General features: G+C 35.8%; 54 protein-coding genes and 1 riboswitch (1 of these 55 running past the window's edge). Of the genes, 28 read left to right on the forward strand and 26 right to left on the reverse strand.

Annotated elements, in window-relative coordinates; genetic code table 11:
* From B8977_RS13060 to B8977_RS13080, 5 genes are all read right to left on the reverse strand, one after another.
* Nucleotides 1-3,703 (reverse strand): beta strand repeat-containing protein (locus tag B8977_RS13060; RefSeq protein WP_394334478.1); only part of this gene is annotated, 3,703 nt, incomplete at its 3' end.
* A gap of 149 nt (nucleotides 3,704-3,852) precedes the next feature.
* Nucleotides 3,853-4,449, reverse strand: a complete 597-nt coding sequence (locus B8977_RS13065) for a DUF4126 domain-containing protein (protein WP_084018273.1) — start codon at nucleotides 4,447-4,449, stop codon at nucleotides 3,853-3,855.
* Between the two features lie 69 nt (nucleotides 4,450-4,518).
* Nucleotides 4,519-5,496 carry a polyprenyl synthetase family protein gene (locus tag B8977_RS13070; protein ID WP_084018276.1) on the reverse strand — a complete coding sequence of 326 codons (978 nt, stop codon included), beginning with the start codon at nucleotides 5,494-5,496 and terminating at the stop codon, nucleotides 4,519-4,521.
* Between the two features lie 3 nt (nucleotides 5,497-5,499).
* The gene (locus B8977_RS13075) at nucleotides 5,500-6,432 is read right to left on the reverse strand and encodes a hypothetical protein (protein ID WP_084018279.1); all 933 of its coding nucleotides are present in this window, start codon (nucleotides 6,430-6,432) and stop codon (nucleotides 5,500-5,502) included.
* Nucleotides 6,433-6,490: 58 nt separating this feature from the next.
* Complete coding sequence (locus B8977_RS13080; RefSeq protein ID WP_084018282.1) at nucleotides 6,491-7,672, reverse strand: THUMP-like domain-containing protein; 1,182 nt, start codon at nucleotides 7,670-7,672, stop codon at nucleotides 6,491-6,493.
* Between the two features lie 51 nt (nucleotides 7,673-7,723).
* Here B8977_RS13080 and B8977_RS13085 point away from each other — a divergent pair, with 51 nt between their 5' ends.
* Together B8977_RS13085 and B8977_RS13090 are read left to right on the forward strand one after the other, a co-directional pair.
* Nucleotides 7,724-7,978 carry a type II toxin-antitoxin system Phd/YefM family antitoxin gene (locus B8977_RS13085; protein WP_084018285.1) on the forward strand — a complete coding sequence of 85 codons (255 nt, stop codon included), beginning with the start codon at nucleotides 7,724-7,726 and terminating at the stop codon, nucleotides 7,976-7,978.
* Between the two features lies 1 nt (nucleotide 7,979).
* A complete protein-coding gene (locus B8977_RS13090; protein ID WP_084018288.1) occupies nucleotides 7,980-8,237 on the forward strand; it encodes a Txe/YoeB family addiction module toxin in 258 nt (85 codons plus the stop codon).
* A gap of 1 nt (nucleotide 8,238) precedes the next feature.
* On the opposite strand, the gene B8977_RS13095 is transcribed toward B8977_RS13090, so the two are convergent.
* From B8977_RS13095 to holA, 8 genes are all read right to left on the reverse strand, one after another.
* Entirely contained in the window at nucleotides 8,239-9,336 is a 1,098-nt protein-coding gene (locus tag B8977_RS13095) for an AI-2E family transporter (protein WP_084018291.1), read from the reverse strand.
* Nucleotides 9,333-10,619, reverse strand: a complete 1,287-nt coding sequence (locus B8977_RS13100; RefSeq protein ID WP_084018293.1) for a methylmalonyl-CoA mutase family protein — start codon at nucleotides 10,617-10,619, stop codon at nucleotides 9,333-9,335. The genes B8977_RS13095 and B8977_RS13100 overlap by 4 nt, the downstream gene beginning before the upstream one ends.
* Nucleotides 10,603-10,965: an FtsB family cell division protein gene (locus B8977_RS13105; RefSeq protein WP_084018296.1), complete on the reverse strand. Its 363-nt coding sequence runs from the start codon at nucleotides 10,963-10,965 to the stop codon at nucleotides 10,603-10,605. The genes B8977_RS13100 and B8977_RS13105 overlap by 17 nt, the downstream gene beginning before the upstream one ends.
* Nucleotides 10,962-11,591: a uridine kinase gene (gene udk / locus B8977_RS13110; protein WP_084018299.1), complete on the reverse strand. Its 630-nt coding sequence runs from the start codon at nucleotides 11,589-11,591 to the stop codon at nucleotides 10,962-10,964. The genes B8977_RS13105 and udk overlap by 4 nt, the downstream gene beginning before the upstream one ends.
* Nucleotides 11,592-11,593: 2 nt before the next feature.
* Nucleotides 11,594-12,247, reverse strand: coding sequence for a SanA/YdcF family protein (locus B8977_RS13115; RefSeq protein ID WP_084018302.1), 654 nt, complete (start codon nucleotides 12,245-12,247; stop codon nucleotides 11,594-11,596).
* Nucleotides 12,231-13,562, reverse strand: coding sequence for a DNA recombination protein RmuC (gene rmuC / locus B8977_RS13120; RefSeq protein WP_084018305.1), 1,332 nt, complete (start codon nucleotides 13,560-13,562; stop codon nucleotides 12,231-12,233). The genes B8977_RS13115 and rmuC overlap by 17 nt, the downstream gene beginning before the upstream one ends.
* 72 nt (nucleotides 13,563-13,634) lie before the next feature.
* Entirely contained in the window at nucleotides 13,635-14,321 is a 687-nt protein-coding gene (locus B8977_RS13125; protein WP_084018308.1) for a T9SS type A sorting domain-containing protein, read from the reverse strand.
* A gap of 51 nt (nucleotides 14,322-14,372) precedes the next feature.
* Complete coding sequence (gene holA / locus B8977_RS13130) at nucleotides 14,373-15,374, reverse strand: DNA polymerase III subunit delta (RefSeq protein WP_084018311.1); 1,002 nt, start codon at nucleotides 15,372-15,374, stop codon at nucleotides 14,373-14,375.
* On the opposite strand from holA, the gene B8977_RS13135 reads away from it, so the two are divergent.
* From B8977_RS13135 to B8977_RS13165, 7 genes are all read left to right on the forward strand, one after another.
* Nucleotides 15,358-15,828: a type I restriction enzyme HsdR N-terminal domain-containing protein gene (locus B8977_RS13135; protein WP_143736523.1), complete on the forward strand. Its 471-nt coding sequence runs from the start codon at nucleotides 15,358-15,360 to the stop codon at nucleotides 15,826-15,828. The genes holA and B8977_RS13135 overlap by 17 nt on opposite strands.
* A gap of 23 nt (nucleotides 15,829-15,851) precedes the next feature.
* Complete coding sequence (locus B8977_RS13140) at nucleotides 15,852-16,130, forward strand: hypothetical protein (RefSeq protein WP_084018317.1); 279 nt, start codon at nucleotides 15,852-15,854, stop codon at nucleotides 16,128-16,130.
* Nucleotides 16,131-16,229: 99 nt separating this feature from the next.
* Entirely contained in the window at nucleotides 16,230-16,691 is a 462-nt protein-coding gene (locus tag B8977_RS13145; protein WP_084018320.1) for a MarR family winged helix-turn-helix transcriptional regulator, read from the forward strand.
* Between the two features lie 4 nt (nucleotides 16,692-16,695).
* Nucleotides 16,696-19,053 (forward strand): 3-hydroxyacyl-CoA dehydrogenase/enoyl-CoA hydratase family protein, encoded by a 2,358-nt coding sequence (locus B8977_RS13150; protein ID WP_084018323.1) that lies wholly within the window; start codon nucleotides 16,696-16,698, stop codon nucleotides 19,051-19,053.
* A 69-nt stretch (nucleotides 19,054-19,122) separates the two neighbouring features.
* Complete coding sequence (locus B8977_RS13155) at nucleotides 19,123-20,301, forward strand: acetyl-CoA C-acyltransferase (RefSeq protein WP_084018326.1); 1,179 nt, start codon at nucleotides 19,123-19,125, stop codon at nucleotides 20,299-20,301.
* Nucleotides 20,302-20,363: 62 nt separating this feature from the next.
* Nucleotides 20,364-22,160, forward strand: a complete 1,797-nt coding sequence (locus B8977_RS13160; RefSeq protein ID WP_084018329.1) for an acyl-CoA dehydrogenase family protein — start codon at nucleotides 20,364-20,366, stop codon at nucleotides 22,158-22,160.
* Nucleotides 22,161-22,386: 226 nt separating this feature from the next.
* On the forward strand, nucleotides 22,387-24,189 hold the full coding sequence (locus B8977_RS13165; protein ID WP_159447500.1) for a TonB-dependent receptor plug domain-containing protein: 1,803 nt from the start codon (nucleotides 22,387-22,389) through the stop codon (nucleotides 24,187-24,189).
* A gap of 21 nt (nucleotides 24,190-24,210) precedes the next feature.
* On the opposite strand, the gene B8977_RS15125 is transcribed toward B8977_RS13165, so the two are convergent.
* Together B8977_RS15125 and B8977_RS13170 are read right to left on the reverse strand one after the other, a co-directional pair.
* The gene (locus B8977_RS15125) at nucleotides 24,211-24,378 is read right to left on the reverse strand and encodes a C1orf53 family protein (RefSeq protein ID WP_159447501.1); all 168 of its coding nucleotides are present in this window, start codon (nucleotides 24,376-24,378) and stop codon (nucleotides 24,211-24,213) included.
* On the reverse strand, nucleotides 24,378-25,325 hold the full coding sequence (locus tag B8977_RS13170; protein WP_084018335.1) for a PhoH family protein: 948 nt from the start codon (nucleotides 25,323-25,325) through the stop codon (nucleotides 24,378-24,380). The genes B8977_RS15125 and B8977_RS13170 overlap by 1 nt, the downstream gene beginning before the upstream one ends.
* Nucleotides 25,326-25,393: 68 nt before the next feature.
* On the opposite strand from B8977_RS13170, the gene B8977_RS13175 reads away from it, so the two are divergent.
* Nucleotides 25,394-26,218: an SAM hydrolase/SAM-dependent halogenase family protein gene (locus B8977_RS13175; RefSeq protein WP_084018338.1), complete on the forward strand. Its 825-nt coding sequence runs from the start codon at nucleotides 25,394-25,396 to the stop codon at nucleotides 26,216-26,218.
* 1 nt (nucleotide 26,219) lies between these two features.
* Here the strand turns inward: B8977_RS13175 and B8977_RS13180 are convergent, their stop codons facing one another.
* Together B8977_RS13180 and B8977_RS13185 are read right to left on the reverse strand one after the other, a co-directional pair.
* Nucleotides 26,220-26,744 carry a GNAT family N-acetyltransferase gene (locus tag B8977_RS13180; protein WP_084018341.1) on the reverse strand — a complete coding sequence of 175 codons (525 nt, stop codon included), beginning with the start codon at nucleotides 26,742-26,744 and terminating at the stop codon, nucleotides 26,220-26,222.
* A gap of 12 nt (nucleotides 26,745-26,756) precedes the next feature.
* Complete coding sequence (locus tag B8977_RS13185; RefSeq protein WP_084018344.1) at nucleotides 26,757-26,948, reverse strand: hypothetical protein; 192 nt, start codon at nucleotides 26,946-26,948, stop codon at nucleotides 26,757-26,759.
* Nucleotides 26,949-27,068: 120 nt separating this feature from the next.
* On the opposite strand from B8977_RS13185, the gene B8977_RS13190 reads away from it, so the two are divergent.
* From B8977_RS13190 to B8977_RS13230, 9 genes are all read left to right on the forward strand, one after another.
* Nucleotides 27,069-27,398: a hypothetical protein gene (locus B8977_RS13190; protein WP_084018347.1), complete on the forward strand. Its 330-nt coding sequence runs from the start codon at nucleotides 27,069-27,071 to the stop codon at nucleotides 27,396-27,398.
* Between the two features lie 373 nt (nucleotides 27,399-27,771).
* Nucleotides 27,772-28,308 carry a CopD family protein gene (locus tag B8977_RS13200; protein ID WP_084018354.1) on the forward strand — a complete coding sequence of 179 codons (537 nt, stop codon included), beginning with the start codon at nucleotides 27,772-27,774 and terminating at the stop codon, nucleotides 28,306-28,308.
* The gene (locus B8977_RS13205) at nucleotides 28,305-29,033 is read left to right on the forward strand and encodes an ABC transporter permease subunit (protein WP_084018357.1); all 729 of its coding nucleotides are present in this window, start codon (nucleotides 28,305-28,307) and stop codon (nucleotides 29,031-29,033) included. Before B8977_RS13200 ends, B8977_RS13205 begins: the two co-directional genes overlap by 4 nt.
* Nucleotides 29,034-29,103: 70 nt before the next feature.
* Complete coding sequence (locus B8977_RS15305; protein WP_317043214.1) at nucleotides 29,104-29,298, forward strand: GxxExxY protein; 195 nt, start codon at nucleotides 29,104-29,106, stop codon at nucleotides 29,296-29,298.
* A gap of 10 nt (nucleotides 29,299-29,308) precedes the next feature.
* Nucleotides 29,309-29,491, forward strand: coding sequence for a GxxExxY protein (locus B8977_RS15310; RefSeq protein WP_317043215.1), 183 nt, complete (start codon nucleotides 29,309-29,311; stop codon nucleotides 29,489-29,491).
* 69 nt (nucleotides 29,492-29,560) lie between these two features.
* Nucleotides 29,561-31,489 carry a gliding motility-associated ABC transporter substrate-binding protein GldG gene (gene gldG, locus B8977_RS13215; RefSeq protein ID WP_084018360.1) on the forward strand — a complete coding sequence of 643 codons (1,929 nt, stop codon included), beginning with the start codon at nucleotides 29,561-29,563 and terminating at the stop codon, nucleotides 31,487-31,489.
* Nucleotides 31,490-31,600: 111 nt separating this feature from the next.
* Nucleotides 31,601-32,887 (forward strand): helix-turn-helix domain-containing protein, encoded by a 1,287-nt coding sequence (locus B8977_RS13220; RefSeq protein ID WP_084018363.1) that lies wholly within the window; start codon nucleotides 31,601-31,603, stop codon nucleotides 32,885-32,887.
* The gene (locus B8977_RS13225) at nucleotides 32,884-34,002 is read left to right on the forward strand and encodes a hypothetical protein (RefSeq protein WP_084018366.1); all 1,119 of its coding nucleotides are present in this window, start codon (nucleotides 32,884-32,886) and stop codon (nucleotides 34,000-34,002) included. Before B8977_RS13220 ends, B8977_RS13225 begins: the two co-directional genes overlap by 4 nt.
* Before the next feature lie 148 nt (nucleotides 34,003-34,150).
* Complete coding sequence (locus B8977_RS13230) at nucleotides 34,151-35,803, forward strand: ELWxxDGT repeat protein (RefSeq protein WP_084018369.1); 1,653 nt, start codon at nucleotides 34,151-34,153, stop codon at nucleotides 35,801-35,803.
* 120 nt (nucleotides 35,804-35,923) lie between these two features.
* Here the strand turns inward: B8977_RS13230 and B8977_RS15130 are convergent, their stop codons facing one another.
* From B8977_RS15130 to B8977_RS13255, 6 genes are all read right to left on the reverse strand, one after another.
* On the reverse strand, nucleotides 35,924-36,067 hold the full coding sequence (locus B8977_RS15130) for a hypothetical protein (protein WP_159447502.1): 144 nt from the start codon (nucleotides 36,065-36,067) through the stop codon (nucleotides 35,924-35,926).
* A 59-nt stretch (nucleotides 36,068-36,126) separates the two neighbouring features.
* Nucleotides 36,127-36,576 carry a mycothiol transferase gene (locus tag B8977_RS13235; RefSeq protein ID WP_262494085.1) on the reverse strand — a complete coding sequence of 150 codons (450 nt, stop codon included), beginning with the start codon at nucleotides 36,574-36,576 and terminating at the stop codon, nucleotides 36,127-36,129.
* A gap of 442 nt (nucleotides 36,577-37,018) precedes the next feature.
* The gene (purF, locus tag B8977_RS13240; RefSeq protein WP_084018372.1) at nucleotides 37,019-38,506 is read right to left on the reverse strand and encodes an amidophosphoribosyltransferase; all 1,488 of its coding nucleotides are present in this window, start codon (nucleotides 38,504-38,506) and stop codon (nucleotides 37,019-37,021) included.
* A 29-nt stretch (nucleotides 38,507-38,535) separates the two neighbouring features.
* Complete coding sequence (purC, locus tag B8977_RS13245) at nucleotides 38,536-39,261, reverse strand: phosphoribosylaminoimidazolesuccinocarboxamide synthase (RefSeq protein WP_084018374.1); 726 nt, start codon at nucleotides 39,259-39,261, stop codon at nucleotides 38,536-38,538.
* A 5-nt stretch (nucleotides 39,262-39,266) separates the two neighbouring features.
* Entirely contained in the window at nucleotides 39,267-39,956 is a 690-nt protein-coding gene (locus B8977_RS13250) for a hypothetical protein (protein ID WP_084018377.1), read from the reverse strand.
* Between the two features lie 6 nt (nucleotides 39,957-39,962).
* The gene (locus B8977_RS13255) at nucleotides 39,963-43,670 is read right to left on the reverse strand and encodes a phosphoribosylformylglycinamidine synthase (protein WP_084018380.1); all 3,708 of its coding nucleotides are present in this window, start codon (nucleotides 43,668-43,670) and stop codon (nucleotides 39,963-39,965) included.
* A 47-nt stretch (nucleotides 43,671-43,717) separates the two neighbouring features.
* Nucleotides 43,718-43,815, reverse strand: a riboswitch (purine riboswitch).
* 204 nt (nucleotides 43,816-44,019) lie between these two features.
* Here B8977_RS13255 and B8977_RS13260 point away from each other — a divergent pair.
* The 3 genes from B8977_RS13260 (at nucleotide 44,020) to B8977_RS13270 (ending at nucleotide 48,689) form a co-directional block, all read left to right on the forward strand.
* The gene (locus B8977_RS13260) at nucleotides 44,020-45,705 is read left to right on the forward strand and encodes a T9SS type A sorting domain-containing protein (protein WP_084018383.1); all 1,686 of its coding nucleotides are present in this window, start codon (nucleotides 44,020-44,022) and stop codon (nucleotides 45,703-45,705) included.
* A 24-nt stretch (nucleotides 45,706-45,729) separates the two neighbouring features.
* Nucleotides 45,730-47,424 carry an SBBP repeat-containing protein gene (locus B8977_RS13265; protein WP_084018386.1) on the forward strand — a complete coding sequence of 565 codons (1,695 nt, stop codon included), beginning with the start codon at nucleotides 45,730-45,732 and terminating at the stop codon, nucleotides 47,422-47,424.
* A gap of 62 nt (nucleotides 47,425-47,486) precedes the next feature.
* Complete coding sequence (locus B8977_RS13270) at nucleotides 47,487-48,689, forward strand: helix-turn-helix domain-containing protein (RefSeq protein ID WP_084018389.1); 1,203 nt, start codon at nucleotides 47,487-47,489, stop codon at nucleotides 48,687-48,689.
* Here the strand turns inward: B8977_RS13270 and purB are convergent.
* Nucleotides 48,686-50,116 carry an adenylosuccinate lyase gene (purB, locus tag B8977_RS13275; RefSeq protein WP_084018392.1) on the reverse strand — a complete coding sequence of 477 codons (1,431 nt, stop codon included), beginning with the start codon at nucleotides 50,114-50,116 and terminating at the stop codon, nucleotides 48,686-48,688. The two genes, B8977_RS13270 and purB, sit on opposite strands and share 4 nt — an antisense overlap.
* A 154-nt stretch (nucleotides 50,117-50,270) precedes the next feature.
* On the opposite strand from purB, the gene B8977_RS13280 reads away from it, so the two are divergent.
* Entirely contained in the window at nucleotides 50,271-50,588 is a 318-nt protein-coding gene (locus B8977_RS13280) for a hypothetical protein (protein WP_084018395.1), read from the forward strand.
* Nucleotides 50,589-50,668: 80 nt separating this feature from the next.
* On the opposite strand, the gene B8977_RS13285 is transcribed toward B8977_RS13280, so the two are convergent.
* Nucleotides 50,669-51,955 (reverse strand): adenylosuccinate synthase, encoded by a 1,287-nt coding sequence (locus B8977_RS13285; protein ID WP_084018399.1) that lies wholly within the window; start codon nucleotides 51,953-51,955, stop codon nucleotides 50,669-50,671.
* A gap of 179 nt (nucleotides 51,956-52,134) precedes the next feature.
* Between B8977_RS13285 and B8977_RS13290 the strand changes: the two genes are divergently transcribed.
* The 3 genes from B8977_RS13290 (at nucleotide 52,135) to B8977_RS13300 (ending at nucleotide 55,243) form a co-directional block, all read left to right on the forward strand.
* The gene (locus B8977_RS13290) at nucleotides 52,135-52,458 is read left to right on the forward strand and encodes a hypothetical protein (protein WP_084018402.1); all 324 of its coding nucleotides are present in this window, start codon (nucleotides 52,135-52,137) and stop codon (nucleotides 52,456-52,458) included.
* 175 nt (nucleotides 52,459-52,633) lie between these two features.
* The gene (gene pbpC / locus B8977_RS13295; protein WP_245828562.1) at nucleotides 52,634-54,901 is read left to right on the forward strand and encodes a penicillin-binding protein 1C; all 2,268 of its coding nucleotides are present in this window, start codon (nucleotides 52,634-52,636) and stop codon (nucleotides 54,899-54,901) included.
* Between the two features lie 21 nt (nucleotides 54,902-54,922).
* The gene (locus tag B8977_RS13300; RefSeq protein WP_084018409.1) at nucleotides 54,923-55,243 is read left to right on the forward strand and encodes a hypothetical protein; all 321 of its coding nucleotides are present in this window, start codon (nucleotides 54,923-54,925) and stop codon (nucleotides 55,241-55,243) included.
* A gap of 3 nt (nucleotides 55,244-55,246) precedes the next feature.
* Here B8977_RS13300 and B8977_RS13305 read toward each other — a convergent pair whose 3' ends face one another.
* Nucleotides 55,247-55,708, reverse strand: coding sequence for a hypothetical protein (locus B8977_RS13305; RefSeq protein WP_143736525.1), 462 nt, complete (start codon nucleotides 55,706-55,708; stop codon nucleotides 55,247-55,249).
* A 172-nt stretch (nucleotides 55,709-55,880) separates the two neighbouring features.
* Between B8977_RS13305 and B8977_RS13310 the strand changes: the two genes are divergently transcribed.
* Together B8977_RS13310 and B8977_RS13315 are read left to right on the forward strand one after the other, a co-directional pair.
* The gene (locus B8977_RS13310) at nucleotides 55,881-57,515 is read left to right on the forward strand and encodes a S8 family serine peptidase (protein ID WP_084018414.1); all 1,635 of its coding nucleotides are present in this window, start codon (nucleotides 55,881-55,883) and stop codon (nucleotides 57,513-57,515) included.
* An 83-nt stretch (nucleotides 57,516-57,598) separates the two neighbouring features.
* Nucleotides 57,599-57,671 carry the beginning of a hypothetical protein gene (locus B8977_RS13315; protein WP_084018417.1) on the forward strand. It continues 848 nt past the right edge of the window, so only the first 73 of its 921 coding nucleotides appear in the window; its start codon is at nucleotides 57,599-57,601; the stop codon falls past the right edge of the window.

Genomic DNA, 57,671 nt, shown 5'->3' on the forward strand with positions numbered 1-57,671 from the left:
TGTTCCAGAAATACAAAGTGGAAACACTGCCGTTTGCAGACATAAATAACTCAGAATCAATGTTAGATGGATAAGGGTTACCTACAGAGGTGTATTTAGTAGGATAAACAGGTAAAGTTACATTTCCATTGAATGGAACTCCTACGAATTCTCCTGCATAAGGTGCCGGTGTTGTCCCCCAAGTATTTGGTGCGCGGAATAAATATCCTTTACCGTTTTCAAAGTCATCAGTGACACTTGGTACCACTACATATCCTCCGTTTGTTGCTTCAGTTGCACCTGTTGTTTCGTAAGTGTAGATGCGGTTTGGCAATGTCTGTGGAGAGAAATCCTGTAATTGCTGTCCTGTAACAGGTGATGACCACAAAGTATAATCTAAACGAACAATGTCTTGACTCTCACGTTGAACTGTGATGTCGCCCACATTATCATTAGCTGTATAAGTTTCGTCCTGAATTAAGTTTGCTCCGCTCGCTACTATAAAGTTTTCAGCACCTGCTTCATTCGTGATTTTACCATTAACAGTAACAAAATGACCAGATTCAATTAAAATTGAACCATTCTGAGTGATTGTTAATTCACCTGTTTCTAAAGTTGCCATATCGGCTTCAGCTGAATTTCCAATTATTAAATCACCATCTACAAAGATGGGGTCAGTTGTTGATGGTCCTGTTCCGTTTGACCAAGCAGTACCTGTCCATGTGATAGGGGGTTCTTCGTAACAAGTCCAGCTCAAATCGTCAATTGAAGGTCTTTTGGTTGTCGAAGTATTTCTAAGTTCTATTACAACATCTCCAGATATGTTTATGTCGTTAATTGTTTGAGTCTGTAGGCTTGTAGAAACATTTAAAGTTCCTTTTAGTACATTATTTACATAAACATTAATTGTTCCCGTACCATCACCTGTAGCAGCACTATATCTAGTAGTCACTGTAAGAGAGCCAATACCGTTGTTAGATGTAGGTGAAGTTAGAATACCATTTCTAATAGTTATTGCTTTACCTGTAATGGTCTGGTCAACTCTTGCATCAGTAGCAGTCCAGGTTCCTCCATTATCACCTGTCCAAGTTCGGGTTTCGTACCCAGATCCACTACCTGGAATGTTGGTAAATGATTCACTTATACAAGGACCATCAATTGTAGATGCACTTCCAGTAAGAGGTGTGGTAATATTGTAGAGAGGCCCACCTAAACATTCGCTATTATATGCAAAAACATGAATGTAATATGTAGTCGTTGGTGTCAAACTTAGTGCTGTGAATGTAGTTAAGTTTGAAGATTGAATAACTGTACCATTACCAATAACTTGACCAGCTGTATATGTAGTTTCATTAGTTGGATTCGCTCCTAAGTTTGAACTTGGACTTATAACTACTAAATATCCATCTGCAGTAGTACTTGTGAAGCTTCCTGCTATACTTGTAGAAGATATAGTTCCAAATGTCAAATTAGTAGCTTGGTTAGCCGGCGCAATACATGGATCAGGAAGTTTTAAATGAATATTGTCTATTGCAGCAGGTGGTTGATTTCCATCTGAACTATCATTAACCCATTCAAATACTAAACGCATAGTCTGGCCAGCAAAAGAACTAACATTGACAGATGAATTTGTATATGTTGTAAATGTACTGTTTTGATTAAAATATCCACCAACTTGTATTCTTCCGCTTCCATTTGTAATTGTTGAAGATGCAGAAGGGATGTATGAAGTTGGCACTAACCATACTCTAAAATAGTCATAATTATTACCTGATAACATTTCACCATTTGAAATCCAATCAAAGCTTAATGTAATATTTGCAGTACCAGTAGGAATTAAAATATCTCTATAAGCATGTACTGTTGAGGCATTTCCTGTAGCATAATTATGAGTAGTTCCCGAAGCATTATTTGAGATATATAATGATTTGGTGCTATTATTAGATACTGCAGAACCTACAAACCATTTGTTTGTTTGAGTCCCATTTGCAACAACCCAATTGTTGGTTCCTTCAAAATCTTCATTGAAAGGAAAGTTCGCAGCAACTTGAGATGTAGTAAAAGTATAATTAGTCCCATATACAGTAGTTCCACTACTACTAGTTACATATGCACGATAATTATAGGTTGTATTTGGAGAGAGATCTGTAATAGAACTTGTGTAAGTATCTGTTCCTGTGCCATCATTTGTAATTCCCAAATGAGATTCAATTGTTGGATTTACTGTAGCTGCCCATACAACACCTTTAGCACTGATTGTACCACAAGAATTGCTCAATGCTGAACCACCTGATACTGCGCTTTCAGAGCCTATCGAAGAAGCGGTAACAGTTGTTACAGCTATAGTTCCATTAGTCCCAGACCCTGTTACAGAGCGATTTACGCTAGGTGCTCCTGCTCCAGAGACTGCAATGTTTCCATTGTAAGAAACTGCAGTTGTCGGTAGGAATTTTACATAAATCGTTTTATTAGTCAAAATACCTCCTGCATGAGCAAAAGTTAAAGTAGATGTATAGTTTTCATTATCAGCTGTTTCACTATAAGTGAAACCATTCAATGCTGCTAAACTAATATTTCCAGATTTTAAAACAGTTGAACTTGAGATTGTAAATGTCTGATAAGCGGAAAGTTGATTCAAACATTGATTTCCAAATCCAGCAGACATATTTCCAAGAACTAATGCTTCATTTACAGCAGTTATTGTGATGTTATTTGAATTCAAAGCATTTGTTGATGTGGTTAATTCACCAGATGCAACTGTTATGCTAAAATTAGTGACGTTTGCATCAAAATCAGTCCCGTCATAAACTAAAGTAACTGTGGCTGAAGTTTCATTGATATAATCAACTGTTCCAATGCTAACACCAACGGGCGCATTATTCAAAGAAAAGTTGGATAAATCAAATACATTGTCTGCAAAAGTTTCATTTGCTAAAGCCAAAGAAACAACTCCATTATTCAAAGTCGTATTTTCTGAAAGTGTTCCTGAAATTGTAAGATTAGGACTGGTAGGATTTTGTAATGTTGCTGTTAGAGAAACATTATCTAATGCAATTGCAGGTGAGTTTGTGTTAGAGGAATGTGTAACCAACCATTTTAAATAGAATTCACCATCATTGGCAATATTCACATTTGTCAATGTAACTGATCTAGATGTAACTGTTCCTCCTGTCCAAGTATAAGAATTACTTCCAGCAGGAAAAACCGTTGTATCTATGTTTCCAGAAGATCTTTCAGTCCAATCTGTTCCATTTGTTGAAGTGTAAAAGGTAACAGCAACAGTATTTGAATTTATTCTATATCTTTCAAAATCAAATGAAATAGATAAATCTGAAATGTTTATACCTGAAGTATTCTTGTAATAAGCAAAAATTGCATTAGGAGTTGCATACCCTGAAGAAGTCATAAATCCAATGGCGCGGTCAGATGTATCTGCACCATTCCCAAAATTGTATCTAGCACCAGTAGCCGGTGATCCACTGCTTGCTCCTTGAGTTACAGCTGTTACATTCGTAGCTGTAGACCAGTTTGCTGAAGTACCTTGACCTGCAGCAGACATTTTCCAATTGGAGGGTAATGAGGCAGTACCACTAGTTCCCATAGAATTGAAATTTTCCATTACCGGATTGTTGTTACTTATACTTATTTGTCCCCACAAACTTGTGAGACCAAAACAAAATAGTAAAACCATCAGGGATGATTTAAAATAGTTGGTTTTTCTCATATTTTAGTTGTTTTAAAAATTTAGTGTTAAAAATTAAGAGCGCAAATGTAATTGATTTAATGATAAGATAATTAAAAAGTTACCATTTTTTTAACAACAAATTTAAACGTAAATTAATTGTAAAATTAAATTATTTTTTAAGTTAATAATTATTGTTGTCCGCTGAAAATTCTTTGCTTTTTTGTCCACTTCCATAGCCTATAAATTCCGAATAACACAATTAATACAAATATAAAAGCAATCGGTGCCCAAATGAGGGAAGTCAAACTCAAGACTGACGCAGCTGCAGTTTCTCCTGTATTAACTACGAAATTTCCGGTACCACCTGTTGTGCTTGTCGATACGGCTCTTGCGGCGGCAGTTGTTCCGCTTACGGCTGCGGCTGTTCCTCCACCGGCTATGATTGCCAATGCCCAAGTAGTCACTTCGCTCATATCTAAAAGGGTAGAGCCCATCAAAACCGTTCCGGCAACGGCAGCTAGCGGAATGGCTATAGTATCCAGAAAGTTATCAATTATAGGTATGTAATATGCAATGATTTCGACAATAGTGGCTACGCCAAGTGCTATCATTGCAGGCCAGCTCCCCACCCATTGCCAGGCTTCATTTAATTCCAATAAATCTTGTCCGAAATGTGCACCGATGCTCAGCACAAATAAGGGAAGGAAAACACGGAATCCGGCTGAAGCAGCCAGTCCAATTCCTAAGAAAAATGACATAATCGTGTTGGAGTCGAAAATATCCATAGATGTAAGTTGTTGAAATTAAACCGAAAGGTAATGATTTTCAGGATTTAAGAATGTTAAAAGAAAAAATTATTTCTCACGTTCCATCACGTAACCAACCATCGTAAGAAGAGATTCTTTGTATTCACTATCCGGGAATTCATTTAAAATAGCAAGCGCATCATCACTGTATTGTTTCATGATGGTTTGCGTGTATTCAATCCCACCATTGTCTTTTACAAATTGAATGACTTGCTGTACGCGTTTTTGGTTTTTGTTGTGGCGTTTTACTGAGTTGATTAACCAATCACGGTCTTTTTTAGAAACTTTATTCAAAACATGGATCAAAGGCAAAGTCATTTTTTGTTCTTTGATATCGATTCCAACCGGTTTTCCAATGATATTTGAACTGGTATAATCAAACAAATCATCTTTGATCTGAAATGCAATTCCAACCAAATTTCCAAAACGGTGCATTTTTTTGCAAATTTCTTCCGAGGCACCAACTGAACGAGCACCGGCTTCACAACAAGCCGCAATCAAAGTAGCGGTTTTCTGTCTGATAATTTCAAAATAAACTTCTTCGGTAATGTCCAGTTTTCTGGCTTTTTCAATTTGGAGTAATTCTCCTTCGGACATTTCTTTAATCGCTACAGAAACAACTTTCAATAAATCAAAATCTTCATTTTCTGTAGAGAGAATCAAAGTTTTAGAAAGCAGATAATCTCCAACCAAAACCGCAATTTTATTCTTCCAAAGAGCATTCAATGAGAAAAATCCACGTCGCATATCGCTGTCATCCACCACATCATCATGAACTAAAGTTGCAGTATGTATAAGTTCTATCAAAGCCGCTGCTCTGTACGTTCTTTCATTGAAATCTCCGGTCAATTTCGCAGTTAAAAAAACAAACATCGGACGCATTTGTTTCCCTTTTCTGCGGACGATATAATGGGTAATCCTGTCCAACAAAGGCACGTTGCTCTTCATGGATTGATAAAACTTCGTTTCGAAAAGTTTCATTTCCTCGGCAATCGGCGCTTTTATTTTTTCTACAGTTTTACTCATCTTTTATTGAGCCAGCGAATATATGCATTGTACAGATTGTTCCACATGAAAAGTTTTAAATTTAAAATCTTCATTGCTGTAACAAATCACGCTTGGTTTTTCCGGTTTGGTAGAAATTCCCTCAACCTGACCTACTTGTGGCGTAAAACCTAATGGCAGGCTGAATTTATTGTTTTTTTCTTCAAAGAATTTTTCCGAACCTTTTTTCGGCGCGTCAAATCCTGAGATAAATGCAAATCCGTCTTTGGTGTAACCGATGAAATAAAATCCGTTGGTATTTGAAATCGGACTGGCGTCTATGTGTGCTCCCGTAACCATATAATTGGTTTTGAAAGTTTCAATCTTTTTGGCTTGCTGCTTGCCTGGTTTTATTTCCAAAGTATAATGTGTCGTTGCGTAATTAGTCCATTCTTTGGTAAATAAATGCAATTTCCCATTGTAATAAAACATGGCCTCACAATCAAAATTGGTGGCTTGATTTCCGGGATTGAAATTGGTTTGTTCAGGATAAGTAAATTCAATTTTCTGAGAAGTTACACTTAATTTGCTTTCATTTCCGATTTCATTTCTTTTGATGTAATAAATCGTCAAATCAGTGCGGTTCCCATTGTTATTTCCAAAATCTCCTATGAAAATATAGTCATCATTTATCGTCATTTCTTCCCAATCGCGGTTGATTGCATTTGAAATGGAAACTGTTTGAGCAATTTTTCCCGTTTCTGAATTGAATTTATAAATTTCCGCTTCGCCGCCACTGTCATTTAATCCCCAAAAGAATCCATCGTCGTATTCCAAGGCAGAAATTTCTTTTAGTTTTTCCTGAAGCTTTACAGTTTTGATTTGGTAATTTTCGATGCTTAAAGTGTCAATTCTGTTTTGAGCCGAAATAATTTGCCCCAAAATCATAAATAAAGTAAAAAAGAAAAATCTCATCATTGACCAAAATTGCTTTTGTTGTCCAAAGGTATTAAAAAATAGCATTTACACAGCAGATTTAAGGCATGAGATTGCGCACGCGTTTTGCCAATAAAATGTGTTTTCCGGAATTGCTTTGTGTAAAAATCAAAGTTTGTTCAATTCCTTCTTTAATTTTGTATTTTTTTCGGACGGCTTCGGTGTTAAGAGGATAATTTTTGACCAACAAATGAAAAGCTTGTTTTTCGATTTCTTTTTTAGGATTTTTTAATTCTTCTATAACTTCAAAAATCTTTCCTGGAAAAGATTTTATTAATTCATTTGATGTATAAAGATGTGAATTGACGTGTATTTTTTTCAGGTTGAATTTTTCTCCGATCAATTTAAAAGCACCCGATTTTAAAATCGAAGCGCTTGGTTCATAAATGAATTTCTGTGGTTCAGAAAATGTTGAATTTGTTGCAGATTCTTCATTCCAATTGAATTCAAAATCAGGTTGGTTGGATTCCAGATTTACCGCTTTGATTTTTGGATTAGAATTCAAATCTTTCTTACAAATTATTAATAATTCCTTGACTTCATTTTTTACAGCAATGATGTATATTTCCTGAATCTGTGGGATTTTTTCAATGGTCGATTTCAAATCTAACAAAGGCGAAAGTTTGATCAAAACCGTTTCTGAACGCAGAAGAAATTCATCTATCCAATCCAAAATATTCGGTTCCAAATCTTCCAAAATCACTTTTCGCTGCGATTCAATTCTACGCGAAGGATCCAAATAAATTACATCCCATTTCAATTTTGGATTTTCGCTGAAATATTTTTCAAATTCTGAATTGATGTAATTTAAATTGTTTTGATTTAATATTTTATAATTGTGTTTTGAAATTTCAACCAATTCCGGATTTCTTTCCAAAGCAGTAACATCATTAATTTTTTGCGCAAACCCAAATGAGTCAATTCCCATTCCGGCAGTCAAATCGATTAGAGATTTCCCTTTGACGATTTCAGATTTGTATTGGGAAGTTGCCCAAGATGAAGCTTGTTCCAAATTAATGGATGGCGGAAAATAAATTCCTTCAGGTTCATTTAAAAAGGGGAATTTGAATTTAGAAATTTGTAAACCTTTGATTTGATGTGCTAATTCTGACGAAGAAACTCCCGAAAAAGGAGATTTTTGTAAAGAAATTTTCCGAAAATTCTGGTTTTGGTTTTCTCGGAGATATTCTTGAATTTCGGGTTGTAATAAATTTTGATTCATTTCTAAGCAAATTTAGTGAAGTAAAATTTGTACGAAATAAAATACAAAATTATGTTGATTACAAGCGTTTCAGATTTCAGAAAAGATATTAAAATGTATTTGGACAAAGTTTCTAAAAATTTTGAAACCCTGATCATCAATCGTGGAAAAGAACCTGGAATTGTAGTAATGTCTTTGGATGAATACAATTCTCTGATGGCTACGAATTACGAATTATCTTCCCGAAAAAATGAAATGCGATTGGATTTCGCCATCGAAAAATTAAAAAGCGGAAATTCATTTTCTAAAGATTTAAGTGAAGATTGAGATGAAATACATTTTCGTGGACGAATCTTGGGAAGATTATCTGTATTGGCAAAAAACGGACAACAAAAAAGTCAAAAAAATCAACGATTTACTCAAAGATATTACTAGGAATCCGTTTGACGGATTAGGAAAGCCCGAGCCTCTCAAACATAAATATTCTGGTTTTTGGTCAAGGAGAATTGACCACGAACACCGATTAGTCTATAAATACGAAGATGATGCGATTTTGATTGCAAAATGTAGATTTCAATACGATTAAATTACAAATTCCTCGTAATGCTTTGCACGATTTTATATTCAGAAAAGAATTCTTTCAAGACAACTCGAAGCACCGTATAAGCCGGAACTGCAACGGCAACGCCAATCACACCAAACAAAAGTCCGCCAATTAAAATCACCAAGAAAATTTCAAGTGGATTGGATTTTACACTTCGCGAATAAATCAAAGGCTGGTTCACAAAATTGTCCCAAACGTGCGTCAAAATGTACCAGAACATAATCCACAAAACTGTCGGGATGATTTCGCTCTTGAAATCCAGTCCCAATCCATGCAAATCACTCATCGATAAACTTGCCATAATTACACCGCCCAAAAGCGGCCCGATGTACGGGAGTGGATTCAATAATGCACATATTAATGCAATTACCGCAGCATAATTAATTCCAAATGAGAGTAATATGATGAAATAAAACGTAAACATAATCAAAACCTGCAACGTCAATCCGATGAAATACCTGGAAAGCAAATCTTTAGTAGAATCCAAAACGGCTTCAAAACGAAATTCTTCACCTTTAGGTGCAACTGCAACGATCATTTTATTGATTAAATCTCTGTCTTTCAGGAAGAAAAAGGTGATGAAAACTACTGAGAAAGCATCAATCATCAGCATTCCTACAGTTGTAAGCGAATTCCCAAAAATGCCTGAAATACTTTTTGCATCTACGTTTTGCATTGCATCGTTCAGGTAATTTTTCAGAAAAGGAATGTCCAGGAATCCAAGTGAGTCGGAGAGAAGCTGCAATTGCTGCGCAACGGCTTCTTCAAATCGGTCGAGGTACATGAAATTTCCAATGAATCGGAAAGGCTCGTTGAGTACGAGCGAAATGAACAAACTGATAAATCCTATCAATAAAAATAAAAATAAACTGATGGTAAAAATAGCCGCCACGCTGTTCGGGATACGGAGTTTGTTGTGCATCAAATTCATCAAAGGACGACCGATCATCGCCAATACAAACGCAATCGCAAGGTAAGCAAATACCGAACGGATCAACCACAAGAAATACAGTGCCAAACAAATCAGCGCGGCGATTCCCAAAGCTCTTAAAATCCCATATGAAAGCTGTTTGTAGGTCATACAGGCGTTTTTTCTATTTTGGTTGAAAGTCTTTTTGGGAATATCGGTTGAATGAAAGTTCGCACGTTATTGGGAACTTCTTCCGGCAAGAATTCTACATTTTCTGTTTTGTTTCTGAATTTATTGACGCCGATTAAAATTAATTTTCCTTCGTCAAATGCAATCTGTTCTTTTTCTGCAGATTTGGAAATCATTTTTTGGATAGAGCCTTCAAATAACCCTTTAAAAAAGCCACCTTCAGCTTCTATTTTCTTAAATAATTCCAAAGCGTTTTTACAGAATAATTCTGTCAGATTTTCTACGAAAAATGAACCCGAAACCGGATCGTGGAATTTATCGTAATAAGATTCTCTTTGCAATAATAATTGTTGTTTTGAAGCCAATTCTTCACTGAAAGAAGTTGAGTTTTTCAAACTATCATAAGACGAAATCGAAACGACATCTGCTTTTCCTAAAACGGCAGAAGAAGCTTCCAATCCGCTTCGAATGATGTTGTTATGGATGTCAAGGATGGATTTGTTTCGCAAAGAAGTTTCGGCATAAATGAATGTTTCCGCGTCAGAATTGTATTCCTCCAAAATCAAATTCCACAATTTTCTGATGGCCTTCAACTTAGCAATTTCAAAGAAATAATTGCTTCCAACTGCAGTTTTAAAATAGATTTTATTTGCGAATTCTGTACCTAATTTTTGTAAGTATTCATTTCCATGTGCGATTGCCAAAGCAATTTGCTGGACATGATTTGCGCCTGCATTTTGATAAAGTGAAGCATCGACTAAAATTGATTTTTCAAACGAATTTTCATTTAAAATTTGTTCAGCCAATTCAAAATCTTCTTTTTCAGATTGATACCAATTTCCGGTTCGGGCAAAATTCCCCAAAACATCCAAACCTAAATATTTTAAGTTGGGAATTTTTGAAAAATTATTTTTCTTAATTAATTTAAATGGATTTTCACAAGACAAAAACAAATCGAGATATTCCGGAATTGTTGAAGTTTTTTCGATGAATTCATCCTTTAAATTAAATCCATATAAATAAGAAAAATCTTGTTTAGGATCATCTAAATAATTTCCGATGATTTTCCAATCTTTATTTGTGATTTCAGGATTTAAATATTGATGTTCAGTATCTTCTTTCGTGTAAACCGGCTTTACCTGAATGCCTTCAAAAGTATCCCACACCAAAACTTCATTATAGTCCAGTCCAGCTAATTCAGCCTGAACTTTCAGTTTCCACTCTTGTGGCGTTATGGTAGAGAAATCATTATTTTGGCTGCTCATTGGTTGCTTGATTTTTTATTTTTTGTTCTTCCACGATGAAAACATCTTCGTTTTCCTTTTTGAGGTAATGTTTCTCTCTCGCAATTCTTTCTATTTCATTGGAATCGCGTTTCATTCGATTGATTTGAATCGTTTCCTTTTTCAATTTTTCCTGATAATAATTTTTATCATGGCTTAATTTCTGAATGTCCTTGTCCAATTCTTTGTGGATGAAATAAGAATTTTGGTCAAAAAAAACCATCCAAACCACAAAAAATGCACCCACAATCAAGTATTTATTGAGAAATATCTTGTACCATCGAGACGATTTTCCGGGTTCTTGTATGGGATCTTCTAAAGGATTCATTTTGTAACGGCAGTTGAAATTAGTTTGTCTTTGATTAAAGTGGAAAGCAATTTGATGGCGACTTCATTTTTCTTTTTCATATTCGGAACGATGATATCTGCATGGCTTTTTGAAGGCTCGATGAATTGTTCATGCATCGGTTTCAAAGTTTTCTGGTAACGCGTCAAAACTTCGTCCAAATCTCTTCCTCTTTCCTGGATGTCACGTCGAATTCTTCGAATCAATCTTTCATCAGAATCAGCATGAACAAATATTTTCACATCAAATAAGTCTCTCAATTCAGGATTGGTCAAAACTAAAATTCCTTCTACGATGATTACATTTTTTGGATGCGTGATGATGGTTTCGTCTTTTCGGCTGTGTGTAATGAAAGAGTAAACCGGTTGTTCTATCATTTCACCTTCTTTCAATTGTTTTACATGCTCGGTCAATAAATCAAAATCGATGGAACGCGGATGGTCAAAATTTATTTTTTCTCTTTCTTCAAATGAAAGTTCGTTGTGGTCTTTGTAATAATTATCTTGTGAAATCACCAATACATCTTCTGCATTGAGACTCCTCAAAATGTTCGTTACAACCGTTGTTTTACCTGATCCTGTTCCCCCCGCGATTCCGATAATGAGCATAGTTATTCTTTTGGAAAAAATTCTTTTTGTTTATAATATTTTGGCATCGAATGAAAAACGTAGATGTCTAAAATTGCTTTGACACGGGCAAAATACTCGCGTGAAATAGTGAAAGTGCCGTAACTTTTAGATACATTTTTTGCATTAAATCCTAGGGCGTAAATATCGTGATTTTTGGCAATAAAAATAGCGCGTTCGTTATGAAAATCTTGCGAGATGATTGTGATGGAATCCTGCCCGAAAACTTCTTTGGCTCTGATGACAGAATCAAGCGTGCTGAATCCTGCGAAATCCTCGACAATACAATCCTCGGGAATGCCAAGTTCTACCAAGTATTTTTTCATGTCACGGGTTTCGTTGTAATAAAAATCTGAATTGTCGCCACTCACAAGTATGAAATTGATTTTTCCGTTTTTATACAAATCATAAGTCGCGTCCATGCGGTTTTTGAAAAATTGATTAATTCCGCCGCCACGCTGTCTTTTGCTCGTTCCTAAAACCAAACCTGTAGCATTGTATCTGATGCTGTCAACATTACTGTAAGTCAGACCTTCTGCCGCTTTTTTGACATGATGACTCGACAGCAAAACTGTTGCAGTAATCAAAATCATTATTGCCAAGCACAATTTCCAGAAACGTCTAATCAAGGTTTTCATCTGCTCTTTCTATTAATCTTTCTGATAATGATTTTGAAGTTTTTGCTCCCATTTTTTTAAGGTCTTCTACTTTTTTTATCAAATTTCCTTTGCCCGTTAATTTCTTCATCGAAGAATCATAACTGTTGTTTACGGTTTTTATTTGATTGCCTAATTTAATTAAATCATCAGTCAAATTTACAAATTGATCATACAAATCTCCACTTTTTCGCGCAATTTCTAAAGCATTTCTGTTCTGATGTTCAAATTTCCAAATGCTTGAAATCGTACGCAAAGTTGCCAAAAGTGTTGAGGGTGAAACGATGACGATATTTCGTTCAAAAGCATCATTGAAAATTTCAGAATCGGACTGCGTGGTTGCGCTGAATGCACTTTCAATCGGAATAAACAACAATACAAAATCTAATGTCTTGATGTCATAAATGTTCTGATATTGTTTGTCAGAAAGAGATTTTATATGGGCGCGAACGGAGTTTATGTGCTCTTTCAGGTGGCGTGGTTTTTGGGTCTCATCTTCTTCATTGAAATACCTTTCAAATGCGACCAAAGAAACCTTGGAATCAATGATGATGGATTTGTTTTCGGGTAAATTAACCACAACGTCCGGCTGAATTCTTCGTTTATCTTCCGTCGAATAACTTTTTTGGATGAAATATTCTCTGTCGCGTTCGAGCCCGCTTCGTTCAAGAATTCTTTCCAAAATCACTTCGCCCCAATTTCCCTGCATTTTTTGGTCGCCTTTCAATGCTCTTGTTAGATTATGAGCTTCCTGGTTGATGCGTTCGTTGAGTTTAGATAAATCTTCGATTTGCTGTTTGAGCGAAGCATTTTTTTCCAAAGAATCTTTGTGACTGGCTTCTACTTTGGTTTCAAAATCTTTGATTTTTTCTTTAAGCGGATTCAGAACTATTTCGAGATTCAATTTATTTTGCTGGGTAAATTTTTCTGATTTTTCTTCTAAAATTTTCTGAGCAAGATTTTCAAATTCTTTCTGAAATTTCTGGTTCAATTGTTCAATTTCAGCTTTGTGTTCATCTAGCCTATATATTAAAGAAGCATTTTCAGTTTTTTGCTGAGCCAATTCTACCACATATTTTTCCTTTTCGACTTCAACAGAATTTAATTTGAATTCTAATTTTTCTAAGGTTTTTTCAGATTCCGATTTTAATTCAACCAAAGAATTTTGCGAAGATTTTTCTCTTTCCAAAACAGAATTTAAGGCAGCTTTACTTTTGAGAGAAGAAATATAATTTCCCAAAAAGAAAAATCCGGCAGATAAAGCCAATAGAAATAAAGCCCAATACAAAGTTTCCATTTTGTAAAATTAGGAATTCGATAATGAAAATTTGCTATTTTTCAATATTCTCATTATTAATTATAATCTAAATTACTTCTTGATAAATTTTAATACAGCATCATCTAATTTTAGAATGTAAACACCTGAAGGCACTCGGTTGATTGTAATTTTATTTGAAACATTTAAATTTCCTTCGGAAACAATTTTACCTGATAAATTGTAAATTTTATACATCGAATTAGGTTTTACATTTTTTAAATGGATGTAATCAAAAGCAGGATTGGGATAGATTTCAATTTGAGAAAGAGAGTTTTCAACTGTATTCATTTCCCCTGCAGTAAATCTGTAGGTATGAAACATTTCGCCAATTAAAAGTTCTAATTCCTGAGTTTGAGGATTGGTAGCAATAAGCCATTCTCTAGTTTCAGATAATATAATTTCAAAATCATTTTGAATTATATTAAAAATTTCATTTTCACAATATATTTCGGGTAAATTGAGGTTTTGAAATGTTATATTCCCATAGTTATCTCCATTTGTTGTGATAATCTCTGCATTTCCATTAAATTCAGTACAGGCAGCAAATCCTTCAAAGCTGTGGTCTTCGTAAAACAGAATATAAGGATTAATATCTGGTTCAATTTCAGAAATTATTATTTCACCCCCAAAATCATATTCAATACTTTTTAAATGCCAGATGCGATAAAGTTCGGGACTCTGTGCAGAAGCGAATAAATTGATATTTAATAAAACGATAAATAAGTAGAGTTTTTTCATGATAAGTAATTTATATTCATAAAGTTAAATATAAATTACAGATTATTTGCTCTAAGTATTGAAAATCTTAAAAATCAGTTCTTTGAGCAAATCATTGTCAGTAACATTTCCTGATGCGCCGACACCTTTGCTTTTTACATCGGCTTCACGAAGAAGTGAAATGATTCTGGTTGCTTTTTTTAGCGGATAATTATGCGCTGCGCCTGCGGTATCTTTCACAAAAAACGGATGAATTCTCAGTTCTTTGGCGACATTAGATTGAGATTTATCGGTCAAAGTATGGTAAACAATGATACCGGAAAATAACTGAAAGAAAATGCTCAAGGTCATTACCAGCGGATTGTCTTTTGGATTTTGTCCGAAATAATGAACGATGCGAAAAGCCTTTTCAGCATTGCGCGTTTCGATTGCATTTCTCAGCTCGAAATTGTTGTAATCTTTGCTGATTCCGATATTTCTTTCGATAATTTCAGGCGTGATTTTTCCGTCTTCGACAATCAATTTCAGCTTTTCTAATTCATTTTCAATTCTAGACAAATCGTTTCCAATGAATTCAGCCAAGAGAAATTTAGCTTTGGGTTCGATTGAAAATCCAAAAGATTTTGCTTTGTTTTCGATCCAATCCGGAATTTGATTTTCGTATAATTTTTTGGATTCAAAAAGAATTCCGCTTTTCTGAATTTCTTTGTAAAGCTTTTTCCTTTTGTCTAAAGTTTTTCCTTTGTAATTAAAAACCAAAACAGTTGTTGGTTGTGGCTGAGCAGCGTATGATTCTAATTGATCCATTGTTCTGGACAAATGCTGCGCTTCTTTCACAATCAAAACCGAACGTTCAGCACCCATCGGATATTGTTTTGCCAAACCTATGATTCCCGCCATATCCGTTTCGTTTCCGTAAATGACAGTTTGGTTAAAACCTTTTTCGTCTTCGGTCAATACTTCACTTTCAATCGTTTTGGAAATCTGGTCTATGAAATAAGATTCATCGCCCATCAGAAAGTAAATCGGGGCGATTTTTTTGTTTTTAATATCTTTGATGATATTTTCTGCCATTGCTGTGAAACTCGCTTCGTTAAATTTTCCCGAAAATTACCAATTTCGTTTGAAACAAACCGACGAAATTCCGTTTATATTTTGCAGCATCCGAAAAAAATGGCTTTTGTTAACGCCTGAAGAATGGGTAAGACAGCACATTGTTCAATATTTAGTAGAAGAGAAACATTATTCCAAATCTGCCATCAACACCGAAGTTATTGTCCAAATCAACGGAATGAAAAAACGTGCAGATGTAATTGTCTTTAAAAAAGAAAAACCTTTCATCATTGTAGAATGTAAAGCGCCTTCCATTCAAATTACACAAGAAACCTTTGATCAGATTGCACGTTATAATTTAGAATTAAATGCTGATTTTCTAATGGTAACAAATGGATTGAATCATTATTACTGTCAGATGGATTTCAAAAATCAACGCTATAATTTTTTGCAGGAATTGCCTGATAATTCTTAGTTTTATGTAAAATTCTTTGCTAAATGAAATATGTTGCCGTGTTAGCTTTGTTAATTTTTATGAGTTCTTGCGCTTCTCTGTGGAATTCAAAAAATTATGAAAAATGTAAAGATAAATGTTACCAACAATACCAACTGGCTGTAAAACCGTGTCAAAATTCTCTCTATGGTGAAGAATGTAAAGAATTGCCTGAGCAAATCTATAAAGATTGTATGGAGCAGTGCAAAATAAAATACAATAATGCCGAGAGGGGAAGAAAGGAGCAGAATTCTGAAAATTTGAGAGAATATTTCGGAGACTAAAATTTGAATTAAGTAATTATTACTTCGGATTAATTTTTTTTATCATTTATTATGCGTGCATAATAAAATTTTGTATATTTGTTTGAATCACAATAAAAAATGAAGTCAAACGAATTTACAATTGATTACCATTTGCGCTCCACTTGGTTAGCTGTACAAAAGATGTTCAACGAACAAGCGGCCCAGTTCAATTCTACAATGGTCATGGGTTTTACATTGCTTTCCATCGATCCGAAAAGCGGAACACCTAGTACTTCGCTAGGTCCCAAAATGGGAATAGAGCCCACCAGTTTGTCGCGCACTTTGAAAAATTTGGAAGAACGCGGACTCATTGCCCGAAAACCAAACCCTGAAGACGGACGAAGCGTTTTGATCATACTGACCGATGAAGGTTTGAAGATGCGTGACGTTTCTAAGCAAGTCGTTTTGAAATTCAACGAAGCCATCAATGAAAAAATTACTGCGGAAGAAATGAGCATATTTCTCAAAGTAATTCAAAAAGTGAATTCCATTACCTCAGATAAAAAATTATTTAATAAAAATAAAGAACCACAATTCTAAAACAATGAACAGACACGTAAAACATGTAACAGTATTAGGTTCCGGAGTCATGGGCTCGGGGATTGCCTGTCACTTTGCCGGAATCGGTGTCGAAGTATTGCTGCTCGATATGCCTGCAGAAGGTGCCGACAGAAGTAAAACAGCAAGAGACCATTTGGCAAATGCCATCAAATCCAATCCCTCGCCGATTTATGACAAAGCATTTGCTTCGCGAATTAAAGTTGGGAATTTTGAAGATGATTTGGAGAAAATTAAAAATTCAGATTGGGTAATTGAAGTAATTATCGAAAGATTGGACATCAAAAGGTCCATGTTCGAAAAAGTAGATCAATTCCGAAAGGAAGGAACTTTGATAACTTCCAATACTTCCGGAATTCCGATTCAATTGATGTCGGAAGGTCGTTCAGAAGATTTTCAAAAACATTTCTGCGGAACGCACTTTTTCAATCCGCCACGTTATTTAAAATTATTTGAAATCATTCCCGGACCAAAAACAGATCAATCCGTAATTGATTTCTTTACTATTTATGGAGAGAAATTTTTAGGAAAAACACCCGTTCATGCAAAAGATACTCCTGGATTTATCGGAAACCGCATCGGTGTTTATTCGATGGCGAAAGTGATGGAATTAGCACAGGAAATTGGTTTGACTGTTGAACAAGCTGATAATCTGACCGGTTCAATTTTGGGTCGTCCTAAAACCGGAACTTTCAAATTGGCGGATTTGGTTGGTTTGGATACAGCTGCTAACGTAACCAAAGGTTTAAAAGAAAATTCCCCCAACGATTCATTCATCCAAGATTTGAAGGAATCTAAAACTTTAAATTTCTTATTGGAAAATAAATTTTTAGGCGATAAAACCGGAAAAGGATTTTATTATAAAGAATTAGACAAATCAACGGGCGAAACTAAACGTTTTGCTTTGGATTTGGAAAAATTGGAATACCGCCCGCTCGAAAGAGACAAGGATCCTGCCATCGAAGCTGCGAAACAAGCCGGAAGCACCAAAAATAAATTAGGTTCATTAATTAAAGACAAATCAAAATCAGGAGAATTGATCCGCAAACATTTCGCGAGTTTATTTGCTTATGTTTCTCAGCGCGTGCCTGAAATTTCTGACACTTTATATAGCATCGACGATGCGATGAAAACAGGTTATGCCTGGAAATATGGTCCGTTTGAAACTTGGGATTTAGTGGGGTTGAAATCTGGTTTAGAATTAATTGAATCAGAAGGTTATGAAGTTTCTGATTGGGCAAAAGAATTAATTAATTCAGGAAAAGAAAGTTTCTACCAAATCAAAGACGGAAAGAAATATTTCTACAGCATTAATTCGAAAGAATATGAAATCGTTCCCGGACAAGATGCTTTTATTATTTTAGATAACATCCGGAAATCCAATGAAATCTGGAGCAATCCGGAAGCGAGCATTCAGGATTTGGGCGACGGAATCATCAATTTAGAATTCCGTTCTAAAATGAATTCAATCGGCGGCGGTGTTATTACCGGAATCAATAAAGCTATAGAATTAGCAGAAAAAGAACACCGTGGTCTAGTAATCGGAAATCAAGCAGATAATTTCTCTGTTGGAGCCAATCTGGCGATGATTATGATGATGGCTGCAGAACAAGATTGGTGGGAATTGAACATGGCCATCAAAACTTTCCAGGACACGATGATGAAAGTCCGCTACAGTGCTACTCCGGTTGTGGTTGCACCGCACGGAATGAGTTTGGGTGGAGGTTGTGAAATTTCGCTTCATGCTGATAAAATTGTTGCAGCTGCTGAAACGTATATGGGATTGGTCGAAGTAGGAGTAGGAGTAATTCCGGGCGGTGGTGGAACCAAAGAAATGACGTTGCGTGCAGCTCAAAATCAAATCCATGACGACATCAAAACCAATCATTTGCGTGAAGCGTATATGAATATTGCGATGGCAAAAGTAGCGACTTCCGCGTATGAAGCAAAGAATCTCGGTTATTTGAGAGAGCAGGACATTATTGTTGTCAATAAAGACCGTCAGATTGCAGAAGCTAAAAAACACGCGATCATCATGGCGGAAGCAGGCTACACAAGACCAATCCAACAAAAAGTAAAAGTTTTGGGTAAAGAAGCGATGGGTATGTTTTATGTCGGTTCAGACCAGATGGTTGCAGGGAAATATATTTCAGACCATGACAGATTGATTGCCAATAAATTGGGTTATGTCATGACAGGAGGAAATCTTTCAGAACCGACCGAAGTTTCACAACAATACTTATTGGATTTGGAAAGAGAAGCGTTCTTGTCACTTTGCGGCGAAAGAAAAACGTTGGAGAGAATTCAGCACATGCTCAAAACCGGAAAACCTTTGAGAAATTAAAAATTAAGAATATTGAATTTTAAATGAAAACATAATCCATTTAAAATTTATAATTAAAAATTTAAAATAATGAAAGACGCATATATAGTAACAGGATACAGAAGTGCAGTGGGGAAAGCGCCTCGCGGAACTTTACGATTCACCCGCCCCGACGAATTGGCGGCGAAAGTAATCGAAAGATTGATGCAGGACGTTCCGAATTTAGATCAAAACCGCATCGACGACGTCATCGTGGGCTGCGCCATGCCTGAAGCCGAACAAGGTTTGAACATGGCGAGATTGATTTCTCTGATGGGATTGAATACGGACAAAGTGCCAGGCGTGACCGTGAATCGTTATTGTGCTTCGGGTTCGGAGGCGATTGCGATTGCTTCGGCGAAAATCCGAACGGGAATGGCAGATTGTATCATTGCGGGTGGCGCGGAAAGCATGTCATACATCCCCATGGGAGGATATAAACCGATTCCCGACACCGATGTCGCAAAAAATAATGCAGATTATTATTGGGGAATGGGACTTACTGCGGAAGCGGTTGCCAATGAATTTAACGTTTCCCGGGAAGACCAGGATTTATTTGCATATAATTCCCATCAGAAGGCAGTCAACGCCCTTCAGACCGGAAGATTTCAGAATCAAATTGTTCCGATTGATGTGGAAATGAATACGCTCGATGAAAAAGAAAAAATTCAAACTAAAAAAATAACTTTCCAACAAGATGAAGGTCCGCGTGCAGATACTTCATTGGAAGTTTTGGCGAAATTAAAACCTGTTTTCGCAAATGGTGGAAGCGTTACGGCAGGAAATTCTTCACAGATGTCAGACGGAGCCGCATTTGTTTTGGTAATGTCAGAAGAAATGGTGAAAGAATTAAATCTGGAACCAGTTGCAAGATTAGTTTCCTATGCTACGGTCGGCGTTCCGCCAAGAATCATGGGAATCGGACCTTTGTACGCGATTCCAAAAGCTTTGGAACAAGCTGGCTTGAAACAATCTGATATTGATTTGATTGAATTGAATGAAGCGTTTGCTTCGCAATCTTTAGCAATTCTCAGAGGTTTAGAATTAAATCCTGAAATCGTCAATGTGAATGGTGGGGCGATTGCGCTGGGGCATCCGCTCGGTTGTACCGGAACAAAACTCACAGTTCAACTTTTAGATGAAATGAAACAAAGGAAAAGCAAATACGGAATCGTTTCTATGTGTGTCGGAACTGGGCAGGGAGCGGCTTCTGTGTTTGAATTACTATAACCTAGACTCGAAGTTCGAAATTCGAGTTTTGCAAAGAAATTAATTTAAAATAACAATATACAATGAGCAATAATAGATTAATCGGTGGAGAATTTTTAGTCAAAGATTTGACTTGGGATAACATCTTCACGCCAGAAGATTTTAGTGAAGAGCAAAAAATGATGCTCGAATCTGCAAAAGAATTTATAGACAGAGAAGTTTGGCCGAAAAAACACCAGATTGAAAAGAAGGATTATGCTTTGATTGAAGATTTGATGAAAAAGTTAGGCGAACTTGGATTTTTAGGAATTTCGGTTCCTGAAGAATATGGCGGATTGGGAATGGGATTCGTTACCACGATGTTGGTTTGTGATTATATTTCAGGAGCGACAGGCTCTCTAGCGACGGCTTACGGTGCACATACCGGAATAGGAACTATGCCGATTACACTTTATGGAACGGAAGAACAAAAAAAGAAATACCTGCCAAAATTAGCGACGGGCGAATGGTTTGCATCTTATGCACTGACAGAGCCGGATGCCGGTTCTGATGCGAATTCCGGAAAGGCAAAAGCCAAATTGTCAGATGATGGGAAGTTCTATCACCTGACAGGTCAGAAAATGTGGATTACGAATGCCGGTTTTGCAGAATTGTTCATAGTTTTTGCAAGAATTGACGAAGATGAAAACATCACAGCTTTCCTTGTTGAGAAATCTCAGGCTGGTGAAGGTTTCTCTTTGGGTGAAGAAGAAGATAAATTAGGAATTGTTTCTTCATCGACGCGTCAAGTGTTTTTTAATGATGTGAAAGTACCGGTTGAAAATCTTTTGGGTGAAAGAAACAAAGGTTTTAAAATTGCGATGAATGCTTTGAATGTTGGTAGGATTAAATTAGGTGCAGCCTGTCTGGATGCGCAAAGAAGAATTACTTCTAATGCCATTAATTATGCCAACGAAAGAAAACAATTTGGTGTTTCGATTTCGAGTTTTGGTGCAGTTCAGCAAAAAATAGCTGAAATGGCGACCAAAACTTTTGCTTCAGAATCAGGTTCTTATCGTCCTGCCAAAAACATCGAAGATGCAATTGCTGACAACATTGCCAAAGGTATGTCACATAATGAAGCAGAATTGAAAGGAATTGAAGAATATGCAATCGAAGCTTCGATTGTCAAAGTGTTTGCATCCGAAGCTGCACAATTTACTTCAGACGAAGGAATTCAAATCTACGGCGGAATGGGCTATTCGAAAGAAATGCCTATGGAAGCGGCTTGGAGAGATGCACGCATTTCGAGGATTTATGAAGGGACGAACGAAATCAACCGTCTTTTGTCAGTAAGTATGTTGGTGAAAAGGGCGTTTCAAGGAAAAATCGATTTGATGTCACCTGCTATGAAAGTGGGTGAGGAGTTGATGAGCATTCCTTCGTGTGATGTGCCGGATTATTCTGAAACATTGGCGCAGGAAAAAGAAATACTGACAAACCTGAAAAAAGCATTTTTCATGGTGGCAGGTTCAGCGTTGCAGAAATTCGGAGCGGACTTGGAAAAACATCAGCAATTAATTATCAGTGCCGCTGAAATATTGATTGAAGTTTACATGACAGAAAGCACCGTATTGAGAGCGGAAAAGTTGAGCAAAGAGAATCCCGGAGCTTCCTCTGAGTTGGCAATTAAACTCGCACAATTACAATTATTTGATTCGGTAGAAAAAATCAAAAACAAAGGTTTGTCAGGTATCGTGTCATTTACAGAAGGTGATGAACAGCGAATGATGTTGTCAGGTTTAAGAAGATTTACACGCTACAATGAATACCCAAATGTGGTAAAATTAAAGACTGAAGTGGCAGAATTCCTCATTAAGGAAAATAAATATGTACTTTAACATAACGTTAAGAACGAAAAGTATGACGCCCTATTTTTTTGGCACAGACTTTGTAAATAATAAAGTAAGTACTATTCTTTTCATAAGGTAGTTGAGTTTTCATGGTACTTAAGTTTTAGTAGAGAGGATCCCGTCAGCAATGACGGGATTTTTTTATTTAATAAGAAAAAAGATATTTCTCATTCCTTCCTTAGTTTTATATTTGTCAGCCAAACTATTAACCGAAATGAGAAATATAATCTATTTTTTATACATATTATGGAACATTGGAAATGCTCAATCAGAGCAATATCCACTTCCGGAAATAATTATTAGCGATAACAGAATTTCCGTTCCTTTGTCACAAACTGACAGAAGTGTTGTTATAATAACACAGAAAGATATCCAAAAATCACCTGTCAATTCTATAGAAGAACTTTTGGCACATCAAGCAGGAATAGATGTCCGCCATAGAGGTATAAATGGAGTACAGGCAGATGTTTCATTGCGGGGAGGTTCTTTTGAACAAGTTTTAATTCTGGTAAATGGAACCCGCATGAGTGATGTACAAACAGGTCATCATTCAATGAATATTCCGGTCAATTTAAATTCGGTAGAAAGAATTGAAATTATAAAGGGGCCATCTGCAAGAAGATTCGGACAAAATGCTTTTACCGGAGTAATTAATATTATAACCCGGCTGAATAGTGATTCATCTTTGAATTTAGGAATGACCAGCGGAGAATATGGTTCTTTTGGTGTTAATACAAATATTCAAAGTGGAGGCTCGAATTTTAAACAATCTATTCAAAGTAATTATTTCCAAACTGATGGCTATCGGCACAATACGGATAGTAAGAAGACAGATTTTTGGTATCAGAATGAACTTAGAATCGGCAAACATTCTCTGAGTTTACAAGCCGGTTTTCTGGAGAAAAAATTTGGAGCAAATGGTTTTTACGCTACACCGGCCGCAACGGAACAATATGAGGAAATACAAAGTTCACTCGTCAACTTACAGGCGAATTTAAGTTTTGACCAATTGGAAATTAAACCAGGCATTTATTGGAGAAGGCATGAGGATATGTATGTTTTTGTACGGAGAGATCCATCTATTTACCGAAATATGCATATTGGAAATACTTTAGGAGGTGCTTTGAATGCTACTTATAAGAGTAGGGTAGGTGTCACCGGTATAGGGATGGAATTAAGAGAGGAATATTTGAGCAGCAATAACTTGGGTGATTGGAGCAGAAATTCTTTATCGGTATTTTTGGAACACCGTTTCGAGTTGTTCGGTCAAAGATTAAGCATCACTCCGGGAGCCATGTTGGCTGATTATAATGATTTCGGTTCATTTTTTTATCCAGGAATTGATATAGGATATTCAATTAATTCATTTAACCGGATTTATGCAAATTCAGGAAAAACATACAGAACACCGACCTACACAGATCTTTATTATGAAGATCCAGCAAATAAAGGAAATCCTTATCTGAAACCGGAAGAAGCCCTTTCTTATGAAATAGGATATAAGTTTACGCGTAAAAATATTTCATTTGATTTGAATTTTTTCAGAAGAGAAAATAAAAATTTAATTGATTGGATAAAACAAAATGAAGAAGATAAATGGAAGCCGGTTAATGTTGCTGAGGTTAAAACTAACGGCTTAGAAGTATTTGCAGACTATCGCTTTTTTAATAGTTTTTTAAATCATTTGTCATTCGGTTATACTTACCTTGACAATGAGTTTAAGGATACTGAAGGACTTATCTCCCGCTATGTTTTAGATAATTTGAAACATCAGTTTACCGCTAAGCTTAATCATAATCTTATCAAAAACATCTCATTGGAATGGGCTTACAGGTATAATTATCGTGTGTCATTGGATGACTATCATTTACTGGATGCGAAGCTGAAATGGAGCAACAATCGCTGGGATGTATTTTTACAGTCAAATAATCTTTTGAATACCAATTATACGGAAACCAACCTGATTCCTATGCCCGGGCGTTGGTTTAGCGGGGGAATAAATTGTACGATTTTATAGGGAATGAAAAGCAGCAGATTCTTATTTAGCTTTTTTAAAAGTATCCGTCTTTTTATCATAACCATAAGGGCAATGGCGGCAACCACTTTTGCAGCAGTAACCACGACGTAGATGATATTGTTCCGTGAAAACAATATAGCCTTCCGGGGTTTTGTAAAAATCTCCTTCCTGTAGTTTTTGGATATTCATCACAGACTATCCAACTTCTTATAGGCATGTAAAATTCTTCCTACCAATTTATGTCTAACCACATCTTTTTCCGTTAAAATCACCATTCCGATTCCTTCCACATCATCTAAAATGGACATTGCTTCTTTCAATCCGGATTTTTGTTTTGGTGGTAAATCGATTTGGTCGGGGTCACCTGTGATGATGAATTTGGCATGTTTTCCCATCCTTGTCAGGAACATTTTCATTTGCGAATGTGTCGTATTCTGCGCTTCATCCAAAATAACAAAAGCTTCATCCAGCGTTCGTCCGCGCATGAATGCCAATGGTGCAACTTCTATGATTCCCTTTTCTAGATAAGATTCCAATTTTTCAAAATGAATCATATCCTTTAGCGCATCATAAAGCGGTTGTAAGTATGGATCTAACTTTTCCTTCAAATCGCCCGGTAAAAAACCTAAACTTTCTCCGGCTTCAACTGCAGGTCGTGTCAGGATAATTCTGCGGACTTCTTTATTTTTCAAAGCCTGAACTGCCAATGCGACTCCAGTGTAAGTTTTTCCCGTTCCGGCTGGTCCTACAGCGAAAACCATATCATTTTTGCGGACAGTATCTACCAGTTTTTGTTGTCCGGCAGTCATTGCTTTTACCAGCTTTCCATTAACGCCATGCACCAAAACTTCGTTGGAATGTATCCTTGCTTGTTGATTTGAATTTTCAGATTCCAAAATGGTTTCCATTTCTTTTTCATTCAATTTATTGTAATGTTGAATATGGTTGATAATTTGAGAAATTTTGGTCGAAAATTCTTTCAGTAAATCTTCATTTCCCACAGCTGAAACCTGTTTTCCGCGTCCCACGATTTTTAGTTTGGGAAAATGGGTTTTGAGTAGTTTGAAGTTTTCATTGTTGGCTCCGTAAAATTCCTGAACGTTTACGTCGGCGAGTTCTAAATTTAATTCTGTCAAATGTCTTGTGTTTAAATTCGATTCCTACAAAAATACGCAATATATTTGTTTGCTGGAATCCAAAAATAATGCCTATCATAACTTTAACTACAGATTTTGGAATTAAAGATCCGTTGGTAGCTGCTGTAAAAGGAAGAATTTACAGTGAGTTGTCCGATGCTGTAGTAGTAGATTTATCACATGAAGTCAGCCCTTTTGACATCGCAGAAGCCGCATTCATCCTCAAAAGTGCTTACAAAGATTTCCCTAAAGAAACCATTCACATCGTAGGTGTTGATACGCTCATCAATCCGCTCAAAAAACCGATTGCAGCTTACATCGATGAGCATTATTTCATTGGGTCTGACAATGGCATTTTGTCACTCATTTGTGCAGATGTCGCTCCCAGGGAATTGGTGGAAATTACAATTCCGCAAGCGCAGGCAGAGACGGTATTCCCGACGCGTGACATTTTCGTTCCGGTGGCATGTCATTTGGCGCGGGGTGGCAAATTGTCAGTCGTAGGACAGCGTTTGAAACAATTCAAAGAATTATCATTGTTGAAACCGGTCATCAAAGAAAACAAAACAATCAACGGAACGGTCATTTACATCGACAATTATGGAAATGTCATTACCAATATTTCCGAGAAGATTTTTGACCAAATCGGCAAAAAAAGAAATGCGCGCGTGTGGTTCCGCAACCAGGAATTCACTGAAATTTACACGAATTACAACCAAATCGTAAAGGATTTTGAGCGTGAAGAAGAAAATTATGGCAAAGGTTTGGCACTGTTTGGTTCATCGGGATTTTTGGAAATCGCTATCTACAAAAGCAATCCGCAAACTGTGGGAGCTGCCAGCACGCTTTATGGTTTGAAAAAGGGCGACTTGGTCAATGTTGAGTTCGATTAAATTACCTAAACGGCTTGTCAATTACATACCAGAAATTCCTGCGGATGCCTTCGCCGTAATAGGCAACGTCGATTTCTCCTTTTTTAATTGCTCCTAATCTTTCCATCGCTTTCTGCGAGCGGATGTTTTCTGCACCTACGTGGAAATTTACCTTATCCACGAATTGAAAAATGTAATCTAACATCAATTTTTTTACTTGAGGATTGATTTTGCTTCCCCAAAATTTAGTTCCATAAAAAGTATAACCTATAAAAATGCTGTTGTCCTGAGCATTGAAATCATAAAAACGCGTACTTCCTGCAATTTCATTGGAAGATTTATCCAAAATCAAAAAAGCACCCTTGCTTTCCAGCGCACCTTGGAAGAAATTTTTAAAAACTTCTCTTTGGTAGCGGTCTTTGTTGGGATGCTGTTCCCAGATTTTCGGGTCAGACGCAGTTTCATACAAACGTTCAAAATCATTTTCCCAAAGCGGAATGAGTTTTACGTTTTCGTTTTCCAGAATGGTTTGAACAGAAAAATTCATATAGATTTTTTGTTAATTTTTAGAGCGGTTTTTATAATCTCTTACTAGTAATGAAATCGAAACTGCAAATGTGATAAAGTAAATGGCTGCCAATGCAGGTTTTTCAAATCTTAAGTTTTCAAAGTCAAATTGCTTCCACAATGCTGCTCCTAAAATGATAGCAATGATGATGAAAACAAATGAAAGTGCTTTTTTATTTTCCATTTTTTTTGATGAATTTTCTTGTGTTTTAATGATAATATTGGCGAAGGTAAAATTTAAGTTTAATTAACTCAATTTAAAATGTAACAAGATTAATTTGTACTTACCAAAATTATATAAATTATGTACAGAGAAGAGTTGAGAGTGGTGCAGTACACCATTACCAAAAAGGTAGAAAAAAAGAAATCTAAAAAGAAAGAAACCAAAAAGTTCAAGAAATTAGGATTGTTTCACCTTTGGGGCAGAGAAGAAGACAAAAAAGGAAAAGAGGTTTTCTTTGCTTTGGTTGAAGATTTGGAAAAAGGCGACATCATCGAAGTTGCTGCTAAAAGCATCCGTTTCTTGAGCGACGACGAAATTGTTGCCATCACGGACGAAGAAGGAAATGTTTCTGAAGAATTGGAAACGGAAGTTGAAGAAACAGAAGAAACATCAGAGGAAAAAGAAGATTAAATTGATATTTAGTTGATTTTGATTTTGCAATGAAACCTGTCAGGCGATAAAAAGTTTGACAGGTTTTATATTTTCAAAAATAATTAAGGAAGGATTGTATTTTTGTGTTGAATAAATTTCGAGATTTCAAATGGGGGAAGTTTTAACCGAATTATTTACGGGATTTATTTTAGAAGGTTCATTAGGAAGAAATATAAGATTTATATTCTTTAAATTATTCGGAAAAAATTATATTAAGGAAGAGCTTTCAAATGAATATGGAAAAAAACAGAAAATTTTTAATGGTCTAATTGTTTTATTATTTTTGATAACTATTTGTTTTATTATTTTCATGTTTTTTTATTTAATCTTTGGCAATCATTAACTTCGCGCTATGGAATTTTACCCCATCATCAAAGCGATTCACGTAATTTTTGTGGTCAGTTATTTTGCCGGAATTTTTTACATCATCCGTCTATTTATCTACCATACGGAAACAGAAGAAAAACCCGAATGGGAAAAAGTGACGCTTCGCAAACAATTCAAATTCATGGAAGAACGTTTGTGGAACATCATCACCGTTCCTGCCGGAATTTTCGTGTTGATTACCGGAATTACCATGTTGGTGATGAATTCCACTTTGATGTCCCAACCTTGGATGCACGTTAAGCTCACAGCGGTTTTCCTATTGATTGGTTACCACATATGGAGTTGGAAAACTTTGAAGGAAATCCAAAAAGACATTTACAAAATGAAATCTGTCCGATTGCGAATGATGAACGAAGTTGCGACGCTTTTGCTATTTATAATTGTCTTTGCCGTGATACTAAAAGGTGCATTTATGACTTATTGGTATTGGATTTTGATTAGTTTTGTAGGGGTTGGCGTACTAATCATGCTCACGGTACGTTTAGTGAACAGAAAGAAATGATAAAAATTTTAAAAAAAGAACTCGCAAATTATTTCACAGGCTATATGGCTTATGTTTGTGCGTCTGCATTTGCGCTGATTTGTACTTTGTTTTTGTGGTTTTTTGACAACGAATTCAACATATTCAACATCGGAACGGCAACGCTCAGCAGTTTCTTTTTCGTAGCACCCTGGATTTTACTTTTCCTGATTCCGGCATTGACGATGCGTTCGATTGCGGAAGAAGAAAGCACCGGAACTTTGCAGTGGCTTTTCACACAACCTGTCAAAATCTGCGGTATCGTTTGGGGTAAATACCTTTCGGTTATTTTTGTTTTACTTTTTTGTTTGCTGCCAACGCTTTTGTTTATTTATACTTTGGAACAATTCATCGCAGAAACTCAGATTTTAGATTATGGAACATTTTTTAGTGGATATTTAGGATTATTTTTATTGGGAAGCAGTTATGCTGCGATAGGGATTTTCACTTCTTCCATTACCAAAAACCAAGTTGTAGCTTATGTTTCAGCAGTTTTTGTATGTTTCCTTTTTTTCTATGCGTTTGAAAGTATGGCGTCTTATAATTTATTGGGTGGAGCAGATTATTACATTCAAAAATTAGGAATGTACGTGCATTATAATCAATTTCTGAAAGGAATTATCGACACACGTGATTTGATTTATTTCGGAATTATCATAGCATTGTTTTTGAGTCTGACAAATTACAATTTAGAAAAGAAAAAATAATTTCCCTAACCACAAGGAACACAAAGAAAATTCACTAAGACCACGATTGAATTTTTATAAACTTAAACCTATGAATGAAAATGAACTGGCAAAAATTGTCTTTGAATGTGGATTAAAGGTTCACAAAGTATTGGGAGCAGGATTGTTGGAAAGCTCTTATGAAGAATGTTTATTTTATGAATTGACAAATTGCGGTTTAAAAATAGAAAAGCAAAAAGCACTTCCTTTAATTTATGAAGAAGTGAAATTTAGATATAGGATATAGAGTAGATTTGTTGGTAGAGAATAAATTAATAGTTGAAATTAAATCTGTAGAAGCAATCAATGAAGTTCATGTCGCACAAATTCTGACTTATTTAAAATTATCAAAGTGTAAATTAGGATTGTTGATTAATTTCAATACAGTTTTATTTAAGAATGGAGTGAAAAGATTGATTAACGGCAATTTAGAATATTAATTTTATTAAATCTTAGTGAACTTTGTGTGAAAACTTTGAGCCCTTTGTGGTTAAAATTTATAAGTAATAATGAAAAAAAATACAAGAAATATAATTGGTTTAATTATTCTTTTAGTTGGAATTTTCTTTCTTTCTGAATGGGTATTTCAGCGTTTTGATATGACCAAAGACAAACGCTATACCCTCACTCCAACGACTAAAAATATTCTGGAGAAAATTGATAAACCTATCAAGATAAACGTTTTGCTTGGCGGACAACTTTCCGGTGATTACAGAACTTTGAAAAATGAAATTTCTTTCCTTTTGGATGAATTCAGAAACATCAATCCAAAAATAACCTATCAATTCCTCAATCCGACCAAAGATTTTACCTCAGGTGAATTATCAGACAACGGACTTGCTCCTGCTCCCGTAAAAACGGATGAAGGAATTTTAAATATCTATCCTTATGCTCGGGTTGACTATGACGGTAAACAGTTATGGATGGAGACTTTGGTCAATGATCCTGCTTTGAAATTTGAAGAATTGGCTTCCGCTTCCACCGAAAAGTTGGAATATCTTTTCATGGACGATATCAGAAGAATTACGCAAGTGGATCGTAAAAATGTTGGCTTTTTGGTGCACCATGACGAATTATCCCAAATTTATATGGATGGACTCGGGCGTGCTTTGGCAGACAATTACAATGTAGATGTGTATTTGCAGCCAATTCAGGATTCATCTTATACATTGAAGCCATCTGATGTGGAAGCATTGAAACATTTTGATGCATTAATTATTGCAAAACCAACATTGCCTTTTTCTGATATGGACAAATTAGTCATCGATCAATACATTATGAACGGCGGTAAAACCATGTGGCTTACAGAAGGTGTGGACGCTGAAATGGACAGTATTTTCCGAAGCGGGAAAATCGTTGCGTTTCCGCGTGATTTAAAAATAAATGAATTCCTTTTCAATTACGGAGTGCGCATCATTCCTGCAATTATAAAAGATTTGGAAGCAACAAAAATCGTGCTCGCAGATGGTGAAACTACCAGCGGAAATGTGAGTTACAACACTTATACCTGGCCTTATTTTATTCGTGGGTTTAAGGCAGATTCTACTGCGATCACTTCTTCTATAAATTCAGTTCGGTTTGAATTTGCCAATCCGATTGAAGTTTTGGACAATCCAAATATCAAATCTACGGTTCTTTTGGCAACTTCGCCTTACAGCACTTTACAACCTTCGATGAGTTTGATTGAATTGGGCGAAGTAGCAGAAGTTAATTCGGAAGAATACCAAATGGGCAGAATTCCATTGGCAGTTTTGCAGGAAGGAAATTTTCAGTCGGCTTATGCCGCGCGTTACGAAAGAAATGAATTTGCTAATTTCAAAGCGAATTCAACCAATGGGAAAATGATTGTCATTTCTGACGGTGATGTGGCGAAAAACCATGTGCTGCTCGGTCGTCCTATGCGTTTGGGAGAAGATAAATATTCCATGCGCCCTGATAACCGAAACCAGCGCCCGGTTTCTTATGATAACCAGAATTTCTTGTTAAATTGTGTGGATTACCTTTTGGGTGAAACAGATTTTTTAAATTTAAAGAACAGAAAATTGGAGATTCCAACTTTGAATGAAACCAAAGTTCAACTGGATAAATCATCTTGGAGAATGACGAATTTATTGGTTCCATTCTTAGGAATTTGGATCATCGGTGTAGGATTTATTTTCTGGAGAAAAAAGAAATATTCGAACATAGAAATAAATTCTGAGGTTTATAAAGAAAGGAAAACAGATACATTTGCAGTTATTGCTTTTGCTTGTGGACTTGGAGGTTTTGTGATTCTCCCAATGTTCTTTATACCTATTGGATATATTGCAGCATTAGTTTCATATTTTAGACTCAAAGAAAATCCACATCTGAAAGGAAAATATTTAAGAATTATTGGAGCTATATTGACTTCAATAAATATTATTTGGTTGATTTATCAATATAAAATATTTTCATAGAATTTTTTATAGCTTGAAATAAAATTACAATTTGAAATAATTAAAACCTGAAGGTGAAAGCTTTCGGGTTTTTTATTTTAACTAACTTTACAGACAGTAAGCAGATTTAGATTGAAATCAATTTCTTTCACGTTTTTATTTTTATTAAGCATATTCATTCAGGCACAAAATAGCAGTGATACAGATTCGCTTTTCAGTAAATCTGAAGATTTGCTTTACCAAAAACCTTCTGAATCAGCCAAAATAGCACAATTTCTTTTTGAAAACAGTACTCAGGAAAATGATAAAATAAAATCATTGCTCATCTTGACTGAAAGTAATTTGATAAGAGGTGATTACAGTACTGCGATTGAAAAACTATTTCAAGCATGGGAACTGTCCAGTTACTCTAAAAATTCGAAAAATAAGACTAAAATCAATTCATTAATCAACAGAATTTGCAGCAAATTAGGAATTGACCAGCGGCAACTTTATTTAATTTCTGATAATCTTGGAAAAAATGATTCGGCAGAATCTTATACCCAAAAGGTTAAAGATATTGAACCTTATTCTTCTTTTCTAAAATCTAAAAATCTTTTCTCGGAAGGAAATTTCAATCAATCCATTGAAGCTTTAAATAATCTAAAACCATTTAATAAAATTCAGGATGTTCAGCTGAGAGAAGAAATTTACATTTTAAATGCCCGGAATTACAAAGAAATCAAAGATTGGAAACAATATCAGATTCATTACAATCTTCAAAATGCATTACATGATTCCGTTAGTATTTTGAAAGAAAATGCAAGAATTCTTTTTATCACCAAAATCAATCAGAAACAAGATGCAATTTTAGAAATGAAATCTGAAAACCAAACCAGAATCATGTATGTTGTTGTGGGTATAATTTTTATAGTATTCACAATCGGTTATTTATGGAATCGAAAACTCAATTTTCGAAAAAATAATTTTGAAAGATTAATCAAAGAAAAAGAGGAAAAAATAAAACTTGAAGCCGAAAATAAAGTTCAGGAAGGAGCTGGGAAGATTGTAATTCCGGATAAAACCATTCATGCTTTATTGAGTAAATTAGAAGAATTTGAACAAAATGAAGATTACCTCGACCCATCTATGTCGCTCAACGTTTTGTCAGAAAATCTAAATACCAATACAAAATATCTATCGGAAATCATCAATACACACAAAAACAAAAATTTCCACAGTTATATCAATGAATTGAGGGTCAATTATATAATTGGTAAACTCAGAAACAATCCTGTTTACCTGAAATACAAAGTCAGCCATTTGGCAGAAGAAGCAGGGTTTTCATCACACAGTTTGTTTTCTACTGTTTTTAAGCAAGTTACAGGGTTGTCGCCTGCGGCTTACACCAAGTTAATTACAAAAGACGAATCAAAATGAGGAATTTAAAATTTGTAATTATATTGATTTTTAGTGTTTTGTGTCAATTGTCATTGGCTCAAAACAACAAAGAAATTGACAGTTTGATTGCGGAGGCTAATTCATTTATTTTTAAAAATCCACAAAAAACCATTCAGATAGGCGAAGAAATCTTGGAAAGAAAAAACATTTCAAATTCCTATAAAATCTCATCTTATATTTTAATTGCCAATGGCTATGCTGCTTTGAACGAATATGAAAAATCAATTGATTTCGCCATCAAAGCCAACAATTTATCAGCCGAAACAAAAGACCATGCAAATCAGATCAGAACTTTGGGTTTTATTGGTAACCAATACATACGCATCGAAATGCGCGACGAAGCATGGTATTATCTTGACAAAGCAGACAAACTTTCTCAGACTGCATCTTTGCCTGATTCGATGAAATACCTGATAGGGAACATTAATCTTTTGAAAGGATTTCTTTACAAAAGAAGCCTCGATTGTGAGTATGCCATCAAACATTTCAATAAGGCAATTATCGAATTCCGGAAAGATGAAGGCAATGGATTTGCGGTTGCAAATCTAGGTCAGGCATACAACCAGAAAGGATTTTGTTATATGTCGATTGACAAAGATTCTGCGGAACTCAGTTTCTGGAAAGGATTGGCTGATGCACGCAAAAATGGCGCAAAATCTTTGGAATGCAATGCATTGATTGGTTTGGCGGAAATTCAGAATTTTAGAAAAGATTTTAAAGGCTCGACTGAAATGTTGTCTGAAGCGCTGATGCTTTCAAAAGAAGTTCAACAAATTGAAATGGAAAATCGTATTTACAAACTTTTGGCAGATAATTACCTTGCGACAGATGATTTTGAGAATCATTTACTTTATAAAAATTTGTTTGAATCTACGCAGTCAAAAGTTCTTGCAGATAACACCAAATCTGTCAATGAGCTCATCAAAAAAAGAAACGAAGAAAAAAGAGAAATTTATGATTCCAACGAAAATAAATTCATTCTTGTTTTGTCAACTCTTATCTTCATTTTCATAAGTTCAATATTATTTCTTGGATATTTTCTTTGGAAAAAATCTCAGAAAATCAGAAAAATGAAACCTGTTACCGATTTATGAAATAAAATCGAGTTAATTTTTAATTGATACACATTCAGTTAATTATGTTTTTAAAGTTTTCGTTTTCTTGAAATTTTCGTGAATCTCAAAGCCTACAATTCTACATTCCGGAATTAACGTTCTACTTTTAGCCCTACAAATTATACACATGAAAAAAACATTTATTTTAGCCTCTTTACTATTTTCATTTCTTGAGTTAAATGCCCAGACACCGGTTTTTGAAATGCTAAAGGATATCAATCCTTCGGGCGATTCTATGCCGACCGATTTGATTTCATTCGATGAAAAATTATTCTTCGTCGCTGAAGATGGAGAAAGCGGAAGAGAGTTATGGGTGACAGATAGTAATGATACTTATCTTTTTAAAGATATAAATCCGGGAGCAAATGGTTCGGATATTTCTAATTTCAGAATTTTTGACGGTAAGCTATTTTTTACAGCCACAGATGATGCCAACGGAAATGAAATTTGGATTTCAGACGGTACGGTTGAAGGAACACAGATATTAAAAGATATTTTCCCGGGAACAAGTGGATCATATGCTTTTGAGTTTTTTGAATTCAATAACGGACTTTATTTCAGAGCAGAAGACGGTGTACACGGAACGGAACTCTGGAAAACAGACGGAACCGAAGGGGGAACTGTGATGGTTGCAGATCTGCGCATCGGAGAATTTGGTTCAAATCCTTCAAACTTTGCAATTTTAAATAATAAAATATATTTCAACGCCAATGATGGTTTCGATTATGAAAACGGTCAACATGGTTTCGAACTTTGGGTTTCTGATGGGACTGCAGCGGGAACCGAAATTGTAGCGGATATCAATACAGCAGAAAGTTCAAATCCTTCTGGAATGGTGACGTTTGGTGATAAAATTTATTTCAGTGCGGATAATGGGATTAATGGTATCGAACTTTGGGCATCAGATGGAACCCAAGCCGGAACTTATATGGTAAAAGATATCAGGACTGAAGGAAATGGCAATTCATTGCCTGGACATTTCATCGTGTTTAATGATAAATTATTCTTCTCAGCCTATACAGAACAAACAGGAAGAGAAATGTGGGTAACAGATGGTACCGAGCAAGGAACACAGTTTTTGAAAGATGCAAATCCGGGAACTTCTGACGGTGTCATTCCACAATTTAGACATTTCATTTATGGCGAAAAATTATTACTTACTTTGAATGACGGAGTTCATGGTCCTGAGATTTGGTCAACAGACGGTACATCAGAAGGCACACAATTATATCTGGATATTTTCCCTGGCGCAGAAGGATCTATGGGAGCCACTCAGGCTCCAATTGTTTTCTATGAATTTGACGGAATGCTTTATTTCAGAGCATTCGACGATTTTGAAGAATATTTCCAGTTATGGCAGTCAGACGGAACGATTGAAGGAACTCAAAAACTGATGCCCAATCCAGAAAATCCTTTTAATGGAGCTTTAGCATATAGTCCTTTTTTCACTTCTCTGGGGAACTCTTTGTATTTCACAGCCAAGTACGATGAAAATGGATATGAATTATGGAAATTGACTTTTGAAGATATGGCAGTTTCTGATTTTACTCAAAACCAATTCAGCATTTATCCAAATCCTGTAACTGATATCATAAATATTTCGGGGAAATCTAGCATTTCTTCAGTTCAGATTTATGATTTGGCGGGTAAAATTTTGAGTAATCAGTCATTCAATTCACAAGAAGCAAAGCTGAATATATCTTCTTTACCCAAAGGAATTTACATCATCAAATTGGTATCAGAAGGAAAAACGAATTCTTACAAAATAATCAAAAAGTAAATTTTCTCATTTGTAATTTTTAGCCCGGAAACGAAAGATTCCGGGTTTATTTATGATAAAATTTTAACAATTTCAGTAATCAAATATCCAATTGATGCACATATTGGATATCGCGCTTCTCTATTCCAAACTTTTCAAGAATCCAGCACTGCCTTCATCCAGTGATTCAAAAGTGAGAGACTCATCATATTCTACCTCACCTGCATCACTTTTCTTTTTTCCATAAATGACCAAATCTTCCAGTTGTTTTAAATAATGCTCCATAATTTGATTTGAATTAATTTTTACAAAAAAGAGAAACAAATGATTCCGTCTCTTGCATTTTATTTTTTCGGAAGTCTTTTCCTTATGAGCGCAATCTGCCCCATATGATTGGCCTGATGTTCCATGACATGGTACCATGCCCAGTGGTTATTCATCAGACTATCATTCTCAATCTTTGAATTGAGCCATTTGTCATCTTTGGTTTTGAGCAATGCTAAAGTTTCATTTCTGACATCATCCCAGATTTTCAAATAATAATCGATAGGGTTTCCTTTGAACTCATTTCTTGCTGGCTCACCTAATTCCAAAGCAGGCATCCATTTTTTTGCTTCATCTGCATTAAACTCCCGATTTTCAAATGTATAAACCTGATAATACTTTTCAGTTGCCGCCAAATGGAGAATGATAGCACCCATTCGGTTCGATTCTGCATCCATCAAAAAATCCGTTTCTTCCTGATTCAGTTTCTGCACATTGTTCGTAACTCGTTTCTTCAAATCACCTAACATAGAGACCAAAACACCAATTTGTGGCGTTTAGCCTTCTATCGGCTCGATGGTATATTGAGCTTGTGAAGCAAATCCAACAAGGATAAATAAAATGGCAATGGTGTTTTTCATAATTTATTGATTTAATGGACTTTAAAGGTAAAAGAAATATTGAAAATTATTTCATAATTAAAAAATTTCAGTAAAATTCAAATATAAAAAACTATACTCTCCCCAAAATTAAAATACCATCCTCAAATTAAACCATGTATATTTTGTTGACCTCTCAGTGAATTTCTTTTTAGCAGTCTCTACAGAAGCTTTAGCTTACGCTTAATCATCCTAAACAACTCACAAAATCCGCTCCCAATCTACTTCGTAATTAAAGTTAACAAAAAAAGACGGAATCACTTCCGCCTTTCTATAATTTTAAGATTGATCATTAAACCCTAATCATTAAAAATCAATACTCAATCTTCGACTGATAAAATTCTTCTCTTGGCAATTCTTTCTCGACCGGATAATCTTCCGTAAAGCATCCGAAACAATGATTTTTAGAACCCAATATTTCAATCAAATTCGGAACCGATAAAAAATCAAGCGAATCAACCCCAAGATAAACCGCCAATTCCTTATTATTCATATTTGCAGAGATCAAATCTTTTTTCGTCGGCATGTCAATCCCCAAAAAACAAGGCGCAATGATAGGCGGCGAAGCACTTCTGAAATGAATTTCTTTCGCTCCTGCTTCTTTCAATATTTTAATCAATAATTTACTAGTCGTTCCACGCACAATAGAATCATCCAAAATCACCAATCGTTTACCTTTGATTTTGCTTACGATAGGATTCAACTTAAGATTCACCACACGTTCGCGCATTTCCTGCGAAGGAACGATGAACGAACGGCTCATGTATCGGTTCTTTACCAAAATCGGCTCAAACGGAATACCCGAAGCATTCGAAAATCCAATCGCAGAAGGAACTCCTGAATCCGGAACACCAATTACAACATCAGCATCCACAGGCGATTGTTCAAACAATTTGCGGCCACTTTCGACACGCAAGTCATAAATTTCCCGACCCTGGATATTGGAATCAGGACGCGCAAAATAAATATATTCGAAAGCACAAATCCTTTGTCTCGACGGTTGTTCAAGCGAATAAGAATGCAACCCATCTTTATCCGCAACTACAATTTCTCCGGGTTCTACATCACGCAGAAATTCTGCGCCAACTGCATCCAAAGCACAGCTTTCCGAACTGAAAACATACGTATCGTCATCCATTTTACCGATACATAAAGGACGAATTCCGTTCGGATCACGAAATGCAGCCAATGAATTTTTAGTCAATAATAAAACCGAATAAGCACCTCGAATTTCTTTCAATCCCAATTGAATTGCTTCCTGCACCGTCAAATGCGAATGCCTTTGAATCGAGCGCAAAATAACTTCTGTATCAGAAGTCGCAAGAAAAGGAAGTCCCTCTTTTGCCAATTCTTGCTTGAGTCCTTCGATATCGATTACATTTCCGTTGTGTGCAATCGAAAAGTGTGGTTTACCATAATAATTCACAGCATATAATGGCTGAATATTTTTTGAGCTTCCACCACCCGCAGTCGTGTAACGTGTATGTCCGATGGCAGCATTGCCCTGAAATTCTTCAATTTCTTCGATATTTTTAAAAACATCCAACACCAAACCTGCGGATTTATAGGTTTTGATATTTCCATCTTTGAGGACTGAAACGCCGGCAGCTTCCTGCCCACGGTGCTGCAATGCAAACATACCAAACTGCGTAAGAGAAAATGTGTCGATGTTTCGCGGGGAGTAAATTCCGAAAACACCGCATTCTTCTTCCATGCTGTCCAAAGTATCTTTGAAAGCGGTTTTAAGAAAGTTTCTTTGGTAAAACTGAGAACTTTTCGATTTGTTTTTACAAGTGTTCATTGTTTGTCTTGCTGACTTCTTTTCTTGATTTATTTTTTTAATGCTTGCTGAAGTCTATTGTAAACTTCATGGTAAGCTTCGGAAACTTCTCCCAAATCTCTTCTGAAACGGTCTTTGTCCAGTTTCTTCAAAGTATCTTTGTCCCAAAGGCGGCAAGTATCCGGACTGATTTCGTCTGCCAATATGATGTTTCCTTCAGAATCCTTGCCAAATTCAATTTTGAAATCGATTAAAATCAAATTCGCTTTCATGAACAAATCAATCAAAGCTGCATTGATTTTATCGGTCATTGCATACATCAATTTCAATTCGTCATAAGTTGCTGCGCCCAGTAAAACTGCGTGGTGGTCATTGATCAATGGATCTCCCAATTCATCTTTTTTGTAACAAATATCAAAAATGGTTACCGGAGATTTTGCTCCTTCTTCCAATCCTAAACGCTGTGCCATGCTTCCTGCAACGTAGTTTCTGACAACCATTTCAATCGGGATGATGTCCACTTTTTTAACCAATTGTTCGCGTTCATTCAAAGTTTCGATGTAATGTGTCTGAATTCCTTTTTCAATCAGATAATTGAAAATCAAAGTTGAAATTTTGTTGTTCATTTCTCCTTTGTCGGCAACCGTTCCGCGTTTTTGCGCATTGAATGCTGTTGCATCATCTTTGTAATATACGATGACCAAATTAGGGTCTTCCGTAGTGTAAACCTGTTTGGCTTTGCCTTCGTATATGAAATCTTTTTTTGTGTAGCTCATTGTGTTTATTTTGCTATTCGTTTAATTTTTCCAGTTTTATCATTAACTATAATGCTATCTACAAATTCATTATGATTACCATAAATAGTATTATCTGCAATAAAAATAACGTCATTATCATTAAAAATGATGGAATCACATTGGTTGAATTTTATTTCATCACTATACAATTCTTCATTCTTCCATAAATATTTGCCATTATCTAAATCAACCTTTCCGACAAAACCCAAAGTTGAAATATACACTGCATTATTCTCAATCACAGGTTGCCCTAAGTTAAAAGCATAGGCATATAATTTCCAATTATTTATTTGAGTTTTACGGTTAATTGATTCAACAAAACTTGCAGCATCTCCAGCAGCATTTTCTGTGTAATAAACAATCAAATTATCTTTATAAAACTGTAAATATGCTTTTTCAATAGTAAGTTCAGATTGTAGTTTATATTTGGCAATTAATTTCGATTTCTCTTTTTGATCAATTTCTCCCGTTGGATAAACAATAAACTCATAATTGTTCAATGTTGCATATAGTGTATCTTCTTCTACCTGATACTCTTTTTTACTTTTCGTACTTACAGGATATGTTAAGGCTTTTTCACTAATAGGCAATTTTATTTCCGTGCCTTTGTTTTCCTTAGTTTTACATGAATATAGTAGTAGAACACAAATGGATATTATTATCAATTCTTTCATATTTAATTATAAAAAATATTCTACTCCATTCTTAAATATATTCATCACTTCGATGCCCGGAATGTTCTGGAACAGTCCTTCTTCAAATCTTTCCGGATGCCCCATTCGTCCGAAAATCTTTCCGCAAGGACTTACAATTCCTTCTATTCCTAAAACCGAACCATTTGGATTGTGAGGCATTTCAGAAGCGATTTTCCCTTCTAAATCTATGAATTGCGTTGCAATTTGATTTTGCTCAAATAAAATTTCTAGATTCTTTTCGTCTGCCATGAATCTTCCTTCACCGTGCGAAAACGGAATCCAATATTCCTGTCCAGCCATCCCTTTCAACCAAGGCGAATGGGAATCATTTACTCTTACTTTTGCCAATTGCGTAATGTGTCTTCCGATTTGGTTGAAAGTCAAAGTTGGTGTGTCTTCATCCAATTCTCTGATTTCGCCGTAAGGCAACAATCCTGATTTGATCAATCCCTGAAAGCCATTACAAATTCCCAAAACCAATCCGTCGCGTTCCAATAATTTATGGACGCTTTCTTTGATTCTCTCGTTTCGCAAAACGGTCGCAATAAATTTTCCTGAACCGTCCGGCTCGTCTGCAGCGGAAAATCCACCCGGAAGAAACAAAATTTGAGAATTGTCAATCGCTTTTGAATAAGCAACCACCGTTTCTTCAATATCTTTTTCTGAAAGGTTTTTGAAAACAATTATTTCTGTTTCGGCGCCTTCTTTTCGGAATGCTTTCGCACTGTCGTATTCAGAATTCGTTCCCGGAAATGATGGGATGAATACCTTTGGTTTCGAATTTCGAAATTCGAGGTTCGAAATTCGTTTTTCAGATTTTGAATTATTTATTAATTCTTTGCCAGCTTCGAGCTTCGAGCTTTGAGCTTCGTATGGGAATAATTCAGCAAAGGTACTTTTCCAGGCGGATTTTGTTTCTTCCATTGAAATTTGAATTCCATTGAAATTAAATTCTTTCGATGAATTTGTATTTCCTAATAAATAGTAATTGGACTGAATTTCAGTTGGAATATTTAATTCTTCTGAATGTTCAACAACAATTGCAGCCGGATAATATTTCATCAAATCCAAATTAGAATTGACTTCAAATCCGATTTCATTTCCAAAAGCCATTAACGCTAAAGTTTCTGCAATTCCTCCTGATTTCACCGTCATGGCAGAATTGATGATGGAATTATTTGAATGAATGGTTTCAAAAATTTGTTTCAGATTTAATTCATCAAACAAATAATCATCCTTTAATTCAGGAATGAAAACCGAAATTTTTGAATTTGTTTTCTGGAAAGTTGATGAATTAATTCTATCAGATTTATTCGGAGCGACCGCGAAAGAAATCAAAGTCGGTGGAACGTCAATTTCTTGATAGCTTCCACTCATGCTGTCTTTTCCTCCAATTGCAGGGATGCTCAATTGTTTTTGAGCTTCAATCGAACCGAGCAAAGCAGCAAAAGGTTTTCCCCAGCGCTCTGCTTCGTCGCGTAGTTTTTCAAAATATTCTTGCAAAGTCAATCGGATTTCTTTGAAATCTCCGCCTCCTGCAACAATTTTCGCAACGCTATCCATCACCGCGAAATAAGCGCCATGATAAGGCGACCAATAACTTAATTGTGGATTGAATCCAAAGCTCGCCATCGAAACAGCATTTGTAAATCCGTCCGTTGGGAATTTCTGAACGCTGATGTCTTCAGGTGTACTTTGTGTTTTTCCGCCAAAAGCATTCAAAACCGTGCTTCTTCCTACATTGTTGTCGAACATTTCCACCATTCCTTTTTGGGAAGTGTGATTTAATTCTTTCAATAATTGAATGAAATTTTCTTTTGAAAATTCTTTGGACTCAAACGGATTTAATTTTTCTCCATTTTGAATTGTGGCTTGCGCTTGTTTGCGAACGCCATTTGTATCAAGAAATTTTCTGTCCAACTCGACAATTTTATTTCCTTTCCACCACATGATCATGGTTTCGTCATCGGTTACATTAGCAACAATAGTTGCTTCTAAGTTTTCAATTGCTGCAAACTCAATGAATTTTTCCGCATCTTTTGATTCTACCACGACTGCCATTCTTTCCTGAGATTCAGAGAGAGCGAGTTCCGTACCGTTGAGACCGGTATATTTGAGTGGTAGTGTGTCCAAGTTAATATTTACGCCTCTTGCAATTTCCCCAATGGCTACCGAAACTCCCCCTGCACCGAAATCATTGCACTTTTTGATGAGTGCCAAAACTTCTTTATTTCTAAACAATCGCTGAATTTTTCGTTCCACGATTGCATTTCCTTTTTGTACTTCTGAACTTAATTCTTCCAGTTTTTGTCCATCATGTGTTTTAGACGAACCCGTTGCACCACCGACTCCGTCGCGTCCTGTGCGACCGCCTAAAACGATTACTTTGTCGCCGCCGGTGGGTTCTTCACGGCGTACCCAATCTTTTTTCACAGCTCCTGCAACGAAACCGACTTCCATGCGTTTGGCTTTGTAGCCCTCGTCGTAAATTTCTTTGACGTAAGTTGTAGCCAAACCGATTTGGTTTCCGTAAGAACTGTATCCGTTTGCAGCTTCTTTGGTAATTTTTCGCTGGGGTAATTTTCCCGGAAGTGTATCTTCGATTTTTTCCAAAGGATTTGCCGAACCTGTCACGCGCATCGCTTGGAAAACATAAGCACGACCGGACAAAGGATCACGAATCGCACCACCCACACAAGTCGAAGCACCTCCAAATGGTTCCACTTCGGTTGGGTGGTTGTGTGTTTCGTTTTTGAATTGTAGAAGCCATTCTTCTTCAACCCCATCCACATCAATCGGGACAACTATGGAACACGCATTGATTTCTTCAGAAATGTCAATGTTGTTTACTTTCCCGGTTTTGCTTAAATATTTTCCCATGATGGTCGCGAGATCCATCATTCGGATTGGTTTTGTGATGTTTAATTCTTCTCTTAATTTTAAATAATAATTAAAAGTATTTTGTAAAGTTTCTTTGAATTGATTTTCGAATTTGATGTGGGTGATTTCCGTTTCGAAAGTGGTGTGGCGACAATGGTCAGACCAATAAGTGTCTAAAACTTTCAATTCAGTTTCGGTTGGGTTTCGTTGGATGGATTGAAAATGATTTTGAATGAATTCTAAATCGTCCATTCCCATCGAGAATCCGAATTCTTTATGTAAATTTTCTAATTGGTTTGAATCAAAATTTAAAAATCCATCAATCGTTTTAACAGGTTTAATTTCAGTTGATTCGCTTAAAATTAATTCATTCAAATTTTTCTCACGCGCTTCAATCGGGTTGATGAGATATTTTTTTACTTTATCTAAATCCGATTCTGAAATTCCTTCGAAAACATACAAATATCCTGATTTTACCTTTGCTTCACGCACGCCAACTAATTGCAAACATTGGTCAGCAGAATCTGCACGTTGGTCGTATTGACCGGGAAGAGGCTCAGTTGCGAAGTTCGAAGTTCGAGTTTCGAAGTTCGCTAAAATTTCTTCGAAATTTTGGTGAACAATATCCGTTACAGGGTCTGCAAAAACCTGAAAAAGAGTTTCTTCTAATTGATTTTCAGTGATTTCAAAAAGGTCGTAAATGACAAAAACCTTGCACGAAATTCCGCTGACAAGGTTTTGTAATTCTTTCGTGACTTTCTGGGAGTGAATGTCAAATTGAGATTTTTTTTGAATAAAAATTCGTTTATTCATATATAATTTATAGTTCAAAGTTAACTACGAATGAAGCAAACGAAATAAATTCCGAATACTTCACTTGTAGAGGAAAATTAACGGTTTTCCGTAGAAACGCCCGGCCATATTCCGGGTTTATACAAATGAAATAATTGGTTTAACACAATAAGTGGCAAATTTACGATTATTAATTATTTTTTTCAATGGTTTTATCTTAATTATTTGATAATCTTTTTGTCATGTGAAAATCATATGTCAAATCAGGAAAATAAATATAAAAATGACTCATAAATAGGTCTCAAATCTTCCGTTAAGTCTTTTGTAAGTTAGATTATTGCTTCATTTGCTTCAAATTAAAATTATTTAAATGAAAAAAATATTCTATGTTCTTTTAATGTTTTCAGGTTTTTTAAATGCTCAGAATTTTGTCTGGGCGGAAAGGATTGGCGGAGAAGGTGAAGACGTCACGAGATCGATGTCGGTTGATGGTGAAGGCAATACTTACGTCACCGGATATTTTACTGATACTTCTTATTTTGGTTCGGGATCTCATGAAGCTGAAGTTATTTCTAATGGTTCGTTCGATGTTTTTGTCTCCAAAACATCGCCTGATGGAGAATTACTTTGGGTCAAAACTTTTGGTTCAGATCTAGAGGATTATGGAACAGGAATTAATGCTGATGCAGAGGGTGTTTATGTAACAGGAGTTTATCAGAATACGGTTGATTTTAACCCTGAAGGAGAATCTTCAGCGCTTACATCTACAGGGTATTTGGATATCTTCATGTTAAAATTAGACGTTGATGGGAATTTTCAATGGGTAAAAAGTATCGGTAACACAGGATATGAGGAATCTACTGCTATAGATGTTGATGCCGATGGTAATGTTTATGTTGGAGGATATTTTTATGGTATTATGGATTTTGATCCCTCAGAAGCCGAATTTGAAATGGAGCCAGTTAGTATCGGAGATGGATTTATTTTAAAATTAAATAATGAAGGAAATTTTCAGTGGGCAAAACAAATAGCCGGAGGGTTTTCACTTCTTTTAGCAATGGAAGTTTTGGATGACGGACAAATTTATGCCGTAGGAAATTTCCAGCAGAGCTGTGATTTTGATCCTAATCCCGAATCGGAACATATCGTAACTGCAGGTCAGGGAAGCATGGATATATTTGTTTTGCGCCTCGATAATATGGGGGATTTTATCAATGTAGCCACAACAAAAGGAGATAACGGAATCTCGACAACCGTTGATGTGGCAGTTGACAATGAGGGAAATGCATATGTAACTGGCTATTTTGGCGGAATCATAGACTTTGCTCCCAACATGGAACACGGAGGAGAACACACATATTCTACCAACGAATTTCTAAATTGCTACGTATTTAAAACCACACAAAATGGAGAATTTGGATGGGTAAAACACATCACAGCCATAGATGCAGAAGGTACTTCGAATGGATATGGAGTTGCAGTTAATTCATCAGGAGAAAGTTTCCTTTCAGGCTATTTTTCTAATACAGTTAGTTTTGGAGATACAGCATTGTCACAACAAAGTAATGAAGCAATGGATGCATTCATAGCAAAATTGGATTCTGCAGGAAATTTTGTTTACGCACGAGCGATAGGAGGAGCTAATTTTGTAGAAGAACATGGTGTGAGATTAGACAATTCAGGAAATATTTATATCGTTGGAACTTTTGAAAATACAGTAGATGTAGACCCAAACCCAAATCAAACGCATGAATTTGTATCAAGAGGCTTCCGCGATACTTATATTTTGAAATATGCTGATAGTGAATTGGGTTTGAATGAAATGATTGCTCAAAACGAAATCCAGATTTACCCAAATCCTTCCAACGGAACATTTTTCATCAACAGTAAAAATGCTCTAAATGGAAAACAATTTAAAATTTATGACCTGACAGGGAAATTAATTTCTTCAGGTTTAATTAATCAAAAGCAAGAATTAAATTTAAGTAATTTGAATCAGGGAATTTATATCTTGAAAATAGATAACAAATTCAGTTTCAAAATCATCAAAAAATAATTTCAATCAAATTTTAATTCAAACATGAAAAAATATTTTATTTTTCCAATCTTTTGGATTTTTTCGTATTACGCTTCTGCCCAAACTTTTGAATGGGGTAAAACATTTGGAGGCGAAAGCGATGATGTTGTCAGAAATATGATTGCAGATGATGCTGGTAATAGTTTCACCACAGGATATTTCTCTCACACAGCACATTTTGGAGAAGGCTCAAATCAGGTTTCTGTATCTTCCAATGGACTTTCTGATATATTTTTATCAAAAATAAATCCTCAGGGAGAAGTTGTATGGGTAAAAAGTTTTGGCGGGCTTGATAATGATTATGCAAATGGTATTTCTTTAGATAATGATGGCAACATTTATCTTACAGGAGCATTTCAACAAACGGTTAATTTCAATCCTGGCGGAAATGGAGGCTTACTTGTTTCCAATGGATTTCATGATATGTTTATTCTGAAATTGGATCCTGAAGGGAATTTTATTTGGGTGAAATCTATAGGAAGCCCTGATTATGAAGAATCAATTTCAATCTCAGCAGATATTTCAGGAAATGTTTACTTGACTGGATATTATTTTTCAGCAATTGATTTTGATCCTTCGGACGGTGAATTTATAATGAATTCGTCCGGGAATGGAGACGCTTTTATTTTGAAATTAAATCCAAACGGTGAATTTCAATGGGCGAAAAAAATCGGAGGAGAAGGTTCTGCTTATGGAAAATCTGTAAAAACACTTGAAAATGGAAATATTTTGGCGTTGGGTGAATTTTCAGGAAACTGTGACTTGAATCCAAATGCTGAAGAATTAATTATAAACTCAGCTGGAAAAGATATTTATCTTGTTCAATTAGACGAATCCGGAAATTTTCTTGACGCTTATCACTCATCTTCTTCATTGCCTGAAGAACCCGGCAATGCTGAAACTACAAGACTCGATATTGATTCTGATGGGAATATCTATGTCATAGGAAGTATTTTCGGAAAAGTTAATTTTGATCCGGAAAATAATCAGGAGCTGTTTACGATTTCTCCAGAGAGCTTTTTCTACAATGGTTTTGTTCTCAAATTAAGCAGTGAGGGAATTCCACAATGGGTAAAAAAAGTAGGTGGAAGCAGCATGGTCTTTATATACGATGTAGCAGTTTTCGAAGACAAGACCTATTTTACAGGGTATTTCAATGCAGATGCAATTTTTGACGGAATCTCCATCAATCAGCAGAGTGACAATTTCATGGATGCATTTGTGGCTGAAATTGATTCAGATGGTCAGTTTATTTCAGCATATCCTTTCGGAGGCTCGGGTGGTCCTGATGGGCATGACGTTGAAGTTGATGCTCTAGGAAATATTTACTTAGCTTCTTCATTTCACCAGACAGTTGACATCGATCCACTTGAAGGTGAATTCAATGTTACAGTTTTAGGAGAAGATGGTTACCGCGATATTTATATCATAAAATTAAATCCTGAAAACTTAAGTGTAAATGAATTAGAAACTGGAGATAAATTAATTATCTATCCTAATCCTGCTGCTGATGTTATTTATTTGAAAGGAAATAACAATATTATAAATAAAGGATATACAATATACAATTTGGCCGGACAGAAATTGAAAAATGGTACAGTAGAATCTTCTGAAAAAATAGATTTAACTAATTTAAATTCAGGTATGTATATTTTAAAATTAAATAACGGGCAATCCTTTAAAATCATAAAAAAATAACTGTTTCCTACATTCCGGTGATTAAAACTTGTGAGAAATCATTTTCCTTCCTAATTTTCGATGTGGAAAATTGGAAAATATTTATCGACTTCGTTTTGATTGCCGGAATGTCTTTGTTAGGGCTATTTGTCGTTTTTTTGATCAAATCAAAAATCAATTTTTCTCAGAAATTACTCATTATATTTTTTGCCAATGCATTCTTTTTTCTTCTTTATTATTACGCATTTCTTCATAAAATAAGTTTTTTAGCGGGTGTAGCGATTTTGTTTGGCCACGGGATGGGTTTTTTGTTAGGACCTGTTTTATATTACCAACTCAAATCTTTGGTTCTACCAAAATCTCAAATAGTAAAACCACTTTTGCTGAGTCTCATTCCATTTTTTTTATTGAAATTATTTATTTCGTTTCCATTGTCTATAGCCGTTGCATGGAATACTTTCGAGACATTTCACAATTACTATGTTGAAGCAGACATCTATATCAATCAAACAGAAAATCTCTATTTCATCATTTACTTAGTGATGAGTTTGAATTTTCTAAAGAAATTCAACAAATTATTTGAAGAATCTTATTCAACCATCGGTCAAAATAATCTCAATTGGTACAAATACCTGATTTATGGATTTATTTTTATAATTATCATAGATGTACTTTGTACCGTTTACGAACTGTTTTACCCGATGATTCCCTGGAACATAGGGACTTTGGTTGCTTTTGGTTTGATAGGAATGTTTGTTTATTTGGGATACAAGGGAATGTTTCAGTCAAAAATATTAATGCCAGAATTTTTATTGGAAAAATTATCAGATTCCTCTGTTTCTCCTCATTCAAGCGAAATTGTGGAACAGCAGATAGATTCGTCAGATTTTAAATCTAATAAACCAACTGATAGTTTCTCTCCTGAAGAAGTAGATGAATTAAAAATGAAACTCAAAGAATTGCTGGAAGACCAAAAACTTTATCGGGACGAATCATTGAACTTGACAGAATTAGCAGACAAAATGGGCATATCCAATAAAAGGCTTTCCGAACTTTTAAATCAATATTTGAATATTAGTTTTTATAATTTGATCAATGATTACCGCATTGAAGAAGTAAAGGAAAGAATCAAATCAGAAGAAGCCGAAAAATATACGCTCCTGTCAATTGCATTCGACAGCGGATTTCAATCCAAAGCAAGCTTCAACAGAATATTCAAGCAAAAAACAGGATTTTCTCCTTCCGAATACAGAAAGAGAAATGAATCCTCAAAAGTTTTATATTAAACTTTCAAATCCGTTTCCAAACCAATTAAATCTTTGTTTTCATCTAAAATCGGCTGCACATGTTCTGCTAAAAATTCTTCAGTCTGAATCGGTGCAAATCCGATGAAATTTTTCGGGTCTAAAACCTGTTGCAGTTTTTCTTTGTCTATGTTAAATCTTTCATCCGCCAAAATTCTTTCTACCAAATCATTTGACAAACCTTCCATTTTTACTTGTCGCGCCGCTTCCATGCTGTGTTCACGAATCAATTCATGCAATTCCTGACGGTCACCCCCATTTTTCACACCTTCCATGATGATATATTCCGTTGCCATGAACGGCAATTCTTCATTGATTCTTTTTTCGATGATTTTGGGATAAACCACCAACCCGTCTAAAACATTATTCCAAATAATCAAAATCGCATCAATCGCCAAAAATGCCTGAGGAACACTCAATCTTTTGTTGGCAGAATCGTCCAAAGTTCGTTCGAACCATTGTGTAGAAGCTACCATCGCCGGACTGCTCGCCAAAGAAATAACGAATTTCGCCAAAGCAGCAATACGTTCACTTCGCATCGGATTTCTTTTGTAAGCCATGGCAGAAGAGCCGATTTGAGATTTTTCAAAAGGTTCTTCGATTTCTTTTAAATTCTGAAGCAAACGGATATCGTTCGTAAATTTATGTGCTGATTGAGCGATGTTGGACAAAGTTGCCAAAACTTCTGCATCTACTTTTCTATCGTAAGTTTGACCTGTAACACCAAATACTTTTTTGAATCCGAATTCTTCTGACAATCTTTTGTCTAAGGCTTTCACTTTTTCATAATCGCCGTCAAACAATTCTTTGAAACTCGCTGCAGTTCCCGTCGTTCCTTTCACACCACGAAAACGCAAAGTTTCAATTCTGAATTCTAATTCTTCCAGATCCAACAAAACCGATTGCAACCACAAAGTTGCTCTTTTCCCAACGGTTGTCAATTGTGCTGGCTGGAAATGTGTAAAACCTAAAGTTGGTAAGTCTTTGTATTCCAACGCGAAATCATTCAAACCTTTGATTACATTGACTAATTTTTTCTTGACAATTAACAATCCTTCACGGATTTGTATCAAGTCTGTATTGTCACCGACAAAAGCTGAAGTTGCACCCAAATGAATGATTGCTTTTGCTTTCGGAGCCACATCGCCTAATGTATGTACATGTGCCATCACATCATGACGAAATTGTTTTTCATATTTCGCCGCTACTTCATAATCAATGTTGTAAATATTGTCACGGATTTCCTGCAATTGTTCTTCAGAGATGTCCAGCCCCAAATCCTTTTCGATTTCAGCGAGAGAAAGCCAAAGTTTTCTCCAGGTTGAAAATTTCATGTCAGGAGAAAAATTGTATAACATTTCGTCGCTGCTGTATCTTGATTCGAGCGGATTCTGGTATTTGTTGTTCATCTTATTGTGTGTTGAATTGAGAGGCAAAAATAGCACTTAAATTCAATTTATAAATGATTTAGAATGCTTTAAAATTGAAACATTTAAACAAGTTATCTGAAATTTTGGCACTAATTATGAAGTTATAAAACCGAACAAATTAAATACTAAAATCATGAAACAGAGAAAACAATATCATTACGCAACCACAGAAAGAGCTTTGGAAGAGCTCAAAGAAAAAGGTTTTGAAAAAGATTTTAATGCAGATAGGGAAATGATTGTAAATGAGCCGGATGCATTTCAGATTACACACATTTACCGATATGAAGGAATGAGCAATCCTGATGATGAATCAACGGTTTACGGAATTGAGCATATCAGCGGTGAGAAAGGCGTTTTCGTAGCAGGGAATTTGAGTTTTGACGAAGATGATGCTGCGCGCGTTCTTTTGGATTTAGAAATTAAAGGTAGGAAGGAGGAATTAGAGGATTAGGATTCTACTAAATATAAAGAATAAAAAAGTCTCGGAATTACATTAATTCCGAGACTTTCATTTTATGTTTGATTATTTTTTTAAAACAATTCCTTTCTGATAATATTCTGCGACCTGTCCGGACCAACTGAAACCAAATAAACTTCGATGCCTAAATATTCTTCGATGAAATGGATGTAATCCTGCGCTTTTTGCGGCAATTCATTGAATAAATTGATTCCACAGATGTCTTCATTCCATCCGTCCAATTCTTCGTAAACAGGTTTGTATTGTTCCAATTTCGTAGTAGAAGCAGTGAAATTCTTTTTGATTTCGCCGTCTTCGGTTTGATAAGCAGTACAAACTTTAATTTTTTCAAATCCACTCAAAACATCCAATTTGGTAATAACCAAATGCGTAATCCCGTTGATGCGGCAAGCATGACGAAGCGCAACTAAATCAATCCATCCGCATCTTCTCGGACGACCTGTGGAAGCACCAAATTCATGACCGATTTTACGGATGTGTTCACCGATTTCATTGTCCAGTTCCGTTGGGAAGGGTCCGTTTCCGACACGTGTACAATAAGCCTTTGAAACCCCAATCAAATTCTGCAATTTAGTTGGCGCAACACCCGCACCCACACAAACGCCTCCGGTTGATGGAGATGAAGAGGTCACATAAGGATAAGTTCCGTAGTCGATATCAAGCATCAAAGCCTGAGCTCCTTCAAATAAAACTGTTTTGTTGGCATCGATGGCATCGTTTACTTCCACAACTGCGTCGATTATTCTGTGTTTGATCTGTTCGCCGTAGGCTAAATATTGCGTATAAATTTCTTCAAAATCCAATGCCGGTTTGTCAAATAATTTTTCAAACAAAGTATTTTTGATCTTGAGATTGATTTCTAATTTTTCTTTTAAAACTTCAGGATTTAACAAATCAATCGCACGAATCCCAACGCGTGCCACTTTGTCTTCGTAACAAGGACCGATTCCTCTCTTGGTAGTGCCGATAGAATCCTTTCCGGCAGCTTCTTCGCGATAGGTATCCAGCAAAACATGGTAAGGCATGATGATGTGTGCACGGCGGTCGATGAAAATATGCTCAGTCGTGATGCCGCGGCTTTCCAGCGAAGCTACTTCATCTAAAAAACTTTGTGGATAAACTACTACGCCACTGCCGATGATACATTTCCCTTGTGATTGTAAAACCCCGGAAGGCAATAAATGCAGTACAAATTTATCTTCGCCCACATAAACGGTGTGACCGGCATTATGACCGCCTTGGTAGCGGACTACGTAATCGGATTTAGCTGATAAAACATCGGTGATTTTTCCTTTTCCTTCGTCTCCAAATTGAAGACCTACTACCACGTACGTTGACATTGAATTGTGTTTTTTTGAAGTTCAGGCAAATTTAATAGAATGAACCCGTTGTGACAAATAAAGAAGTCAACAATTCAAAGAAGTTATTAAAATTAATCAGTTTTAGTCTCAATCTAAATTAAACCTGATGATTGTCAGTTTTTAAATCTATCCTTAACTTTCATCAAAATCCAAAAAATATGTCAGAAATTCTTAAAACATTCGGTTTCATTTTGGTAGTATTATTTATAGTAAGTTGTGCCACCAAAGTAGCCAATACCATCGCACACACAGACCCTGTTCCGAGTAAATCAGAAGTGCTTGATGCTTTTTCATCCGAGCAGTTGGCGCAAGGTCAAGCTTATTTTGAAGAAAGTTGTACAAGATGTCATAAATTGTTTGAGCCGTCATCCCGTGATGCTGAAAAATGGAACAATGTCCTCAAAAGAATGTTACCAAAAACAGAATTGACGCAGGAAGAAAGCCGATTGGTTCGCGCTTATCTGATAGCAAATTCTAAATAATTTTCCATTGTCATTCCGAGGTATGATGAATTTAATGTGCATGCAGCTTCTTCTTTTGTCAGAATAACACTTCTTTCTTCAAATTTGAATTAAATTCGAAGAAAATTATTGCTTCGTGTTTCGCAGACTGAAAAGTTTTATCAAAAAATACAAAATACCAATTGGAATTATCTTCGTGATATTTCTCATTTGGTATTTATTTTTTTCATTGCCTCGACCACTTTTTAAGCAAGATACTTCCACGATTTTATACAGTGAAGACAACCGGCTTTTGGGTGCAACGATTTCCAAGGATGAGCAATGGCGTTTTCCGGTCAGCGATTCGGTTCCGAAACGATTTGAAGTTTGCATTACACAGTTTGAAGATGCTTATTTCCGTAAACACCCTGGCGTAAATCCTGTTTCTCTTTTTCGTGCTTTTAGGCAGAATTCTTCTTCAGGCTCGGTAAAAAGTGGCGGGAGTACGATTACGATGCAGACCATTCGCCTTGCTAAACAAAACCCCAAACGAACTTATTGGCAGAAATTTGTGGAAATCATTCAGGCAACAAGATTGGAACTGACTTATTCCAAAAATGAAATCCTAAATTATTACGCTTCTTATGCGCCATTTGGCGGAAATGTTGTCGGTCTTGATGCGGCGGCTTGGCGTTATTATGCGAAACCTGCACACCAGCTTTCTTGGGGTGAATGTGCAACCTTGGCAGTTTTACCCAATGCACCTTCGTTGATTTTTCCGGGAAAAAACCATGAATTGTTATTGAGCAAAAGAAACAGATTGCTAAAGAAATTATTGGAAGAAAAAATACTTTCAGAGGACGATTATATGCTTGCGCTTTCCGAGCCTTTACCGTTAAAGCCTAATTCACTACCTGAAATCGCTCCTCATCTTTTGCATACTTCTTCGAAAATTCACAAAGGAAAAAGATTGCATTCCACCATTGATTCCAATTTGCAGGAGCAAGTGAATCTAATCGTAGAAAATCACAAACGAAATTTGTCTGCCAGCGAAATTCACAACATTGCAGTTTTGGTTGTAGAAGTGGAAACCGGAAATGTGAAAGCCTATGTCGGAAACACCAAAGATGAAAATTACAGTTATTCCAATCAGGTCGATATCATTCAATCCAAACGAAGTTCAGGCAGTATTTTGAAACCGTTTTTATATGCTTCGATGTTGCAGGACGGACAGCTTTTGCCCAAAATGTTGTTGAACGATACGCCGATTGACATCACCGAAAATTATGATAAAAACTATTCAGGCGCGGTTCCCGCAGATGAAGCTTTGGCAAAATCGCTCAACATTCCTGCGGTGCATATGCTTGAAAAATATTCAGTAGCTAAATTCCATCATCGTCTCAAGCAATTTGGATTTACAACATTTAATAAAACACCCAAGCATTATGGTTTGTCTTTGATTGTCGGGGGCGGCGAAGTGAAAGTTTGGGAACTTGCGGAAGCCTATCGAAACATGGCTTATGCATTGGTGCATGATGATGGGAAATCATTTTCACAAGAAATTCAGTTCATGCAAAATGAAAATCCAAAAAAACAAAAATATCCAATAAGTCCGCAAGCAGCCTTTCTTACTTTAGACGCATTGCAAAATGTGGTTCGACCTGATTCCGAAGCAGGCTGGCAGGTTTATTCGTCCAAAAGAATCGCTTGGAAAACAGGAACCAGTCATGGATTCAAAGATGCTTGGTCGGTCGGCGTAACGCCTGAATATGCAGTTGCGATTTGGGTTGGGAATGCAGATGGAGAAGGGCGTCCCGGAATCATCGGCGTAAAAGCGGCCGCGCCTGTTATGTTTGATGTGTTCCATAGATTGGATTTGAAAAAACGTTTTCGTCAGCCGAAAGATGGCTGGACAGAAGTAAAAACTTGCAAGGAAAGTGGCTATTTGCTCAGTCCGAATTGTTCGCATTATATCAAACAAATCGTTCCAAAATCGGGGAACAATGCTGAAGTTTGTCCGTATCATAAAAAAATTAATTTAGACAAAACCGGAAATTTCAGGGTCGATAACGAATGTTATCCTGTTGATGAAATGCTGAGTAAAAGTTGGTTTGTGCTGCCAGCGATTCAGGAATATTATTACGCCAAAGGACATCCTTATTATCAATCCTTACCACCTTATCTCTCTAATTGCAATGCGGCTTTGAATGAAAAACCTTTTGATTTCATCTATCCGAAAAACTTTATCCGAATATTTTTACCGGTAGATTTTTCGGGTGAACAGCAAGCCGTTGTTTTTGAAATCGCCCATTCCAAACCCGAGAGCAAGCTATTTTGGCATTTGGATGGGAAATTCATCGGCACCACACAATCCATCCATAAAATGCCGTTGCTGCCCGAACCCGGAAAACACAAAATAGTCGTCAGTGATGAACTAGGAAACAGGATCGAGAAAGGGTTTACGATTGTGGAAGGGAAGGAGTAAATTAATAATTATAAGAAATAAATGATGAATGTAGAAATTGAAATTTTTAATTATAAAGGAGAGGAAGATAGATATGATGAAAACTTAGATGTTTTTGTTACTTATCAAAATAAAAAATATGTCGGTTCTTTTTTTACTTATAAGAATATTGAATCCTTAATTGCTAAAAATAAAGAGTGGGGAGAGCTTTTAAATGGAAGATATTTTTGGGCAAGCGATATGATTTTAGTTGAAGAAATCACACCTGAGTTAATACGTAAAGTTATAGTGGAAATGATTAATGATGAAAGTTTTTTCAAAGCATTTTCCTATATTCCAGATGATGAATTATTGGATGATTGAGAATTACATTTTTCTACGCTCCTCAATTCTTTCTTTGAAAACTGTATTGTTTTCGATGGCTTCGATAAATTTTTCATCTGAACTCGATATTGTCAAAAACTCAAAATCGCAGAAATAAGTATGCTTTAAACCATTTCGAAGTAAAATTTGTTCAAGTTTATTTGGAGGTAAATATTCAAGAGAAAGCTTGTCAGGAACAACTTTGTCAAACTGATAAATTCTTAAATGATAAGAATTGAACACCAGAATTTTCTCCAAACCATTTAAATCCGTCAAAATATCAAATTCCATATTTCTGACATTTAGATTTTCATAAAATTCCCCATTCTTCATTTTAACGTCCGTTTTCCACCACGCAATGGCTTCATTGGGCATAAATTTATGAATGAATATATGATCGAATTTTTTATCAATCAATGACCAAATTTCCTCGTGCGAGTTTATATCAAAAACAATTTGTTTCATTTTGTTTTTTGTGGGGTATTCAGTTTTGAATTGTCTTTCACAAATATAGCCCAAACTCATAACTTAAACCCAACAAATACCCAACACAAAAACACTGTTTGTAACGAAACCATTATATTTGTCACCAATCATTAAATAAATAATATTCTTCAGATTTAAATTGATATAAAAAATGAAAAAAATAATCCTTAGCCTTTCGCTGGCTTTTACTTTCGCGACAGCATTTGCACAAGACAAAGCTGAATTAGAAAAACAAAATTGGTTTCATCAAGATTTTCAACAAACAGGTGTTTACGGTATTGGTACTGATGCTGCCATTGAATTTCTGAAATCTAAAAACCTAAAACCAACGACTGTTGTGGTAGGTGTTTTGGATAGTGGAATCGAAATAGATCATGAAGATTTGAAAGCCAATATTTGGGTAAACTCTAAAGAAAAAGCCGGAAATGGAAAAGATGACGACAAAAACGGATTCATCGACGATATAAACGGTTGGGATTTTTGTGCTGATGACAAAGGAGTGGATTACAATGAGGATTCTTATGAAGCAACGCGTGTTGTGGTGAAATACACACCGTTATTTAATTCAGGAAATAAAAAAGCGGATTCTGCCAACATGGTAAAAATGCCGAATGAATACCAGACCTATTTGAAAGCAAGAAAAGTTTGGTCTGAAAAATACTATGCTGCAAAAAATAGTGTGGGACAAGTAGAGCAGGAGCGTACCCAGGTTTTAGCATTTTTGAATGAATTACAAGCTTACGCAAAAGAAACAAAACTGACTGCTGAAAATGTTGCTAAATTATCCACTGCAACAGATGCTGATAAAGAAGCCAATGAAAAAATCAATTTCATCATCGCCAACAATCCTGAATTTGTAGGATTGAGCCTGACAGAGATCATCACAAAAGCAAATGAAGAATTTGATGAAAGCATCAAAAAATTTGACGGTGATGCAAAATATGCTTACAACATTTCTTATGATCCGACGAACGGAAGAACAAGTTCTGCAAAAATCGGTTACGGAAACAATGAAGTAGAAGGACCTGATGCATTTCACGGTTCTCACGTTGGCGGGATCATCGGTGCTGTGAGAAACAACGGAAAAGGAATGAACGGTGTTGCCGGAGATGTGGTGAAATTGATGTCGGTACGCATGGTGCCGGACGGAGATGAGCGCGATATGGACGTTGCAAACGGAATCAGATATGCAGTTGATAATGGAGCGAAAGTTTTGAATATGAGCTTTGGAAAAGCATTTTCTCCTGAAAAAGAATTGGTTTATGAAGCCATCAGATATGCGGACAGCAAAGGTGTTTTGATGTTCCATGCAGCAGGAAATGATAACAAAGATTTGGATTACAACACCAATTATCCAAGTAATTTCAAAGACAACGAAATGACTTCAATTGCTAAAAACTGGATTACAGTTGGGGCAAGTACACGTTACAACGAAACTTTGAAGGCATCTTTTTCAAATTTCGGAACGGTAAAAGTTGATATTTTCGCACCGGGAACTGAAATTTATTCGACCATTCCTGATCAAAAATACAGATATGCGCAGGGAACTTCCATGGCTTCGCCGGTTGCGGCTGGAGCAGCGGCGTTGATTTGGGCTTATTTTCCGCACATGACTTCGCAACAAGTAAAAGAAGTTTTGTTTGAAACTGTAAACAAATCAGATGCAATTGTGAAAACAGGAAGCGAAGGCGACGAACGTAAATTCAGCGACCTTTCGGTTACAGGTGGCGTAATTGACGTAAACAAAGCGGTTCGTTTGGCTTACGAGCGTTATGGTAAAAAATAATTAAATTTCAAGTAAATAATAAAATCCTCGAAGTTTTGCTTCGGGGATTTTTTATTTTCGCACTCATAAAATAAAAACCAATCGTGAAAATAAAATCATTTTTCTTATTACTATTAGGGTTTAACTTTCTCAATGCGCAATTAACGCTGAATGTTG

This window comes from Moheibacter sediminis (genome assembly GCF_900176425.1).
In the GTDB taxonomy this organism is placed as follows: Bacteria; Bacteroidota; Bacteroidia; order Flavobacteriales; family Weeksellaceae; genus Moheibacter; species Moheibacter sediminis.

Coding starts and splice junctions, on each gene's coding strand:
- B8977_RS13135 (WP_143736523.1), top strand. CDS start 15,358: ATGATATTTTCTGCCATTGCTGTGAAACTCGCTTCGTTAAATTTTCCC.
- B8977_RS13165 (WP_159447500.1), top strand. CDS start 22,387: ATGAGAAATATAATCTATTTTTTATACATATTATGGAACATTGGAAAT.
- B8977_RS13140 (WP_084018317.1), top strand. CDS start 15,852: ATGAAATATGTTGCCGTGTTAGCTTTGTTAATTTTTATGAGTTCTTGC.
- B8977_RS13185 (WP_084018344.1), bottom strand. CDS start 26,948: ATGGAAAATAAAAAAGCACTTTCATTTGTTTTCATCATCATTGCTATC.
- B8977_RS13105 (WP_084018296.1), bottom strand. CDS start 10,965: ATGAATCCTTTAGAAGATCCCATACAAGAACCCGGAAAATCGTCTCGA.
- B8977_RS13160 (WP_084018329.1), top strand. CDS start 20,364: ATGAGCAATAATAGATTAATCGGTGGAGAATTTTTAGTCAAAGATTTG.
- B8977_RS13095 (WP_084018291.1), bottom strand. CDS start 9,336: ATGACCTACAAACAGCTTTCATATGGGATTTTAAGAGCTTTGGGAATC.
- B8977_RS13115 (WP_084018302.1), bottom strand. CDS start 12,247: ATGAAAACCTTGATTAGACGTTTCTGGAAATTGTGCTTGGCAATAATG.
- B8977_RS13125 (WP_084018308.1), bottom strand. CDS start 14,321: ATGAAAAAACTCTACTTATTTATCGTTTTATTAAATATCAATTTATTC.
- rmuC (WP_084018305.1), bottom strand. CDS start 13,562: ATGGAAACTTTGTATTGGGCTTTATTTCTATTGGCTTTATCTGCCGGA.
- B8977_RS13075 (WP_084018279.1), bottom strand. CDS start 6,432: ATGATGAGATTTTTCTTTTTTACTTTATTTATGATTTTGGGGCAAATT.
- B8977_RS13090 (WP_084018288.1), top strand. CDS start 7,980: ATGAAATACATTTTCGTGGACGAATCTTGGGAAGATTATCTGTATTGG.
- purF (WP_084018372.1), bottom strand. CDS start 38,506: ATGAACACTTGTAAAAACAAATCGAAAAGTTCTCAGTTTTACCAAAGA.
- purC (WP_084018374.1), bottom strand. CDS start 39,261: ATGAGCTACACAAAAAAAGATTTCATATACGAAGGCAAAGCCAAACAG.
- B8977_RS15125 (WP_159447501.1), bottom strand. CDS start 24,378: ATGAATATCCAAAAACTACAGGAAGGAGATTTTTACAAAACCCCGGAA.
- B8977_RS13290 (WP_084018402.1), top strand. CDS start 52,135: ATGTCAGAAATTCTTAAAACATTCGGTTTCATTTTGGTAGTATTATTT.
- B8977_RS13280 (WP_084018395.1), top strand. CDS start 50,271: ATGAAACAGAGAAAACAATATCATTACGCAACCACAGAAAGAGCTTTG.
- B8977_RS13205 (WP_084018357.1), top strand. CDS start 28,305: ATGATAAAAATTTTAAAAAAAGAACTCGCAAATTATTTCACAGGCTAT.
- B8977_RS13150 (WP_084018323.1), top strand. CDS start 16,696: ATGAACAGACACGTAAAACATGTAACAGTATTAGGTTCCGGAGTCATG.
- B8977_RS13230 (WP_084018369.1), top strand. CDS start 34,151: ATGAAAAAAACATTTATTTTAGCCTCTTTACTATTTTCATTTCTTGAG.
- B8977_RS13285 (WP_084018399.1), bottom strand. CDS start 51,955: ATGTCAACGTACGTGGTAGTAGGTCTTCAATTTGGAGACGAAGGAAAA.
- B8977_RS13085 (WP_084018285.1), top strand. CDS start 7,724: ATGTTGATTACAAGCGTTTCAGATTTCAGAAAAGATATTAAAATGTAT.
- B8977_RS15130 (WP_159447502.1), bottom strand. CDS start 36,067: ATGGAGCATTATTTAAAACAACTGGAAGATTTGGTCATTTATGGAAAA.
- B8977_RS13100 (WP_084018293.1), bottom strand. CDS start 10,619: ATGAGCAGCCAAAATAATGATTTCTCTACCATAACGCCACAAGAGTGG.
- B8977_RS13225 (WP_084018366.1), top strand. CDS start 32,884: ATGAGGAATTTAAAATTTGTAATTATATTGATTTTTAGTGTTTTGTGT.
- B8977_RS13260 (WP_084018383.1), top strand. CDS start 44,020: ATGAAAAAAATATTCTATGTTCTTTTAATGTTTTCAGGTTTTTTAAAT.
- B8977_RS13300 (WP_084018409.1), top strand. CDS start 54,923: ATGATGAATGTAGAAATTGAAATTTTTAATTATAAAGGAGAGGAAGAT.
- B8977_RS13155 (WP_084018326.1), top strand. CDS start 19,123: ATGAAAGACGCATATATAGTAACAGGATACAGAAGTGCAGTGGGGAAA.
- B8977_RS13255 (WP_084018380.1), bottom strand. CDS start 43,670: ATGAATAAACGAATTTTTATTCAAAAAAAATCTCAATTTGACATTCAC.
- B8977_RS13235 (WP_262494085.1), bottom strand. CDS start 36,576: ATGTTAGGTGATTTGAAGAAACGAGTTACGAACAATGTGCAGAAACTG.
- B8977_RS15305 (WP_317043214.1), top strand. CDS start 29,104: ATGAATGAAAATGAACTGGCAAAAATTGTCTTTGAATGTGGATTAAAG.
- udk (WP_084018299.1), bottom strand. CDS start 11,591: ATGCTCATTATCGGAATCGCGGGGGGAACAGGATCAGGTAAAACAACG.
- B8977_RS13305 (WP_143736525.1), bottom strand. CDS start 55,708: ATGAAACAAATTGTTTTTGATATAAACTCGCACGAGGAAATTTGGTCA.
- B8977_RS13180 (WP_084018341.1), bottom strand. CDS start 26,744: ATGAATTTTTCTGTTCAAACCATTCTGGAAAACGAAAACGTAAAACTC.
- B8977_RS13265 (WP_084018386.1), top strand. CDS start 45,730: ATGAAAAAATATTTTATTTTTCCAATCTTTTGGATTTTTTCGTATTAC.
- B8977_RS13080 (WP_084018282.1), bottom strand. CDS start 7,672: ATGAATCAAAATTTATTACAACCCGAAATTCAAGAATATCTCCGAGAA.
- B8977_RS13070 (WP_084018276.1), bottom strand. CDS start 5,496: ATGAGTAAAACTGTAGAAAAAATAAAAGCGCCGATTGCCGAGGAAATG.
- B8977_RS13190 (WP_084018347.1), top strand. CDS start 27,069: ATGTACAGAGAAGAGTTGAGAGTGGTGCAGTACACCATTACCAAAAAG.
- holA (WP_084018311.1), bottom strand. CDS start 15,374: ATGGCAGAAAATATCATCAAAGATATTAAAAACAAAAAAATCGCCCCG.
- gldG (WP_084018360.1), top strand. CDS start 29,561: ATGAAAAAAAATACAAGAAATATAATTGGTTTAATTATTCTTTTAGTT.
- purB (WP_084018392.1), bottom strand. CDS start 50,116: ATGAACAACAAATACCAGAATCCGCTCGAATCAAGATACAGCAGCGAC.
- B8977_RS13145 (WP_084018320.1), top strand. CDS start 16,230: ATGAAGTCAAACGAATTTACAATTGATTACCATTTGCGCTCCACTTGG.
- B8977_RS13250 (WP_084018377.1), bottom strand. CDS start 39,956: ATGAAAGAATTGATAATAATATCCATTTGTGTTCTACTACTATATTCA.
- B8977_RS13200 (WP_084018354.1), top strand. CDS start 27,772: ATGGAATTTTACCCCATCATCAAAGCGATTCACGTAATTTTTGTGGTC.
- B8977_RS13065 (WP_084018273.1), bottom strand. CDS start 4,449: ATGGATATTTTCGACTCCAACACGATTATGTCATTTTTCTTAGGAATT.
- B8977_RS13175 (WP_084018338.1), top strand. CDS start 25,394: ATGCCTATCATAACTTTAACTACAGATTTTGGAATTAAAGATCCGTTG.
- B8977_RS13310 (WP_084018414.1), top strand. CDS start 55,881: ATGAAAAAAATAATCCTTAGCCTTTCGCTGGCTTTTACTTTCGCGACA.